Source organism: Paraburkholderia sp. EG304 (genome assembly GCF_046543485.1).
In the GTDB taxonomy this organism is placed as follows: domain Bacteria; phylum Pseudomonadota; class Gammaproteobacteria; order Burkholderiales; family Burkholderiaceae; genus Paraburkholderia; species Paraburkholderia youngii.
Genome location: NZ_JBKGUA010000046.1, coordinates 1 through 55,142, shown reverse-complemented (window position 1 = coordinate 55,142; position 55,142 = coordinate 1). Strand labels below are relative to the sequence as shown.

The 55,142-nt window shown below is 60.6% G+C and carries 52 protein-coding genes and 3 pseudogenes; 7 read left to right on the top strand and 48 right to left on the bottom strand.

Going from position 1 to position 55,142, the window contains the following annotated elements; all coding sequences use genetic code 11:
- Both ACLFKU_RS34090 and tnpA read right to left on the bottom strand, forming a co-directional pair.
- Window positions 1-463: pseudogene (locus ACLFKU_RS34090) on the bottom strand (phosphopantetheine-binding protein); the annotation flags it as partial.
- A gap of 574 nt (window positions 464-1,037) precedes the next feature.
- A pseudogene (tnpA, locus tag ACLFKU_RS34085) lies at window positions 1,038-1,445 on the bottom strand (IS200/IS605 family transposase); the annotation flags it as partial.
- Window positions 1,446-1,907: 462 nt separating this feature from the next.
- Here tnpA and ACLFKU_RS34080 point away from each other — a divergent pair.
- Window positions 1,908-2,156: a hypothetical protein gene (locus ACLFKU_RS34080; RefSeq protein WP_410852055.1), complete on the top strand. Its 249-nt coding sequence runs from the start codon at window positions 1,908-1,910 to the stop codon at window positions 2,154-2,156.
- 144 nt (window positions 2,157-2,300) lie between these two features.
- On the opposite strand, the gene ACLFKU_RS34075 is transcribed toward ACLFKU_RS34080, so the two are convergent.
- The 3 genes from ACLFKU_RS34075 to ACLFKU_RS34065 all read right to left on the bottom strand — a co-directional run bounded on the left by ACLFKU_RS34075 (window position 2,301) and on the right by ACLFKU_RS34065 (window position 5,071).
- The gene (locus ACLFKU_RS34075; RefSeq protein WP_410852054.1) at window positions 2,301-3,425 is read right to left on the bottom strand and encodes a molecular chaperone DnaJ; all 1,125 of its coding nucleotides are present in this window, start codon (window positions 3,423-3,425) and stop codon (window positions 2,301-2,303) included.
- A gap of 546 nt (window positions 3,426-3,971) precedes the next feature.
- Window positions 3,972-4,706: a hypothetical protein gene (locus ACLFKU_RS34070; RefSeq protein WP_410852053.1), complete on the bottom strand. Its 735-nt coding sequence runs from the start codon at window positions 4,704-4,706 to the stop codon at window positions 3,972-3,974.
- 11 nt (window positions 4,707-4,717) lie between these two features.
- Window positions 4,718-5,071: a hypothetical protein gene (locus ACLFKU_RS34065; protein ID WP_410852052.1), complete on the bottom strand. Its 354-nt coding sequence runs from the start codon at window positions 5,069-5,071 to the stop codon at window positions 4,718-4,720.
- A gap of 323 nt (window positions 5,072-5,394) precedes the next feature.
- Between ACLFKU_RS34065 and ACLFKU_RS34060 the strand changes: the two genes are divergently transcribed.
- Window positions 5,395-6,075: a sel1 repeat family protein gene (locus ACLFKU_RS34060; RefSeq protein ID WP_410852051.1), complete on the top strand. Its 681-nt coding sequence runs from the start codon at window positions 5,395-5,397 to the stop codon at window positions 6,073-6,075.
- A 261-nt stretch (window positions 6,076-6,336) separates the two neighbouring features.
- Here ACLFKU_RS34060 and ACLFKU_RS34055 read toward each other — a convergent pair whose 3' ends face one another.
- The 6 genes and pseudogenes from ACLFKU_RS34055 to ACLFKU_RS34030 all read right to left on the bottom strand — a co-directional run bounded on the left by ACLFKU_RS34055 (window position 6,337) and on the right by ACLFKU_RS34030 (window position 14,754).
- Window positions 6,337-7,488 carry a PDDEXK nuclease domain-containing protein gene (locus ACLFKU_RS34055; RefSeq protein ID WP_410852058.1) on the bottom strand — a complete coding sequence of 384 codons (1,152 nt, stop codon included), beginning with the start codon at window positions 7,486-7,488 and terminating at the stop codon, window positions 6,337-6,339.
- A gap of 917 nt (window positions 7,489-8,405) precedes the next feature.
- On the bottom strand, window positions 8,406-9,728 hold the full coding sequence (gene ltrA / locus ACLFKU_RS34050) for a group II intron reverse transcriptase/maturase (RefSeq protein WP_410852050.1): 1,323 nt from the start codon (window positions 9,726-9,728) through the stop codon (window positions 8,406-8,408).
- A gap of 533 nt (window positions 9,729-10,261) precedes the next feature.
- On the bottom strand, window positions 10,262-10,837 hold the full coding sequence (locus tag ACLFKU_RS34045; protein ID WP_410852049.1) for a group II intron maturase-specific domain-containing protein: 576 nt from the start codon (window positions 10,835-10,837) through the stop codon (window positions 10,262-10,264).
- Window positions 10,779-13,807: pseudogene (locus ACLFKU_RS34040) on the bottom strand (LPD7 domain-containing protein). The gene ACLFKU_RS34045 and the pseudogene ACLFKU_RS34040 overlap by 59 nt, the downstream one beginning before the upstream one ends.
- Before the next feature lie 323 nt (window positions 13,808-14,130).
- Window positions 14,131-14,496 carry a plasmid mobilization protein gene (locus ACLFKU_RS34035; protein WP_410852048.1) on the bottom strand — a complete coding sequence of 122 codons (366 nt, stop codon included), beginning with the start codon at window positions 14,494-14,496 and terminating at the stop codon, window positions 14,131-14,133.
- 3 nt (window positions 14,497-14,499) lie between these two features.
- Window positions 14,500-14,754, bottom strand: a complete 255-nt coding sequence (locus ACLFKU_RS34030; protein ID WP_410852047.1) for a hypothetical protein — start codon at window positions 14,752-14,754, stop codon at window positions 14,500-14,502.
- Between the two features lie 342 nt (window positions 14,755-15,096).
- Between ACLFKU_RS34030 and ACLFKU_RS34025 the strand changes: the two genes are divergently transcribed.
- Window positions 15,097-15,621 carry a hypothetical protein gene (locus tag ACLFKU_RS34025; protein ID WP_410852046.1) on the top strand — a complete coding sequence of 175 codons (525 nt, stop codon included), beginning with the start codon at window positions 15,097-15,099 and terminating at the stop codon, window positions 15,619-15,621.
- A 201-nt stretch (window positions 15,622-15,822) separates the two neighbouring features.
- Here the strand turns inward: ACLFKU_RS34025 and ACLFKU_RS34020 are convergent, their stop codons facing one another.
- The 14 genes from ACLFKU_RS34020 to ACLFKU_RS33955 all read right to left on the bottom strand — a co-directional run bounded on the left by ACLFKU_RS34020 (window position 15,823) and on the right by ACLFKU_RS33955 (window position 28,802).
- Window positions 15,823-16,524, bottom strand: coding sequence for a hypothetical protein (locus ACLFKU_RS34020; RefSeq protein ID WP_410852045.1), 702 nt, complete (start codon window positions 16,522-16,524; stop codon window positions 15,823-15,825).
- 70 nt (window positions 16,525-16,594) lie between these two features.
- Window positions 16,595-17,317: an IS6 family transposase gene (locus tag ACLFKU_RS34015; RefSeq protein ID WP_410852044.1), complete on the bottom strand. Its 723-nt coding sequence runs from the start codon at window positions 17,315-17,317 to the stop codon at window positions 16,595-16,597.
- A 34-nt stretch (window positions 17,318-17,351) separates the two neighbouring features.
- Complete coding sequence (locus tag ACLFKU_RS34010) at window positions 17,352-17,873, bottom strand: hypothetical protein (protein ID WP_410852043.1); 522 nt, start codon at window positions 17,871-17,873, stop codon at window positions 17,352-17,354.
- 89 nt (window positions 17,874-17,962) lie between these two features.
- Window positions 17,963-19,126, bottom strand: coding sequence for a hypothetical protein (locus ACLFKU_RS34005; RefSeq protein ID WP_410852042.1), 1,164 nt, complete (start codon window positions 19,124-19,126; stop codon window positions 17,963-17,965).
- Window positions 19,127-19,433: 307 nt separating this feature from the next.
- The gene (locus tag ACLFKU_RS34000) at window positions 19,434-19,922 is read right to left on the bottom strand and encodes a hypothetical protein (protein ID WP_410852041.1); all 489 of its coding nucleotides are present in this window, start codon (window positions 19,920-19,922) and stop codon (window positions 19,434-19,436) included.
- A gap of 282 nt (window positions 19,923-20,204) precedes the next feature.
- Window positions 20,205-21,242 carry a hypothetical protein gene (locus ACLFKU_RS33995; RefSeq protein ID WP_410852040.1) on the bottom strand — a complete coding sequence of 346 codons (1,038 nt, stop codon included), beginning with the start codon at window positions 21,240-21,242 and terminating at the stop codon, window positions 20,205-20,207.
- Window positions 21,243-21,327: 85 nt separating this feature from the next.
- Window positions 21,328-21,486: a hypothetical protein gene (locus ACLFKU_RS33990; protein WP_410852039.1), complete on the bottom strand. Its 159-nt coding sequence runs from the start codon at window positions 21,484-21,486 to the stop codon at window positions 21,328-21,330.
- A 61-nt stretch (window positions 21,487-21,547) separates the two neighbouring features.
- Complete coding sequence (locus ACLFKU_RS33985; protein ID WP_152854852.1) at window positions 21,548-21,754, bottom strand: hypothetical protein; 207 nt, start codon at window positions 21,752-21,754, stop codon at window positions 21,548-21,550.
- Window positions 21,755-21,840: 86 nt separating this feature from the next.
- The gene (locus ACLFKU_RS33980) at window positions 21,841-24,162 is read right to left on the bottom strand and encodes an SMC family ATPase (RefSeq protein ID WP_410852038.1); all 2,322 of its coding nucleotides are present in this window, start codon (window positions 24,160-24,162) and stop codon (window positions 21,841-21,843) included.
- On the bottom strand, window positions 24,150-24,773 hold the full coding sequence (locus ACLFKU_RS33975) for a hypothetical protein (RefSeq protein WP_410852037.1): 624 nt from the start codon (window positions 24,771-24,773) through the stop codon (window positions 24,150-24,152). The genes ACLFKU_RS33980 and ACLFKU_RS33975 overlap by 13 nt, the downstream gene beginning before the upstream one ends.
- A gap of 184 nt (window positions 24,774-24,957) precedes the next feature.
- Window positions 24,958-26,376, bottom strand: coding sequence for a metallophosphoesterase family protein (locus ACLFKU_RS33970; RefSeq protein ID WP_410852036.1), 1,419 nt, complete (start codon window positions 26,374-26,376; stop codon window positions 24,958-24,960).
- A gap of 89 nt (window positions 26,377-26,465) precedes the next feature.
- Window positions 26,466-26,951 carry an NADAR family protein gene (locus ACLFKU_RS33965; RefSeq protein WP_410852035.1) on the bottom strand — a complete coding sequence of 162 codons (486 nt, stop codon included), beginning with the start codon at window positions 26,949-26,951 and terminating at the stop codon, window positions 26,466-26,468.
- Between the two features lie 181 nt (window positions 26,952-27,132).
- Window positions 27,133-28,539 carry a hypothetical protein gene (locus ACLFKU_RS33960; protein ID WP_410852034.1) on the bottom strand — a complete coding sequence of 469 codons (1,407 nt, stop codon included), beginning with the start codon at window positions 28,537-28,539 and terminating at the stop codon, window positions 27,133-27,135.
- Window positions 28,536-28,802: a hypothetical protein gene (locus tag ACLFKU_RS33955; RefSeq protein ID WP_410852033.1), complete on the bottom strand. Its 267-nt coding sequence runs from the start codon at window positions 28,800-28,802 to the stop codon at window positions 28,536-28,538. Before ACLFKU_RS33955 ends, ACLFKU_RS33960 begins: the two co-directional genes overlap by 4 nt.
- Before the next feature lie 635 nt (window positions 28,803-29,437).
- On the opposite strand from ACLFKU_RS33955, the gene ACLFKU_RS33950 reads away from it, so the two are divergent.
- The 3 genes from ACLFKU_RS33950 to ACLFKU_RS33940 all read left to right on the top strand — a co-directional run bounded on the left by ACLFKU_RS33950 (window position 29,438) and on the right by ACLFKU_RS33940 (window position 31,974).
- Window positions 29,438-30,061 carry a DUF1845 domain-containing protein gene (locus tag ACLFKU_RS33950; protein WP_152854554.1) on the top strand — a complete coding sequence of 208 codons (624 nt, stop codon included), beginning with the start codon at window positions 29,438-29,440 and terminating at the stop codon, window positions 30,059-30,061.
- A gap of 966 nt (window positions 30,062-31,027) precedes the next feature.
- On the top strand, window positions 31,028-31,420 hold the full coding sequence (locus ACLFKU_RS33945; RefSeq protein ID WP_176369563.1) for a polymer-forming cytoskeletal protein: 393 nt from the start codon (window positions 31,028-31,030) through the stop codon (window positions 31,418-31,420).
- Window positions 31,420-31,974 (top strand): hypothetical protein, encoded by a 555-nt coding sequence (locus ACLFKU_RS33940; RefSeq protein WP_368593938.1) that lies wholly within the window; start codon window positions 31,420-31,422, stop codon window positions 31,972-31,974. The genes ACLFKU_RS33945 and ACLFKU_RS33940 overlap by 1 nt, the downstream gene beginning before the upstream one ends.
- Window positions 31,975-32,053: 79 nt before the next feature.
- Here ACLFKU_RS33940 and ACLFKU_RS33935 read toward each other — a convergent pair whose 3' ends face one another.
- The 14 genes from ACLFKU_RS33935 to ACLFKU_RS33870 form a co-directional block, all read right to left on the bottom strand.
- Window positions 32,054-32,773: a hypothetical protein gene (locus tag ACLFKU_RS33935; RefSeq protein WP_410852032.1), complete on the bottom strand. Its 720-nt coding sequence runs from the start codon at window positions 32,771-32,773 to the stop codon at window positions 32,054-32,056.
- 12 nt (window positions 32,774-32,785) lie between these two features.
- Window positions 32,786-34,477 carry an ATP-dependent helicase gene (locus tag ACLFKU_RS33930; protein WP_410852031.1) on the bottom strand — a complete coding sequence of 564 codons (1,692 nt, stop codon included), beginning with the start codon at window positions 34,475-34,477 and terminating at the stop codon, window positions 32,786-32,788.
- A 13-nt stretch (window positions 34,478-34,490) separates the two neighbouring features.
- Entirely contained in the window at window positions 34,491-35,384 is an 894-nt protein-coding gene (locus ACLFKU_RS33925; RefSeq protein WP_152854574.1) for an ATPase, read from the bottom strand.
- 333 nt (window positions 35,385-35,717) lie between these two features.
- The gene (locus tag ACLFKU_RS33920; protein WP_410852030.1) at window positions 35,718-36,323 is read right to left on the bottom strand and encodes a DUF4400 domain-containing protein; all 606 of its coding nucleotides are present in this window, start codon (window positions 36,321-36,323) and stop codon (window positions 35,718-35,720) included.
- A complete protein-coding gene (locus tag ACLFKU_RS33915; RefSeq protein WP_410852029.1) occupies window positions 36,313-36,504 on the bottom strand; it encodes a hypothetical protein in 192 nt (63 codons plus the stop codon). Before ACLFKU_RS33915 ends, ACLFKU_RS33920 begins: the two co-directional genes overlap by 11 nt.
- A 49-nt stretch (window positions 36,505-36,553) precedes the next feature.
- Complete coding sequence (locus ACLFKU_RS33910) at window positions 36,554-37,072, bottom strand: hypothetical protein (RefSeq protein ID WP_152854562.1); 519 nt, start codon at window positions 37,070-37,072, stop codon at window positions 36,554-36,556.
- A gap of 10 nt (window positions 37,073-37,082) precedes the next feature.
- A complete protein-coding gene (traD, locus tag ACLFKU_RS33905; RefSeq protein ID WP_410852057.1) occupies window positions 37,083-38,954 on the bottom strand; it encodes a conjugative transfer system coupling protein TraD in 1,872 nt (623 codons plus the stop codon).
- Complete coding sequence (locus ACLFKU_RS33900; RefSeq protein ID WP_152854564.1) at window positions 38,954-40,285, bottom strand: TraI domain-containing protein; 1,332 nt, start codon at window positions 40,283-40,285, stop codon at window positions 38,954-38,956. Before ACLFKU_RS33900 ends, traD begins: the two co-directional genes overlap by 1 nt.
- Window positions 40,282-41,301 carry a type IV secretion system protein gene (locus tag ACLFKU_RS33895; RefSeq protein WP_152854565.1) on the bottom strand — a complete coding sequence of 340 codons (1,020 nt, stop codon included), beginning with the start codon at window positions 41,299-41,301 and terminating at the stop codon, window positions 40,282-40,284. Before ACLFKU_RS33895 ends, ACLFKU_RS33900 begins: the two co-directional genes overlap by 4 nt.
- 17 nt (window positions 41,302-41,318) lie before the next feature.
- The gene (locus ACLFKU_RS33890; RefSeq protein WP_152854566.1) at window positions 41,319-42,053 is read right to left on the bottom strand and encodes a type VI secretion protein; all 735 of its coding nucleotides are present in this window, start codon (window positions 42,051-42,053) and stop codon (window positions 41,319-41,321) included.
- 11 nt (window positions 42,054-42,064) lie between these two features.
- Window positions 42,065-44,524: a VirB4 family type IV secretion system protein gene (locus ACLFKU_RS33885; protein WP_410852028.1), complete on the bottom strand. Its 2,460-nt coding sequence runs from the start codon at window positions 44,522-44,524 to the stop codon at window positions 42,065-42,067.
- Entirely contained in the window at window positions 44,518-44,829 is a 312-nt protein-coding gene (locus ACLFKU_RS33880; protein WP_321576926.1) for a VirB3 family type IV secretion system protein, read from the bottom strand. The genes ACLFKU_RS33885 and ACLFKU_RS33880 overlap by 7 nt, the downstream gene beginning before the upstream one ends.
- Window positions 44,822-45,199, bottom strand: a complete 378-nt coding sequence (locus tag ACLFKU_RS33875) for a TrbC/VirB2 family protein (RefSeq protein ID WP_227749420.1) — start codon at window positions 45,197-45,199, stop codon at window positions 44,822-44,824. The genes ACLFKU_RS33880 and ACLFKU_RS33875 overlap by 8 nt, the downstream gene beginning before the upstream one ends.
- Window positions 45,200-45,219: 20 nt before the next feature.
- Complete coding sequence (locus tag ACLFKU_RS33870; protein WP_152854570.1) at window positions 45,220-46,269, bottom strand: CpaF family protein; 1,050 nt, start codon at window positions 46,267-46,269, stop codon at window positions 45,220-45,222.
- A gap of 248 nt (window positions 46,270-46,517) precedes the next feature.
- Here ACLFKU_RS33870 and ACLFKU_RS33865 point away from each other — a divergent pair, with 248 nt between their 5' ends.
- Window positions 46,518-46,982, top strand: a complete 465-nt coding sequence (locus ACLFKU_RS33865; RefSeq protein ID WP_410852027.1) for a hypothetical protein — start codon at window positions 46,518-46,520, stop codon at window positions 46,980-46,982.
- 444 nt (window positions 46,983-47,426) lie between these two features.
- On the opposite strand, the gene ACLFKU_RS33860 is transcribed toward ACLFKU_RS33865, so the two are convergent.
- The 9 genes from ACLFKU_RS33860 to ACLFKU_RS33820 form a co-directional block, all read right to left on the bottom strand.
- Complete coding sequence (locus ACLFKU_RS33860; protein WP_410852026.1) at window positions 47,427-48,698, bottom strand: DUF2201 family putative metallopeptidase; 1,272 nt, start codon at window positions 48,696-48,698, stop codon at window positions 47,427-47,429.
- 7 nt (window positions 48,699-48,705) lie between these two features.
- Window positions 48,706-49,656 (bottom strand): hypothetical protein, encoded by a 951-nt coding sequence (locus tag ACLFKU_RS33855; protein WP_410852025.1) that lies wholly within the window; start codon window positions 49,654-49,656, stop codon window positions 48,706-48,708.
- Between the two features lie 108 nt (window positions 49,657-49,764).
- Window positions 49,765-50,784 (bottom strand): ATP-binding protein, encoded by a 1,020-nt coding sequence (locus tag ACLFKU_RS33850; protein WP_410852024.1) that lies wholly within the window; start codon window positions 50,782-50,784, stop codon window positions 49,765-49,767.
- A 128-nt stretch (window positions 50,785-50,912) separates the two neighbouring features.
- A complete protein-coding gene (locus tag ACLFKU_RS33845; protein ID WP_410852023.1) occupies window positions 50,913-51,155 on the bottom strand; it encodes a DUF3717 domain-containing protein in 243 nt (80 codons plus the stop codon).
- A gap of 249 nt (window positions 51,156-51,404) precedes the next feature.
- Complete coding sequence (locus ACLFKU_RS33840) at window positions 51,405-51,812, bottom strand: hypothetical protein (protein ID WP_410852056.1); 408 nt, start codon at window positions 51,810-51,812, stop codon at window positions 51,405-51,407.
- A gap of 60 nt (window positions 51,813-51,872) precedes the next feature.
- Window positions 51,873-53,384 carry a hypothetical protein gene (locus ACLFKU_RS33835; protein ID WP_410852022.1) on the bottom strand — a complete coding sequence of 504 codons (1,512 nt, stop codon included), beginning with the start codon at window positions 53,382-53,384 and terminating at the stop codon, window positions 51,873-51,875.
- Between the two features lie 90 nt (window positions 53,385-53,474).
- Window positions 53,475-53,885 (bottom strand): hypothetical protein, encoded by a 411-nt coding sequence (locus ACLFKU_RS33830; protein ID WP_184144320.1) that lies wholly within the window; start codon window positions 53,883-53,885, stop codon window positions 53,475-53,477.
- Between the two features lie 217 nt (window positions 53,886-54,102).
- A complete protein-coding gene (locus ACLFKU_RS33825; protein WP_410852021.1) occupies window positions 54,103-54,576 on the bottom strand; it encodes a hypothetical protein in 474 nt (157 codons plus the stop codon).
- Between the two features lie 8 nt (window positions 54,577-54,584).
- On the bottom strand, window positions 54,585-54,977 hold the full coding sequence (locus tag ACLFKU_RS33820) for a hypothetical protein (RefSeq protein ID WP_410852020.1): 393 nt from the start codon (window positions 54,975-54,977) through the stop codon (window positions 54,585-54,587).
- Between the last annotated feature and the right edge of the window lie 165 nt (window positions 54,978-55,142).

The following is a 55,142-nucleotide window of genomic DNA, read 5'->3' as shown; positions in this document are numbered from 1 at the left end:
GCCCACGGTCGGCGAACGCCATCTGACTGACCAGCAGGTACGGATCGCCCTGGCCGGCCAACAGATGATGGAACAGGATGCCGTCCTGCAGCGGCGACAAGCCATAAATGTCCTGGATGTTGCCGACCCCACCCGGCACCGTGCCGACGATCCGGTCGATCTCGCCCTGCGTCAGCTCGATCAGCGGCAGCATCTCTGGCGTGATCGCCGTACCCTGCTCGCTGATCAGGTTGGCCGGGACCACCACCTCCTGATGGCTGCCAAGGCTTGCCGCCAGATCCGCCAGCACCGGCTTGGCGAACAGGGTGCGCACCTCGACCCCAAGCGACAGCGGCCGCAGCCGCTCCGTCAGTTGCACCGCCAGCAGCGAGTGGCCGCCCAGTTCGAAGAAGTGGTCGTGCCGCCCGACCCGCTCCAGCCCCAGAAGCTCCGCCCAGAGCTCTGCCAGCGCCGTCTCGATCTCGACACATGTATCGCGATGTTCGTAGTCCGCCCCCATGGACGAAACCTCCGTATGAGTTGAAAGCAGTGGTTTGCCACGCAAGTGGTTGCAGATCCTATGAGTCCTGCGCGGATTTTGCGGAGCTAGGCGGTCAATCGCAGAACACCAACACCATCTCATCACGTATGACTATCGTTGGCAATCCTAATGGATTAGATCCATATGGCCCAAAGTCCAAGGCGCGTGTAATTGCTGACAGATCTTGCGCAGCTCGATCCCATCGCGGACAGCCCGCGGCATCCGGGCGTCGAAATTTCGAAAAATAACTTCTTTCCCCCTGCGCCAGCGGACACGTGATAGTCCACCGAACTTGAGGCCAGCTAGAAGCTCTTGAAAACCCTTGATCGCGGCTTCATAACACTTGAGCTCAGCGTCAGTGCACTATCGGTAGAGACAACCGGTATTTTGCGTTGGATCACTAGATCACCAGTATCATCAGATACCACCGGCAAAGCCGGTGGCTTGAAATTGTGAGCGCCTCAAAGGCGCCCATAAAGGCGTGAGCCGCCGGTAGCGGCTTACTCCATGACCAGCTTATCTGGTCGCACCGCGCGTCTTCTTCCTCCTGATTGCGGATGTACGCTCGTACCATGTGCTCGTCCAGTGGAAACGAAGTCGCCTCGGGCCCAAAAGTGCTCGCCGGTAAAATTGCGTTGCCGGCCGCCGTACTTCCGGGCTATCTGAATTGCACTCTTGCCCTTGATGTACCCGTCACGTTCGATACCGCATATTTAGGCGGAATGCTCAGGCACATGTGAACGTGATCCCCCATCAGGTGTCCCTCGACGATTTTCGACTCCTTGTGGGACGCCAGTTCATGATATATCTCTCCGAGCTGCCGCCGCAACGCGCCGAATATCTGTTTCTTGCGCCGCTTCGAGATGAACACCACGTGATACTTGAAGTCCCATCTCGTGTGGCTCAGGCTCTGATACTCTTTCATCGTGAATCTCCTTCTCTTGGCGGAGATAGGAAATTCACGCCGACCGTCGTAAAGGTCAAACCTTGGTGAGTCCACCGGCACAGCCGGTGGCTTACCTCACTGAGTTAAAGCTAGTAAGCATGAAGAATGCCAGTCGGAAGTCGTATAAAAGCGCTAGATCAGCCGGTCGCGCCGCGTCGTGAAGGCACAAGCGGCTATAGCGTGTGCCCCCGCGGCAACGTGGGACCACGCCGTTCGCAGTGCGAGTTGAACTGCAATCCGTTCTCGTCCGACATTTGTAGATAATGTGACAAGAGATCAATCCAACAGTAGCGCTCCTCCGAGCGTGGATTTTGTCGCGATAAGGGCAACGGTCATAGCAACGCGCGATATCATCGTAAGCGGTAGTTTCTGCCGCGCCTAGCGCGGCCGGGTCAAGAGGATCAAGTTGCGTCCGCAACTTCAACATTGCGGACGCAACTTATGACTGACACACAAACTGATTTTGACTTTCTTCCGCTGCAGGTAATCGGTAAAACGGCCAACGGCAAGAACCGGCATCCGAACAAAAACGCGGGCTGGGTTCGACGGAAGTACTTCCGATCCGTCCGTTTCCGGCACTGGGTGTTTGGCACGGAGACTGGCAAGACGCCCGGTTCGGGCGTAGTCCGTATTGAAAGTGTCACCGTTGCGACAATAAATGCGTCACTCCACGACCTCCTGACTCGTTGAGGGCCGCAAAGCCTTGCAGGGCGATGGTTCGGCCATCGCGAAATAATTCTGCCACCGAAAAGGGGCAGTACGCCCTGTGCCACCACATCTTCTGCCTGAAAATCCCACTTTCGGGCTCGCCTGCCGTTGGACACATTTTCAATGTCAAAACGGCATAAAGTCGAAGTCTGGGGCAACGCTCACGAGCTTGCAGCGCTTCAGCCAGAGCTTCAGATTCTTGAGATCTTCGAATGCGAGGAGATCTTGCTCAAGGGTTTGGATGTTCAGTTGAAGCGCCTTGAGATCGCCCGCGAGGTTGCGCAGGACCGTATCCGGAGAAACAGGTTCGAACGGATCGATTCCGTAGGCGTGACGAAAGGCCGACTCGACATGAAGTATCTCCTGGTCGAGTTCACGGATCTGTTCCTTCAGGACCACGTTGTAATGTTTCAGCCGCTCCTCGCTCATGCTGTTCAGGGCGTGCTGGTCGATATGCTCGAGCTCCAGTTGCAATTCCAGCAACTGCAGCAGGTTGTTCTTCTGGTAGGCCTCGTTGACGCGCTGCATCAGCCGGGTTTTTCGCTCCCGCTCCTGCGGATCGGTTTCGCGATCCGGATGCAGCTCGCTGGCGAGTTTGCGGTAGACCTCGCGAATGGACAGGCTGATCTTCGACTGCTGCTCCTGTACCCGCGCTTCGGCGGCCTGTTGCCGGGATGATTTCTTCCGCTTTGCGCGCCGGGCATCCCGTTCCGCATTCTGGGCATCCCACTCCGTCTGCGCTTGCTGGAAATGAGCTCCAGCACGTTCCAGCAGGTCTTCCGGCGAACTCAGGTCGAGATCGTCCCCCAGATCGACACCGAAGACCGTCTCGAACATGAATTTCATTTCACCGACCTCAGTGGCCACCTCGCTGTCGTAGCTCGTGGGGCTGTATTTGTCGTAGATGGCTTTGAGACCGTCTCCTTCGTCATCGCCTTCGCCGATCAGATCTCCTACCAGATCAACGATCACAAGTGCAACCTTTCGGCGTTCGGCTTTGGTCAGTCGATCGTAGGCACGGTCCAGGCAATGCACCATCCGGATCTGCAGCGCAGACGATTTCTGTTCAAGCGGGAGAAGTTCGTTGACGTACTGCTGCTGGAAGACGGGCGTAACCGATTCCCAGGCGCGAAGCCGCTTGCGTCGTTTCTCGATCTGCCTGATTGCCGAGTTGAACGCTTTTTGCCCTTTCGACAGGGCTGCCCTGTTGTGATCGTGAGCAACGGCGACGGACCGTGATGTCCTGGTCATGGGAAATTTCCGCGGAAGGCAAGAGAAGGCATCCATTTTACCCCGCCGACCCAACGTGGGAATCGATCTGTTGATCGGCACGGATGCGAATTTTTACGCCGCCCCCGCTAACCCCTATTAGCGATATAGCTGCGCTTTCCGCTCAAACACGCAGCCAGCAAAAGGTTCCACACACCATAACCTGTTACCTATACTGGGGAGATGCCCAATTCCTCCACACCAACGTCCGATTCGCGGCGCCGCTTCCCTCTCCGCGTTGCGTGAGCGGTTGACGTTTTCTCAAAAAATCGAAGGGTAATCGACGTATCAAGATAAGTTTTCTTATATTAAGGTCTACTCAGGCAACGGCCCGATGAAACCACGATGAATCCCATTCCACAACTGCATAGGAATGCGACCTATATGTTGAATCTTTGGTCCTGACCGATTTTCGTCAGGTATTGGAACTGGCCCTTTTGGTGTTCACTCGCCCGGTTACAGCTGATTCCAGCCCCCGTCGAATCCAGGCACACGACCGCAGCCGCGGACTCTTCCCGGCATTTCGAGTTACCGGCGAGCTGCGCTGCGGCCCTGGCGCGACGCTGCGATCGCTTCGCGCAGATCCTCCAGCATCGCACTGACGTGCACACCCGCGAGATCACGCGCGGCCTGCGCGGCACCAAGTTCGCGGCGCAGTTCACCCATTTCGAACTCGAGCTGACGGATCCTCGCACGTGCATCCTTGAGCGCGGCCGTCGTCAGCTGCAGCTCGCGTGCGCTCTCGTCGCCCGCATTGGATGACACCCGTTGGACGGCCCGTGCATGCAGCGGCGCGACGCTCTCGCGCAGCAGTTCGCGCAACAATGGCGTGAGCGAGGCGCGCAGCGCGTCAGCATCGACGGTGACGGGATGTCGGGCGTCTTCACGTTTCCTGCGCTGCGCCACCGCGGACAGTTGTTTTACCGCGGCAGCCGTTGCTACGCGCGAGTCAGCAGGAAGCAGCGCGGACGCTTCGGCAGCCGCCTGTACGGCGCCACGCTCGAGCGCCTGCGCGCGCAACACCGCCGACTGGATTGTCGGCGTACTGGGGCGCCGACGTACTCCGACCTGCGGCGCGACATCCCGCAACAACCGACCGTAGGTCGTGGCGCCATAGACACGGCCCGTCGTAGCGCGTACCGCCGCAACGAGCCCGTCCAGAAAACCCGTGTTGTCCTGTGGGAAGTGACGGTCGAGCACCGCAACCGCACTCGAGATTGCGCGCACCTGCGAGTCGCTCCATTCGATCCGGGGTCGTCCCATTTGCCGAGCCCTCAGAACAGCAACGCCTGGCGTGGATCGCGCGCGGGCGGCCGGGAGGCGGTGGCCGCCTTACGACTGCGCGCGGAGGCGCGGCGCTGTGCAACCCGGCGCAGATGCGCGATCAGGGACACGATCTCGACCCCCGCCGTAAGTGTCAGCGCAAAGCGGCCAATCTCACCCGGCGCAGTCGCCGAACCTGCGCGCAGCGACGGCTGCAGCGCCAGGCGCCGCGCGCGGGCGAGCAACTGGCCGCGGCTCATTCCGGGCCAGCAGTCGGCGACGAACTGGCGGACGGTGGCGGGCAGTGACTCGGGGGCGACATCGCCAGGCAGCGCCAGGGCTATGAGTTCGAATGCATTAGCCATCGTGGAACCATCTCCTTCTATCACCTCACGCGAATCGGACTGAGCGCTGACCACGCGGTCGCCGCCAGCGACGCGTGCAATCCAGCGTCGCTCCAATTGTGTCACCTAAGGTATAAATAGTGCGCATTATTATACCTCTTCTCATCACTGCCTGGCACCGCCACCTGGATACGGCAAACAGGCAGGCCTGTATAAAGGACCCACCCGCGCTGGATCACTTCGGTACGCTCGCGGCTTCGCGCATAGCGACGGCGGGAAATCAGGGCAGCGGTGCGCTCCGCCACATGCCGAACGTACGCAGCTAAGGACACGGGATTCCAACATTGCAATTGGCAAAAGGTGAGCTAGAATCAGGTGCATTCTTCACCGGGAGATTGCTCACCATGCAAATGGAAAGCTGGGTCGGGACAATCGAGCGCGAATGGCATCAGTTGCGCCACGCTGACCCTACACTGGATGTCGAAAAGTTCTCGCGCCACGTCATTGCGGCAAACAAGACTGGATTCCTGTCACCGGAGTCACTCGCGGCGATCGCAAATGCACTGCTCACCAGCACGTTAAACCGCGCACCCCATCTGGGCCGCTGGTTGCTGGAGCGTATTGGCGCGAACCGCCATCCCGCCTGGCGAATGGCCATGGCTATTTCTCTCGTCACACCAACAGGAGGAGAGGCGGACTTTGGCAGAGGTAACGCGATTCTTGAAGACGTGATGAAGGACGAGACCGCGGACGGTCGTCTGCGCGGCCTGGCCGCCGCGGCGCTTGCCGACAGTGCACGGCTCGGGCGCGGCATGCGGGTGGACGCAATCCGTGCGCGCTCGCTGTACGAGCAGGCCATTGACCTGGGGCACAAGGCCTCGGCACACAATCTCGGACTTTTCTGGGAAGGTGTCTGGGGTGCGGAAGACAATGGCGTTGTCCGGGACCGCACAAAGGCCATGCAAAGTTATCGACGCGGTGGCGAAGATAAACGTTGCCAACGCCGTCTGGAAGCGCTAGGTTGAAACCCTGCCGGCGTGACACCCCGCGCGAAACGGTGTCTCGCTTCGAATCATGGATGACATTTCAATGACTGTTTCCTCCTTTGCGCCACCCTTTTGCGGTCAGCCGCTCCACCGCTGCGCTTTTATTCGCGATCTCTGATCCTGCGAACGACCGCAAAGCATGTTCGGCCACCAGGCCTAAGCCGTTACGTGAGCGACGGCAATAGCCGGCAGTGTGATCAGACCGGCTCCGATGGTCCCCATGATTGATTGCAAAGTGCGTTAGTCTTGCGAGCGACCACTGTCCGACAGAATGGGATGCTGCGCCTCCCATTCGCGACGGGTCTTTGCCAGTTCATCAGCAAGTAATTGTTCGTCGGGAAGCACGGTGTGATACTCCGCGGCAAGCACCTTGTTTGGCAGGCCGTCAAGCGCATAGCGCGCGATTGCCGCGTTAGTTCTCGCGCAAAGGATCAGGCCGACCGGCGGATTCTCATCAGGTAAAGTCCAATGTTCCTTGGCGTAATTGCAGTACATATGCATCTGGCCGACGTCAGCATGATTCAGCTCGGTCAGCTTGAGATCGATGATCACCAGACACCGCAGTCTCCGGTGAAAGAAGAGCAGATCCACGCGAAACCAGCTGTCGCCGATACGTAACCTCCGCTGCCGCCCGACGAATGTGAAGTCGCCGCCCAGCTCAAGCAGGAAGTCCTCAAGCCGATGAATGAGCGCTTCTTCAAGGTCGCTTTCGGAGTACTCGTCCTTCAGGTCCAGGAACTCTAGTACATAGGGATCCTTAATTGCTTCTTCGGGCGTCACGGTGTCGTTCGGTTTAGCAACGGCACCCTTTTCGAGCATCGCACGCTTGTCTTTGGACAGCAATGTCCGCGTGTAGAACTGAGTGCCCATCTGGCGTTCGAGCTGTCGCACGCTCCAGCCGCCTCGTAATGCTTCCGTTTCGTAGAACGCCCGCTCTTCGGGTGAACGTGTCCGTCGCATCAGCCGCACATAATGCGTCCAGGACAACGGAAAGCGCTCAGCCAATTGTTGAAGCGAGAAAATCCGAACCGGTGATTCGGATTTTGCCTTAGCCGCCCGCGTCCTGGATTTCCGAATCGCTGATTCGGAAATCTCACCCGGCGGATAGCTCTGGTAGAACAGGCGCATCAATTCCAGATTGTCTGCACCGAATCCGCGCCCGAACTGCCTCGTCAGATCTGCGGACAGTCGGTTCAGGAGCGCCTGCCCGTAAGCCGCACGCCCCTGCCCGCCCTGCTCAGATTCAACGATCCAACGCCCGACCAGCCAATATGTCGCCGTCATCAGCGCATTGATACTCCGCGCCGCGGTCCGGCGCCCCTCCTCCAACAGATCGACCACGTCAGCGAGCGTGTCGCTGTAGGCGCCTTCGGGCAATATTACTTCATTCATTGTTTCGGCTTTCACTAGTCTCATCGAAAGGAGGATACCCGACTGGAACTCCTGAAACAGCCCCGCGTTCACCTTCGCAAGACCAACCCATTTTGACATGCTGTCGCCGACCCGCGGCTTGCGCAACAGAGCCATGCGCTCGAACAGCATGGACCGGGTGCGCGCTTCTCAGGGCTCTAGGCCATTCTCTCCGCGGCGCGGAGAGAATTTCCCTGCTGGCTATTTGCGGAGCGACGAAGTAGCTCTCGTGGCGCCCGCAACTTCGAGGCAGAAGGGGAAAATGACGGTTAGTTGCATTTTCTTATCTCATGCCTTCGAGATTGCGCTCGCACCGCACGTCGCGAAGCCACCGCGCTCCGGCGTCCACACGGTGTGAAATGGTCTTGCCGGATGAAGCACGATCGCGCGGGAGCTTGAACGCACGCGGGCGGAATTGGAACGGCGCGCCAACGGCGGCTGAAGTCGCGTCGCTCGTCAAGGGCGGCGGCATAGAACGAATTCAATCATTCACTTCGGGTCGGCGCCCTCATAGTCGCTGCCTGTCTGCCCGCATTACACCCGACCTCAGTCAAAAAGATCTGGGCCGGAGCGATCCTCGCTTAACTGGGGAAGCTTTCCGGCACGGACTCGCTCAAGCAGATGTGAAGGTAACCAAGTTTCCTCCAGCGCGCCGATACCCTCTTCGATGAGTCGTTGGAGGTGAGTAGACCCGGGGAGTCGCACCCCGAGTCTCTCGCAGGTAGGGTCGAGAACTGGCGCGCGCACGGTAGGCTCCGGTGGCTTCTCCCTCGCTTTCGCGATGGGCCTCAATCCGGCTGCCATGGTCACGTTTCCAGCTCCCGCCACGTCAAACGCAGCATGCGGTTTTCCCGCACTACGCTTTCCTGTCTGCTTCACGTCAAGGTTTATGGGGCCTATCATGCCGGGGACGCTTTCAGTGCGGCAGCACGACGAACCCGGTAGCCGTTGAACAGCTTCAGTTCGTCATATAGCCAGCACCTACTCCACGTCTTCCAGCCGAAGCCTCGACGATTCCGGGATCGACCCATGTGGCGTCGAATCTTCTTCTCCACCCAGTCCTTGATGAAGCTAAAGCACTCGCTGGAATGTCCAACAGCGAAGTAATTCACCCAGCCTCGCAGCACCGGGTTGATCAGTTGCACTACCCGATTCACCGGTTGCGACTGGTATCGCCGGAACACCTCCTTGAGCTTGCGCAATAGCGCCGTGCGTTTCTTCAACTTCGGCGTAAAGTGCGCTCGCCACACCTGTCGCCCGATACTGCGCAGGCGTCGGAAGTCAAACCCCAGGAAGCCGAAGCTCTCTGCGCGGTCCAGATCCACGGTGCGACTCTTCTCTTCATTAACCTCGACCTGTAGTTTGGCAAATTCTTCCCGAAGACGCCGGCTCACCATCCTCAGCAACCACGCATTGCGCGGATGAGCATCGATCAGCACGACCAGATCGTCAGCGAAACGGGCATACTCGACGTAGGTGTACTTCCCGCTACGGGTTGACCCTTTCACCCGCTCCAGCATCCGGTCTACCTCCGTGAGGTAGATGTTGCTGAGCAGGGGCGAGATCACCCCGCCTTGCGGAACGCCTTGTTTGCCCGACGCCGTTAGCATCAGTTTCAGCAGATGCATGACGTCGTCGTCCCTGATCCGACGCGCCACTTTTTCGAGCAGTAGATGATGCCGAACTGTGTCAAAGTAGGCGCGTAAATCGAGGTCTATGACGCGGGTCTTGCACTGAACAATCGCCGTCGCCACCCGATGCACCGCTTCGTGCGCGGTACGCTTGGGACGATATCCGTACGCCCCCGGTTGGAAGTCTGCCTCGAAGATCGGCTCCAATATGAGCTTGAGCGCGCCCTGGACCACCCGGTCACGGATAGCCGGAATCGAAAGGACACGGACCTTGCCCCCGTCCTTCGGTATTTCCTGCCGCCGCGATCGTAGCGGTACGTAGGTACGCCCGATCAGTTCGTCCCGTATCCGTTCGAGGAACGCCTCCACGCCTTGCGCCTCGATGACCTCAAACGTCACCCCGTCGATACCCGGTGCGCCGTTGTTCTTTCTGGCCAGCGCATACGCTTCGCGCAGCGTTTCCATCTTGCAGACATGGACGTACAAACCCCAGAAACGCCAGGACGGTTCAGCCTTCGCCTTGACGTATATTCCCCGCCTCAGGTCCTGCAAACTGCTGGACGCCTTTGTCATCTCGTCCTTGCCTCCCATGTTGTCGAGGAAGTTACAAACAGCAGGGCCCCTTCGCTCCACCAGCGTTACCCGGCTTCACAGCTAGTACGGACCCATCCGCCACCCTCTCGCCTTCGGTCCACTTCCCGGGTTCGCCGGTTATAGGACCTACCTTGCTCCGGCGATTTCGCGCCGGGGCGAGGAGGGCTTCTCCAGTTGCTCAGCATGTCCTTGTCATCGTGCCGTCGCTTCCACCCCGCCGAAGTGGAATAGCCGTATCGGTCAGATTTCGGCTGCCCATGCTGCCTTCGCCTTTTCGGGTGCAGGCTCGGCCTTCGGGTCTCTTCACTTTCGAGGCCACATCCACGTTCATCTTCATTACGGCCCGATGACTCGCACGCCCCCCAAGGAGACGGTCGTCGATAGGCTTCAGAGTCTTGGTTTCCCGCCACCCTGCTATCCAAGCTACGGAGCTTCTGACTTCTACTCCGGCAGGTTTATCTCCTGCTGAACACGCCAGCCTTAGCTGGACACACAACCGAACGTGAGTCTCTCGACTCATTCGGCTCCCGTTATCCAACCGCTACCCCGACGACACGCCAGTGGACAAACAACCGGGGGTGGACGCGCTGCATCTTACGTAGCCATTCCGCACTACGTCGCTTGTGCTGCCGCAACCCCTTGTACTTTCTCCGAGCCCACCGCATAAGCCGTAGGTCGAGGTAGCTGAAGAGGCTGCTCATCGCCGTCCGATAAAACGCCCCATAGTAGTTCCACCACCCTTGTATCGTCGCGTTGCATTGCTGCGCGAGTTCGGTCAGCGTCTCCGATGTTCGACGGTGTATTCGCCAAACTCGAACTGTCTGTCTCAGCCGCTTTAGCGCCTCATTACTCACCGCAGGCAGGAAACTGGTGAATCGCCGTTGGTGTTTGCTCAAGGCGACTCTCGGTCTGAACGTAAAACCGAGGAACGTGAACTGCACGTTCGGATAACTGCCATTCGATTGCTGTCCTTGCAATACACGATCTTTGACTTCTCCGGGTGCATCATCAGACCACACTCTTCCAACCGTGTTGCAATCGCTCGCATCACCGTTCAACGTCGGGCTCGCTGTCCGGTGCGTCCGGATCAGCGTGCGAGGCGCCATCCTGATCTGGACGGGATAGATCGCCCTCAGCAGATGGCTGCGGATTACGCACGACGTCGCGCAGTTCGTCGCGCTCCCATCCCTCGCGCTCGCGCTGCGCCGTTCGGCGCTCCTGTGCCTCGGCATCGAGTTCGGCACGCCGCAACTGCCGGATGTGCTCGAGCTCCGGCTGTTCGAACACGACATGTACCCGCAGCTCGGCTGCCGCACGCGCCGCGGCCGCCTGGAAATCCTGGGGCCCGGTGAGCGACAGCGTCGAGCCGAATTTCTGCTGGGCGAAGCGCAGTGCAAGCTCAATTGCCTCCCGCTCGCTGTCCCACAGGCGCAACGTGCGGCCCTCGTCGACGAGAAACGCCGTACCGTCCCGGCGGTATTCGACCTCCCCCGTAGCCAGTACCTCGTAAGTAATCGACGGACCACGGTAGATGATCTCGTTGCGACCGATCGTTGCCGGCCCAGCGCCAGCCGACGGGGATTCAACATGACCGCCCGTCCGTCGCCGGCACCACCCGCATGATCCGTCCGCAGCCGCACCTGCTGCATCCGGCGCAGCTCACGCAACGCACGTTCATCGCCTCCCTGTGCCCGCTCCTGCAAGAAATCCCGGTACAGATCGGTTATCGGCCGGCCACCGGCTCGCGTGAGCGCATCACGTTCACGCGCGATGCGATCGCGCAGCACGGCCTCGGCCTCCAGTCGGGTTACCCGGGCGGCAGACAGCTGCTCCCGCCGCTCCTTCGGTCGCATATCCAGGCGGTCCGCAAGCGCATTGCGTGTGCTATAGAAGGTCGCCTTGATCTCGCCACGCCGTGTATTCTCAAGCTGCGTCTGTTCATCCCAAGCGCGACGCATCCCGGCACGATACGTCGCGCGCCATTGCTGGAACTCGCCCCAGAGATCCCGCTCGGGAGTATGACGTGGCGCGTGTTCGGGACTGCGCCCTGTCTGTGCGCGGTAGGCCTCGCGCAGCAGTTGCGCGGCCTCTGCCCACGAAAGATTCATCTCCTTCGTGAGGAAATCCGACACATTCAGATTGCGTGAGCCGGCCTGGATCCGATCACCTCCGTCCGCGCCCTTGCCGATACGGTACTTCTCGACAATCAGCCCATGGGAATGCGCGAGTGTGGCGAGCAGCCGGCCTGCATCGAGGGTCACGCGGATCTCTGCGAACTCGGAGCGCTCGCGTGCGCGGCGAACGTTGCGCGACTCCACGAGGTCACGCGCGAACTGGTCGCGAACCGTATCGGCCTCCCGGCCGGTCGCGGCCCGCGCACGCGCATTGAAGCGCCCGGCCGCGTTGGCGTCGGCGGTCGCGGCGGTCTCGAATGGCAGCGATCTGATCGCATCGAGCGACTGGACGTCGGCGAGGCTCCGGACCTCGTCCCGTGGCCCCAGATCCGCCGGCAGCCGGCCGCCGCCGAGTGTAGGGTTCAGACCATACGGCACACACTGGCCGAAAGGTCCGCTAGCGCGCACGAACTTGTCTGCGGCCGTCGCGGCGAGCCGCGCGCGGCCAGCATCGTCGGCCGAATCCCACCTCTCATACATGCGCGACGTGATCGCGTCCAGCAACGCATGCCTTGAGTCTAGCTGTTCTCTTCCCGTTCGCTCGCGATCGCCAGTCCATCGCAATGCGTCAATTCGGTCGGCTTGCTGGTTTCCCAGCTCCAGTAGTGCATCAGCCGGCAGAAGCATTTGAGGTCGCGTGGCGTCGCCATCCACACCGCGGCCGGGCACACCTCGCACACGGTGTGGGGTTCGGGACGGCGCGCGGGGTCGATCGAAGCGAGCGTCAAGGTCGTGATCCGCCCCACGTCGCCACCGGCCCCTGACGTCGGGCTTCCCGGGCTCCGGCTCGTGCCATGGCGGCCGCCCCCAATCTCGCCAGTCCCCGGGTCCACCATCGTTTCGTCGTAGTCGCTCATTCAGCCCTCCTGCTTCCTCATAGAACCGCTGCTCACGGTGTTGGAGAATGCGCCGCTGCTCGGCCGGCGACGCCGCCTGATAGGTTTTGTAGAAGCTGCTGCCGCTATTGAGATACTTGATCTCCCGGGCACGTGTATCGTTCCATTCGAAAAGCGCATCGAGATAGCGCCGGGGGGTCGCGCGCGGCACGCACGTTTCGATGTACTCCGCGTGAACATTGCGATCGAGCGCTTCGCGCTTGCCGTCGGCGTCGAGTTCGATGAACGCGCGCGAGAACACGAACTCCTTCAGGTTCACGCCTTTCGCCGCGCCCGCCGGCTTCACGTTCTCGTATTCGCCTTCGCGCCCCGCGTTGCGCGTGCGTGTCACGCCGAACTCGATCAGCATCGCCCGGAAATCCTCGTAACGTGTCACGTCGCGCGACAGTACCGCGTCGAGGATCGCGGCCTTCAGTTCGCGGTTCATCGGCTCGAACACGTCGCCCTTGTAACGGCTGATCATCTCCGACGGATCCGTAAATTTCACCCGCCGGTTATCCTTCGGACTGGCGAACCCGTACTTCGCGTTGATGTGCTCTTGGAATGCCTCGAGAAACCGCTCGTTATGATCGACCTTCCCGAACGGGTAAAGTCGACGCCCGGTCAGCAGATTTATTTCCGGAATCACGACATGCACATGGACCTTGCGCTCGACGAGCTCGCCGCTGCGCCGGTCCGCGTAGCTCTTGAGCCGGGGCACGTGTGCCTCGGCGTAAAAGTTGTATTCATCCGGCCGGTAGGCGGCAAAGGCGAATGCCTCGAACTCCCGGACAATCTCACCTAGAAGCTCGCGCGAAACCTCGTCTTCCTTGAACGACAGCGTGACATTGATATAGCGCTCCGCCTCCGTATCAATCGACTGAATGATGCCGTAGGTCAGATCGACATCCCCTGCGAGAATCACGCGCTCGTCCATCTCGTCGCGCTCGAACTCGCGGTCCTGCTTCTGGCCCTGCTCCAGATAGGCCTTGATGCCATCGTGATAGCCGCGCACCCGGATCAGCATGGGGCACGTCTCATCAGCACCTCGTGCCGGGCCAGCCGCACCAGCGACACTCGACACCCGGGTACGAAATAGCCTCCCGCAGACAGTATTGGGCGGCGCGCCTCGCGCATGGTACGCACGGTGCTGCAATCGGCGCGCATCAGCACTTCGTCCTCGCCTGTGGTCATCGACAGGCAAAGCCGCGTCTCGAGCAACATGACAGGCGTCGCTGCCGCTATGCTCGCGCAGACGCGCTGATGCTCCGATCGCACTGGCACCACTGCCCTCTTTTCGGTTGCGTCGGTGAGGAGCGCCCGCGGTTCCTGCATTCATCTCTCCTTGTCCTATTCGACCTTCGCGAGCGTGGCCTTCAGATATCGGGAGACCATCTGGATCTGGTTGAGCAGCTGCTCGTAGGTCGCTTCTGACAGATTGCCACTCGCGTGATCCGAGTTCGCCCGGTGAGCGATTTGGTTCAGGTTGTTGCTGGCCTGGTTAAAGATGTACAGAAGCCGCCTGCGCTCCGGACTGGCTGACGGTCGCGCGATCACCTGCGTGCGGTTTGTCAGCACCGCTTGCCTAAAGAACTCCGATTGCGTCAGCCCGCTTCGTGTCACCTTTTCGAGATAGGCTGCACGGTCCGCCTCCGACAACCGGAACGCGATCGGCTTTCCGAGACCTGCCCCATCGCTGCTCTTCTTGCGCGGCATCGTCTACAACCCTCCGGGGTGGGTCCAGTCTGCCGACTGCCCAGGAAGAATGAACCGAGTCTCGTCGCCGTGGATGGTATGCGCGCGGAATTCGTAGTCGGGCCAATGGGCCTGGCATTCGTGCAGTGCGCACATTGCCTGGTCGCCCGTCATGGGCTGTGTATAACCCGCCCACGGCAGGTAGCACGGCCGACTGCCGCGCTCCTCCGCCCGCGGCCAGATCACAAGCTGGATCACCCATTCGCTGGTCGGAATCATGGAACATGCCTCCTTTATGCGTTTCGCATACCAGGCAGTGCTTATCGTCGATGGCAAAGCCGTCGAAACGATCGCCGCGGGGCGGTGGCCCGCGTCGGGGTTTCAAAGGGGCTTGGCCCCTTTGGCACGCAATATTTTACGAAGCGCGTAGCGTTGCGTAAACATATTCGACGTGCCTCACCCTACAAAATCTATAGCAAACACTCTAGCACCCATATAGCAGGTTTCAAGCATTACTTTGCATAACTAAAGCTTTACTGAAGCTTTATTCATCACGCATTTTTGACTATTTAGCACTTTTATAGCACTATCAAACGGCGTTGACTCTCCGCAGACCTCGCCATGCCGCTCACTGACCTCACCAGCGTCGCCGAAGACCTGCTCGATGCGCCCGCAACCAGCACCACCCGCTCTGAAACCGCGCAGCTTGCAGATCTCATTGAACAGATCGATGCGGCCATGGCGCGAGGAGTGTCCAGGCGCGAACTCCACGCCCGTTTGCAAAAGCGGGGCCTCACAATGAGTCTCGCGGTTTTCGACAACGCCCTGCATCGCATCCGCAAACGCATGGGCCGACGCGCACCCAACCGCGCACGCACGCCCATCAGCCATCCTTCATCGCCCGCACCCACCCCTGCACCCGCCGCCCCTGTCAGGCAGATAGCACCCGCGCCGCACGCGTACATGCCTTCAGCTTCCCCACCTCGCGCGTGCATCAGGACGCTCGACGAACTCGCTGCCGAAAACCCGCATCTCTCGCGCATGCAGTTGATCAAACTAGAAGCGCAGCAATACGACCCGCCGCTGCTTTCCAGCAATGGACTCGACGAAATAGCACGCAAATACGGCAGCCCGCCCAAGCGCTGAGCCGTGCCGCACCGTCGATTGCGCCCGGTCGGGAGCGCGGCGCGCGCAACACGCATATTTCTGCACGCGGGCCACCTAGCATTGCAGAGGAGCCTGAGTAATCTGGTGTGCGGTCGCGGCTGATCTTTTCTCCCCTTCCATAGCAAAAAGCCGCCGGGGTGAAGGACCCCAACGGCTTCTGCTGGCTCATCTCTCCGTCGTTCACGCGTCTACCGCGTCCTCCTCTGCCTCATCGGTGCCGCTATCGGCGTCGACCTGGTTACCGGGATCTTCGTCTTCACCGTCGTCATAACCGTAGATTCGATATTCCGGCACCTCGCGGTTACGCAGCACTTTGGGCAGCCAACCCGACTCCGACAGCCGAAGCTGCGCAGCCGCTGCAGCGCCGCCCTTCTTCATGCCGCGTAGCTCCGCTGCAGCTTCCGGTGAGAGGGCATCGCTGATCACCTCTTCGATGCGCGCCTTCGGTACGTGATCGAAGTAGCTAGCACGCGTAGGCTTCCAGTAATACGCCATGTCCGTTTCCAGCACACTTGTAACCTCGTTGATGGCGTGGGCACTGTCCGTCCCGCTGATACCGTCGAGCGTCGCCGCTACGCAGAATGCAAACAGCCGGGAGATGACGTCCGCCTCCTGCTGCAGCAGCCACGCCAGTAACCCATCGCGACGCTTCGGGAGCACCCCCGCCCATTTCGCACGTTCGCCCTCGAGCATCTTCCAGGCGACGCTCTCTGCCATGTTGTCGGCGTTCGACACCAGAGCATCTCGTGACGTGTGCGCGTCGATCCGGATCGCGTGCTCCGCAAATTGTCGCGAATAGACTTCCCCGAACACGACTGGAACCAGGCGGGTCATCAGCGCAGCCATCGCCACGCTGGGCCGCGGCATCAGTTCCGCCTGCACCGCAGCCGTCCGGTGGGTTCTGTCGCAGTAAGGAAAGGGAGTCAAGCAAATGCAATATACGAAGGATGACTTATGATGCCAGAGAATAAAATTGCTGGGCGGCGGACCGCGCAGTTTTGCTCGAACATTTCATCTGTCCTTTCTTGATCATGTGCATCAATTCGATGCCACTCAGAATGACGCGCGCGCAGTTGAAATCCTTGAACCCGAGCATCGGTCGGATCCGGCGTTTGATGGCCCGATGGTCCTGCTCGACGATGTTGTTCAAATACTTGATCTGACGAACCTTGATGGGCGTCTCGCGCTCGGCATTCACCGCGTTAAGCGCAGCCAGATTGGAGCCGCTTTTGTCGATGGTTATCGTCTCGGGCGAGCCGTTCTGACCGATTGCCTTTTCGAAGAAGCGCCGAGCAGCAGCCTTGTCCCGCTTGGCCCTGAACAGAAAATCGATGGTGTTGCCCGCCTTATCCACTGCCCGGTAAAGATACTTCCACGAGCCCTTAACCTTGATATAGGTTTCATCAACCCGCCAGCTCTTGCCGACCGGCCGCTTGTGCTTGCGAAACGTCTTTTCGAACAGCGGTACCACCTTGACAACCCAGCGATGCACCGTCGAATGATCGACGCCAATGTCGCGCTCAGCCATCATTTCCTCGAGATTGCGAAGACTCAGCGAGTAAGCAACGTACCATCGCACGCACAGCAGGATCACTTCAAGCGGATAGTGCAGCCGCTTCAGAACCTTGGCGATGCCCGGAGCAAGCGTCGTTCGTGGCGTCAGTATCTTCTTCATCGTTTGGCCAAAGCGTTCTCGTCAGCCTCGAATTTTACCTCCCTCGCGTTAATGCGACAGAGCCACTTGTCTGCGGCCGTCGCGGCGAGCCGCTATGACTGATTACCTTTTGAAGCACCAAGTCGGATACGTATGTTTTGAACCGGTAAGTGGGACGCTCGTCCTTGAAGAAACCAGAGAAATCCATCCAGTCGATGCTGTCTTCCTCAAGGAACCTGAGGTAAGCCACTAGGTCGTCCACCGTCGATGCAAGGTCGCGGGTCGACGCAAGAGAGTCGAAGGCCTTCTCGTGCAGCTTGTGCCGAATCCACAAGTTCGCTTCGTACCACGGTGCGCCGTCGTTGCGAACAATTATGGGGTATTGGCCGTAAGCGGATCGTTTCCATATCGGAGCACCGTCTGCGCGGTTCGCTTCCTCTTGGACGTGCATTGGGCGTGCGAAGTAATGCTTGCCATTTGGAAGATCTACCCGCATCGCACCGGGGTCGCCTTCATCGCACGTGACCGTTTCGATGTAGCGAGGAAGGATGATTCGTCGGGCATACGCGTTGGCCATGGCTCGGCATTTGAATTGTTGTGATTCGTAGCTCCCAGTTTATACGAATGCCGACAATGTCAATTTCTTCCTTGGTGGGGCATGTAGTCCTAGTAGAGATTAGTGGGGCATACCCGAAGACCCTCGGCTGGTGCATCCGCGTCGAACTGTCCGACGCGAAACCATCCGTGATTCACGATGGGTACCTTCGGAAACGTGTCGACTTTGGGGATGCGGTATCGGCGCCGCAGTCTGTGGACTTCGAACCAGGCTGATACCGCTGGAAACGCATGCGGCGCGTAGTGGTGCATGGACAGCATGAAGTCGATCGCGACCAGTTGTGACGGCGTGATCATCTCGAACTGCACGTCGCAGAGGTCGCGGTTCTCGGGCGTATCAGGAATGAGACCAGCCGCGAGATCCGCGTCGTGCTGTTCGGCGCGCTCAATTTCGAGCGCGTCGAGCGTGAGCAGGTAGCGCAACAGGTTCATGCGCTCCGAAAACGACAGCACATCGGGCTGCACACGCACATATCCGGCAGAGCTCAGCGACCGACCCACCAGCTCGCGGCGCTTCAGATCCCATTGCGTTGCGAGCAGGTAATTGCGGAAATCGTTGAGGCCCGCCATGTACGCATGCTCCGGCTCACGGATCATTGATTCGAGCGACTTGTCCCGATCGCCAACGACACAGCAGAACACGCATCCGAATCGCGAGCCGCACGCCGTTCGCTGCCCGCTTTCTCCGAGGACGACCCCGCACATGCCATCGTTGCCGGCGCGGTACAGGTCTGACAGACGTTCGATTGACCGCACCGAAAAGGCGCAGGGAAACGGACGCTTCGCCTCGTCGGCAAACAATGTCAGCATCAGCCAGACATCATCCACCGACCAGTCCCGCAGGGGTGAGATAGCGAGCGCGTTATTCGCGTCACGCGTTGGCGCAATCGCGCTTTCCCCCCTCACCAGCATGGCCACGCCGCGCGAGGTGCTTTCGGCAATGCGATTGCCGAGAACGGTACATATCTCGCGGTCGCCCCGGGCCGTCGCATCGCGCTCGAGCGCCGCGCGCAACCGCCCCTGTGGGATGAGCTTCCAGTCCGTCGCGCACAGTCTCGTGCGTTTGCCGGCACGCACGCCGTTTTCCACGGTGCGCACCAGCGTGCCGCGACCGATGGTGGAAACGACAAACTGCATCGCCAGCGACGGCATCGCAATGTGTGTCGTCACGCCGAGCCCATATGCGGCCGCGTGCTCGTCGACCTCTTCCAGCATGGTCTCGATATGCCGCGCAAGACTGCTGTTTTCGATCGTGGTGTTGGCCGATGAGATGTAGTGCGCGGGTTGCGCGAGGCCTGCATCCGCGACGCGGCGCACGGCTTCTAGCATGAGAATCGTCGCGCACGTCGAGTCCTTGCCGCTGGCCGTGCCGCACAACGGATGGCCGGCACGGATCAGGCCCATGAGGACGGCGATCGCGGCCTCCATCTTTTGAAGAATCTCGTCAAACATGATGGCTCCGGGTTAATGGAGCCCGCCCCCCTACGGGAGCGGCTCCCACAGGGGTTAATGAGTTGAAAGGTCAGTGAGGCAGTGCAGACATCTCGTCGATCATCTGACGGTAGGTGATGAGGCCTTCCTGATGCTTCTGCATGAGCGCTGCGCGGCGTACGCCCCGTGCCCATCGGTCGGTCGCTCCGATGCGATCGAGTGCTCCGGGATCGGTCACGCAGTAGCCCATGCGGAGCATTTCTTCGATCGCCTCGTTGAAGGAGTCGAAGCAAAGATGACCGATGAACCCGTCCAGGTCGAACTGCTGAATGCGCCACGCCTTTGAGCCTGACGCATCCGGAAGCACGAATGCCCAGGACTCGCGATCTTCCATGCGGCACTCGATACCGGCTGGATCACCGTCATACGAAGACATGAGACGTTGGTAGGCGATCTGCAGCGGACGGGCGATGTCACGCAAGTGACGCCCGAAATCCGCGGGAACCCGGGTGGATGCTGTGCAGACCCGCTCCCAGGAAGCAGAACGGTAACGATTGGCGCTGCGTTGAGTGCTTTTCATGAAGGCTCCAGTAGGACGGGAGCCTTCCCCGGCGGGAGAAGCTCCCAAGGGGAAAAAGAAGCCCGCGAGGCGGGCAGGTCGATGCGCCTGTGGCGCAGAAGATTCACAAAGGGTAATTCCAGTGCGCGGGCGTGACCACGGGGAAAGATGCGGAAATAGTGGTCTCTTTCGACCGAAGACGAGCCGCAAATCCGGCGCCGACCGCGCGAGCACCAAAGAAAATGCCCGTCGGGCGGACCCCAGGACGGGGACGCTCGACGGGCGGTTTCATGGTAGTAGCGGTTAGCTGGTCCGGTATCCGAACCTCTCCAGATCGGGAAGACCGCCAATGGAATGGATAAACGCTTCAGCATCCACACCATTTTTCGCAGCCATGCCCCGAAATTCGTTAATCCTTTCCATTGCGTGCCTGATCGCCTCTTCCCGATCCTTCAGTTCCAGTGCCAGGAAATGGCCGTTCCCGCGCGCCAGCTCAACTCCCTGAAGCGCGGCTTCATGTTCACGCAACCGGCTCAGCGCCCATTTCACCCGGTCCCGGACATGATCAGGAACTGCGTTGTTCATGTCCGGCAAGTGAGGACCGCATGGATGGCGCAACACCCCGGCAAACTTCTGCAACATGGCTTCCTGCATCGGCACCGTGAACCTGCCATTCATCTGCACGGCGGCAACCCAGTCCTCGCCGTCCAGAAGATGATAGAAATTCGCGTCGCCGTCCGCTCTGACCCGGATGTGTGGAATCGGCTGCACACCGACCGGGGTCGCCTGGCGATTCGCGATCCATTCGATCAGCGAAAGCTGATCGCGTTTCCAGTCGATCTCATCGTGAGGGTACTCGAAGCGCTCGCAAAGCAGCCGGTGGAAGTTTTTGAACTCGTGGTCCGGCGATCCACAATCTCCGCTTTCCAGCAGAGCGGTAGCCCCGAAGCGAGTGTCGAGCTCATGCCCTTCCTTCCGGATATGCTTCATCCATTCGGCGGCCGACGGCAGTTGAGATACGAGTTCGACGATGCGACCGTCGATGCCGGCGTGCGCATCGACATAGGTATCGTTGAGAATCGCCGCCTGCAGGTCGAACAGGAAGACCAGCGCATCGACACCGTAGGTCTCGGCGATCGCTCCCAACGTTTCCACTGCGTTCAGCAGCTCGCGCATGAAGCGTGCGAGCAGGCCTGCACGATGCATCGCCACGATTGCCGCGGTCGCAACGTCTGCGGCTTTGCCGGGATCGTCGGCGGGAATATCGGCCTCTGTGATCGCCTGTGAGTGAACGAGACTGCGCATGACATCGTCTAGAAAATCACTGCATGAGAAGGTCAATTTCGGCTCCTTAAAGAATGCCGCGCAGACCTCCCCAACCGGGAGGTCTGCCCGGTCGGGGTAAAGAAAATTTCGATGGCGGCAGTCAGGCGCGACGAAGTTGCCGGTCGAATGGCGACAGACTATTGGCTGGTACGCGCGTCGGATGTTTGTGAAGCGCAGCTAACGACTGCTGTTCCCAGAGCAGGCATACAAGTGCAAGCATTGCCCCGATCACGGTTGCGGCTGCGATCTGCTTATTCATGGTCACCTCCAGGTTTGCGCACGAAGCCCCGACGCTCTTTCGAGGCCGGGGCTTCGCGCGATCAGGAACAGGTTTGCGGATGCGCGGCCGGGAAGACCAGGACGCGACCATCCTTGCAGAGAACAAAGTCGCCCGGCTCGCCTCGCGGCTTGCGGACAACGATCGTCGGTGCTGGCCTGGCCGGCTCAACGTGTGCCACAGGTTGAGCCGTGCAGGCGCACAGCGACGAACTGCCTGCTGCGATGAGCAGCAACAACAGGTTTTGCATGGGATTCCTCGTTATAAAAAAGACGAGGGAACGCCCCTGTGGGGACGTTCCCCACAGGGTCAAGAAATGAAAAGAAATAACAGCGCTCAGGCAGCGAGCGCCTCGACGTCAATGACTGCATCAGCTTCCGCAACCAGATCGGGTGTCTGCGAGATGAAAAACTCCCGCTCGTACCCGCCTTGTCGCAGCACTTCCCGCTTCATCCGTATGAACTGCAGCTTGCGCTGCGGATCGAGCGGACCATCGGACTCGTCGCTGAACAGGGTCTGATAGGGCTGGCCAGCATTGCTTGCCAGATACAGGGCGATGCCGCGCGTCAGGCACTCGTTGATCCAGACCTTCTGGCCGCCGGACATCACCGTGACTGCCTTGGTGCTGTCGTGATCGGCGTCATGCACGAGGATTTCGAACCCCTCGCGCAGTTCACCGCTCGCCAGCGCCCGCTGCGTCTGGATCTCGACCGTGAAGCGCATGCCGTAGCATGCGAGCAACAGGTCGTTCACCATCTTCGTGAGGGCGGGGCCCGCATCGTCGATCGTCAAAGCAATCACGCCTTCGTTGCCGAGGCCTCTCGCGAGCAGCTTCCACTGGGCAATCTCATCGGAGATGCGGTTCGCACGCGACTGTGTCGCGTCGAATCCCGCAAGCTCCTTTGCGATCGCCTGTCGCTCGACCTCACGCGTCGTCTGCGAGCGGATCAGTGATTCGATCCGGGCATCGGCCGCGGTGATGGCTTCGCGGCACTGCGTTAGCTGCCGGTCGATATCGGCGATGGCACCGGTCACGTCGTCGACGCCGAGGCGTGCGACTTCCGCGTCCAGTCCCTTCGCTTCCTCCGACAGACGGGCCTGCTGCGCCTCGCGGCGTGCACGCAGCGTTGCTTCCTCGGTCTCGAGCGCGGCCAGTTCTTCACTGGCTTTGCCCAGACCCCCGGTTGCGGCATCGAGCAGCGGCTTGCGTGCGGCGAGATCGACAGCTTTCTGAAGGTCGCGGCGCGCGGCCGCGATCGCATCATTGACCGCCTTCAGCTCCGCCCGCCTGCCCGCAAGATGCTGCACCTGAGGCGTCAGCAGCGCGACCTCATCGCGTTTGGCACGAAACGTCGCACGCAGATTCGTGAGCGAAATGCGGTGCTCCTGAACCTGTACGTCCGCCTGACGGGCCTGCGCAAGCAAGGGACAGGTGTTGTGCATCTCATGACCGGCACAGGGCACAGTACTGATCACACTCGCCTGCTGTTCCAGCGACTTCAGAAGCGTCATCTTCGACGTCCCTTCCGACTCCAGACCGTTCAGACGGGAAGTTGCCGCGGTCAGCGCAAGCTGCTTCTCCTCGAGGGCAGCAATCTCCCTCTGGATCGGCTCGACACGCGCCTCCTCGCTCGCGATACGTGCCTGGGCGGTATCACGTGCCGCGGCGGCACCCAGAATCGCTTCACGTTGCGCAATCACTGCGTTGTGTTCCGCGATGGACGAGCGCAACGAGGTGCGCCGCTGGTTCAGGCGCCGTTCGTCGGCGCTCGCGTCTGTCACAAGGACCTGCATGGCCGACGAAATCTGGCTTCGCCGCGTACCGAGTTCCCGCAGGCGGGCCTGCGCACCGGCATTGGCCGTCTGCCTTGCAGCGAGACCGGCGCGCTGGTCGGTCAGGGTGGCCACCTTTGCGTTCAGCGTCTGCCGGCTCTCGCGAGTTGCGGTGACGGACTGTGCATCGGAAGCGATGGCCTGATCGATCTGGGCGACGCGATCGCGCTTCGATCCAAGCGCAACGAGTTGCTGTTGCGTGGTGTCGAGCGCGCGACTGAGCACCTTGGCGACGTCGGCGGCTTTCGCCGACAGCGTGCGCAGGTCATCGATATGCAGCAGTTCCGCGAGTAATGCCTTGATCTCGGTCGCACCATACGATGCGAGCGGACGCCGGTTCTGCGCAGAAAAGACGCTGGTAAAGAACGACTCCAGCGAGCCACACACCGACTCGACGCACAGGTCATAGGTTTCCGCCTTGCCATCAGAGACGGTACCGTCCCCAGACTGCATGGGCTGCCAGTTTCCGTCCGCGTCGCGCCAGGCCAGGTAGTACTCAGCCTTGCCCGTCTTGCCGGGCTTGCGGAATGCGAATGACGAGCGGTACCGCACGGCTCCATGCTCCCATTCGAACTCCTTGAGCGCGTGCGCGCCGTAGACGTGGTCCCAGAAAGAGAACGCATCCACCGACACTTTCGCGGCGCGCGACGGCATGATCCGGTACGGATGGAGGTTATCCATGATCGTGGACTTTCCTGCACCGTTCGGCCCGGTCAACGCGATGAGGCCTGCCGGAAGCGATTCGAGATCGAGCGTGACGGTGTCGCGCTTCATGCCGTCACGAACACCAATAAAGCCCGTCAGCGTCAATTTCAGTGGGCGCATGTCTGCACCTCCTGAAGCGGCGCATCGTACAGATAGTCCGATGGCAACCACGGCGCATCATCGTCGTTGGAGAACATCCTTCCAACGATCGGATCAGGCACGTGCGCAGGCGGTTCAGCAGCCTTCGCAGCCGCCTGGGCGGCCACTCGGGCGGCCTCTTCCGCCGCCCTTTTTTCCAGTGACCCGTCGACGACTTCGCCAACGGTCCTGCAGACGGCGGCATAGGCCGCGCTGGTACGCCGGATAAGCGCGTCCCAGTTGTCGACGCCCGTGAGCGCGAGCAACTCGCGTGAGCCCCACTGGTTTGCATAGCCCGTGTTGAACGACCACAGCAGGTTTTGCAACTGCACGTCGGGTACAACGGCCAGATCCGCCGTTGCCGCGTTGACGGCAGCAGTCAGGATCAGGAAGCGGTCCGACTGGGCAATGACAGCGCCGCGATGTTCTCCAAAGGGAAGATGAAAGATGCTCGCGCGATAACCCGCGTGGTCGGTGAGGACCTTCTGGATCTCGCGCGGCGAGCGGTTTGCAGTGAAATGCCGGACCCATTGGGTGCCGGCGGGATAAAGACCAAACATGATGACACTCCACAGAAGATGGGCGGAGTGCATCCCTGAGGGGATGAATCCCCGCCAGGGTTATAGAAAAATTGGATGCAGCAGACTGCGATCGATGCGTCAGGGACGCGGGTGAACCTTGTTCCGGAAGCCCGCGGTCCTGTCGTAGCGGGCGGGCTTCCGGAACACAGCTGTGTTCCGCGCGAGAGTGCCATACGGGCCACTCTCACCATGGCGGCTAGGCCGCAAACAGATCGTCGTTGAGCCAGTCGAGCGCCGCGGGTGTAACGGTCGCCTTCGTGTCAGTCCCGACCGGTGCGGCCGTGACTTCGTCCGCCGTCTCCAGAAATGCGGCGGGGTGCGTGAGCACCGTGGCGAGCGCCGGCATTTCAGGCGGCATTTCAGGCGGCATTTCAGGCTGCGGTTCGGGCCCGGAAGCAAGACTGGCGAGCACACCGGCCGCGATCGCTTCCACGTCGCCGGAGGCGAGCAGCTGCAACCGGTCCTGAAGCGGGCTGGCGTCAACGCTTGAAAGTTCGCACCAGCGTGCGAGTTTCCCCTCGACGGTCGTCTCCAGACTGATGCCCTGGGCACGGCTGCGAACCACCGGCAATACGCGCGACTCGACCTTCAGGCCCGCGGCGCCAGAAAACAGCGCCTTGATCGCCTCACGATCGACCACCTGACGATGCTCCTCGTCGACCTGCCAGCGCACACGCACGAACTTGTCGGTCGCGTCCGCAGCGAGCTCCTGAAGCTTTGCCATGTCCGGTGGTCCGTCGAAGTCCATGCAGATCATCTGTCGCGAAGGCGTTGCGACGAGCGTTGCTGACGCACTGGCCGGTTCAACGTCCCACGACAGATAGCCCTTCTCGCCCTCTTCACCGTAGTGAAACCGGCCGATCGAGCCCGGATATGCGACCAGCCTGCCGTCGCGCTCCCACTGCTGCGCCTTGTGAATATGGCCCAGCATGAAGCCATCGCATTCGGCTTCGAACAACGCCGTGAGCGAGAACTCGTGATCGAACCCCGCCATCGTGGCGCCGTGCTCGGTCGTGCAGCCGTTGACCGTGCCGTGCGAGACACCAACCGTGCGAATCCCCGCTGCGCGAAGCTGGCTGTTTACCCCACCCGCCGCCGCCAGATATGCGGCGAGCACATCGCCCAGTCCCGTGCCGGCCTCGAGCGCGCCAACGCTCGCAGCCAGTTGGCCCTTGTTGACCGTGGGCAGGCAGGTGAACACCACTTCGGGCATCACGCCAATGAACTGACGCACCTCGTCATCCGAGAAGACAGGTCCCTTCGATGCCCAGAAACGCCCATCGACGAGCGCGACCTGAGACACGCGATCCGCAACATGGATCTGATGAACGCCGCCCATGAGGGCGAAGTTATCGAGGGTGCCCGGGGGCTCGTGCGAGAACGTCCCCTGCAACATGAGCACAGGCATCGCGTTGGCGAGCCGGTGAATCTGGGTCGCGAGCGCGTGCAACGACGGCGCATGCGCATCCAGCCGGTGATCGGTCGAGTCGCCGGAAATCACGCCAACCTGAGCGCCGCGGTCGATCGCGTTGCCAACAGCAAAACTGAAGCAACGGTCGGACTCGGCCAGATTGTCGGGCGCGTAATGCAGGTCAGAAAAATGTGCGAACTTCACTTTCGCCTCCGGAAATGAAAAAGGCCGCCATACGGCAGCCAATATTGGAATGCGCGCCCGGATGGACGCAGGGAAAAAAGAACTTTTCGTCAGTGCGCGGCGAGTGCGTCCCGAACCTTCATGAGCGCGATGCCCAGGAGGTTCTGTCCGCGCCATTGCGACTCATCGGTCAGACGTGGGTCACGTTCGCCAAGGCCGACGCCCCAGATACGGTCATAGGGACTGGCCTCAACCAGCACCGTCGGCGCCGTCGCCAGCAACACGGACCGTAGTTCATGGCTTTGCGCAAATTTCTCGCGGCAGCCAACGAAGACGATCGATTCGCGCCGCGCGACCCACGTATCCAGATCGAAGTTGGCGACCTTGCGGCCGAGCTTCTTCTGTGTCATCGGATCAGTCGCCGCGAGAATCTTCGCGGCGGACGTCTCGTCATCAAACAGCTTTGCCTTCGCGTACATCATGAACTGTTCGACACACGTGAAAGAGACACCGTGGTAGGTGAAACGGCACGGATGCCAGTTGCTCAATACATCGTCCGCGCCGAAAAACGCGGTGTAATTCCCGATCGTGCGCATCGGACGAACTCCTTTCTGATTAACAGGGAATGGCCGCTTCCAGCGGCATGGTTTCGATGCGCAAATGCGCGGTCGAAAACACTTGAGCAAACACCAGCTTGCTGAAATGTTCTCGCTACGGGTATGGAAAGAGCCAGCCCCGAAGGGCTGGCAGGAAGGTTTTGGAAAGGGATGAAACCGGTCAGTCGAAGAACGTCGTCTGCCTGGTCGCTGCGATCTCGCGATCGAGTGCAGCGCGATCGGTCAGTGCCTTCTCCAGACGCTCGTTCATGCTGTCGACATCCTGCGGCCGCTCGACCCATCCACGTCCATAGGTGGTGTGCGCAAAGACGCGGAAATCCTCCTTCCGGTTTTCCGCGCTTAACCCGAGACGCTTCAGCAGGTCCGACATACGGTCCAGCTTGTCGGCGAGCGTTTCGACTGCATCGTCCGCGCTGCCGTCAGTTTGCGACGACGGCGCGTTGGGATGTGCATGGCCTGCTTCGGCCCCGCCTGCAACCTTTCCCGGCTGCTGCTGCCCGGATGCCTGTTGATCTGGCGTTGGGTCGCTGTGGTCGACAGAGCTCTCACCGCGCGTTCCCTCATCAGCAACGGCGACTGGAAAGCCACCGGCAAGGGGAACAACGTTGCCACCGGCCTCGAGCAAGGCAACCGCCTGTGCGGCCGCTTCGATTGCCGGCACCGCATCGTCGGCGCCGTCAAGCAGCGCACCGATGTCGATGTCAGCGTCGAGCACCGTGAGCAGCTGCTTTGCCCGCACCGCTTCGCCATTTTCGTTGATGCGCGTGATGTCGAACTCGCGCTTCGTGATCCAGAATCGCGTCCCGGTCAGTTTGCCTCTGGCTAGCTGCACGGTCTGCATGGCCGAATACGCCTTCTGAAGCACGTAGATCGAATTCGTCGGCAACTCGATGAGACCCAGACCCTTGATGTCCGGCACAGCGAAGATGAAACTCGCTGACAGGTTGCAATGTCGCGCCTGATACTGCGGACACTGTTCGGGGTCACAGATGCCATCAGGAATCGCTTCATCCTGCCGCCGGATCACGGTGCGGCCGCCGAAGTGGCGAACCGCGCGTTGCGCCCGCTGATCCCGCTCCATCTTCGCGTACGTCATGCAATAGCGGATGCCATCGCGTTCGTACTGCGAGAAGAACTTGCGACCATTGGTGCCGTACACGGCCATCTGGTTGGGCAGGTTCTGCATCCAGTCGTTGAACGCGAACAGCACCGGAAAGCGATAGAGCTTGAGACCCTCGCCACGATCCTCGCCGTACAGCCTGAGGATTTCGTCGGCGACGTCGGGATTGGTGAAATCCGAGCGGCGACACGTGAAATACGGTGTGTTTTTCGGCGCGAGTGCGTTTTTCAGGTTGCACTTCGATTCGATCACCTTGCCGATCGTGTCGAACGAATCACCCGCCGCAACCATGTCGTTGTAGATGTCAACGGCGCGACTGTTGGCCCGGGCTTTCGATGTGAGCACCTTGATGCCGGGCCGGATGTGTCCGATCACCGGCGGGCGCAAGGCCCGTTCTTCAACGACACTGCGCACAGGGCCGTTGAGCATGCTGGGAACTGCATTCATGAGGGTTTTCTCGCAAGGAAAAAGATCGCTGTGGTGCGCAACTCGCTGGCCGACTGCTCCAGTTCGTAGGCCGCCGCCTCGCCGCGGCGTTCAGCAACATGTGAAAGAAAAACGCGGCGCTCGGGATCGCTGAACGTCGCAAACCGTGCTACCTCGCACCGCGTGCGCCATGCTGGCGATGCGGTATCTGCAGATGCGCGTTCCTGGGCGATCGTGTCGCTGATCGCCTGGGCAATGCGCTGGTCAAGACGGTCGGGAAGCATGGAAGACCTCCGTACGGGACAGGAACTGAAGGACGAAAAAAAAGCGCGTTCCTCGGTCAGAGGAGCGCGCTTCGGGATTCGGATGAAATGACCCGAGCGCCACAACCCTTCTGGGGTCGTGGCGCTCAGGGAGCCGTGAGGCTCACAGTCGGGAACGTTAGGTCGTTCCCGCGCAGCATGGTCACGCTGCGCAACAGCCCATTTTCGGAAAATTCATTCCGCCGCAGGATCACGGTTCAGTCCACTACGATCGTTCTACCCAGACGGGCTCTGGAGAGAGAACACCCGAATGATCCGGGTCCGAACGATGTCGCGGCGCAAATGAATGCGGCCGGCGACGAGTTTTATGACTGAATGAATGGGGAGCGCGGGCGAGGCGCTCATCAGCAGAAGATTCCACACCAGTTGCCGGCTGGTCGGAGCATGCACAAGGGCACGACTTGGGACAGAAGATGGACTCCGGGCTAGCCGGGTCAGTGTCGATGCGTCAGGGACGCGAGAAGTAGAGTCAGTATTGCGCAAAACCCAGCCTCAGCTCCCCCGAAAGATCACGAAAACGGCATAGCTTTTGACCGTATATCGTCTGACATGCGCCCGCAAAATGGCCGGTGAGAGAGACCACCCTGAATAATCCCATGGCCGCAGTTCTTGAACAGACACAGGAGCCGGACCCGCGTCCAGACATAGCACCGGATGCTCCAGCTATGGCCGTCGCCCCGCCAACTGAACAGTCAACGCCTGCCGTACCCGGTAGCGGGTTGAAGCCCATCGAACGCCTCACGAGCGATTCGCGAATTGCGCGCATTAACGCAGAGTCGGATGCGAAAACCGTGCTGCGCTATTCGTCGCTGTTCGCGCGGAACTACATTCGTTCCGACTACAACTTTTGCGCGTCGAAGATCGCGGTCGCGCGAGGGGGAAAAGTGCGCGCACTCGAGACGGCGTTGCGGGAGACTTCGGAGTGGTTGCGCAAGACGGAGCAATGGCTGCTGCGCCATGAGGCCCGCCCGATCGAGTTGCCACATGACCTGATCGAGCTGACGATCACCCGCCCTCTGGCCGGGTTGCTGGTCCGGTGCCTCACGCAGTACGACCGCGTGTATGCGCGCGCAACCGAACGCGTCGTCAGCAGCAAGATCACAGGTGAGGAACGCGCCCGCATCCTCAACAACGCCGAGCGCAGGCTCAAACATATCGTGCAGATCTGCATGCCGGACAACGATCAGTACGACTTCGACGGCGAGCGGCGCGAGCAGTAACGCCCGCCCTTCCAGAGCAGACCCGGAAAGCCCCATCGCGACTTGACATCGCCGCTGGTTGGCTACGCTCGAACTGTCACAGGAGAGAGATATGAATCTAAGGGAAATTCAGGCGCTGCACGCGCAGTACAGCACGCAGCCGGTAATCATCGACCTTGCTAGTCATACGGCAGCCATGCCCGCCCTGCCTGCGCCGGACCGCGTTCCGCTCGCCCGCACTCGCGCTGTTGAACTTGCGGCTGTGCTACGCAAGGCCGGCAAGCCTGCGGTCCTCGCGCTTGCTATTGCCGCTTTAGCTGCAGGCGGTGGAGTAAGCGCCGCGCGTATCTGGCGCGCAATGCATGAGACGGTCGTGGCGCCGAAAGTGCCGGTCGCACCCAACCCGGCGAAGCCGTCTCCGGTTCCTACTGGCAACTCCGACGGTACGATGCCGATCAACGTGGCGCCCGCACGTCCGCTTGTGTCGAGTGACCTCGACACGCACAGACCGGTGGCTCAGTCCGCACTCGCGGACGTCGATGCCCGCACTCTCGCTTCTCAATCGGTTCTACCGGCTGCTCCAGCATCCCAGGCTCCGCATGCTTCTGCCGTAAGCGCAGCAGCATCCCCCATTCGGATGCAGCGATCTTCGCCGGCCGCTACTTCTGTCAATGGGGTTGCGTCGCCGTCGCCTGCAACAGAGCCCTCCAAACTTGCGCCGAAGGTGACCGATGCCCCGAATAACAACCAGCCGGCGGCCACGCCCCCCGTTGTGCCCGCCACAACGCAGCCGAAAGCGGTTCCCGGCGGAAAGGCGCAGGATGCTCCGAGAGCCGAGTCGCGCGCTGTCCTGCGTCCTCTGCATCGCCTTACCCACCACGTGGCGGCCACTGCAAACAGCGATATCGCCGAGCCGGCCGCTCCAGCGCAACCCAAAGCACAGGCCTCAAAGTCGGGCGATGTGCAGCTATTCTGATGAGGCGACCGATGAAGCAACAGCCGCTTAATGTCACGCTCCTGTCCGCGGGGCTATCGATCCACGGTGACGTCATCCTCGATCACGGTATGAGTAACTTCGGCATCGTGGACGGGAATGTCGTTTCAAGTTCCGGCCTCGTCCACATTGGCCCGGGAGGCATGGTGAAGGGTCAGGTCGAAGGCGAGTATGTCAGGGTGGATGGAACCGTCGAAGGCGACGTCCAGGCCCGCGGCGCTCTGGAGATCAATGGCCGCGTGATAGGCAACGTCTACTACTACGGGACGATCCGTCTCGGCCCGCGTGCGTCACTTGAAGGGCAGGTCAAGCGCAGGAGCGATCTGACGATAGAGAACGCTGCAAGCAACGTTCAGCAGTTGTCACGCGCCGCATCGAACTCCTGATGATGCGCCTAGGTACATTTTTCAACCAGAAGAGTTCCATGATGCACTGTATCAGCAAGATTATTAGCCCTTTCCTCGTTGCCGGCGCGTTCATGGCCAGCGCACAGGCCGAAACAGCACCAGTTCAAGAGCAGCTCGACGCAGCGCTCTACAAGGACGGCGTTCAGATCGTGACTGGCACATCGATCATTGGCAACGATGGTAAAGCCGCCTTTGTCATTTCGAACGGCGACAACATCGGCTACGGTCATTGTACGAAGGTTGGCAACACGACCACTCCTAGGAGCGAGAGCGCCTTTGTCGGCCGCGCCCTGTTTATCGCACCGGCCATGGTCGACGGGAACAAGGCAATGGTTTCGGTCAGCGTTCAGGACACGGAATTCGTCGGCAAGTCCGAAGACGGGCCAGCCGACTGTCGTTCCGAAGTCGTGAATACGAAGGGTTTGATCGTCGAGAAACGCAACGTGGTGGTCGCAGACGGCCAGACAATCGACGTGCCGCTAGGCGACTCTCACTATCGACTTGTCCTGAAGCTGCACAATGTGGCTCTGTAATCGCTGACGAACATTCAGCCCGGAAAGGGCAACAACACAAGGGGCGCACAGCGCCCCTTATTCTTCCCGCGGCTCGGCATCACGGCCACATTCCGGCATCTGACCGGAAATATAGCGCCTGATAGCCAGGCAGTTCAACCGACTGTGCTTCGCGGTCGACCCTCATGCCGCGCGCTTCGAGCCACAACGTCAGCCATTCCAGTGCTCGCTCAAGCGCATGAAGGTTGGTATGTGCCGCGATCCGCAGCGCATGATGCACAGCGAGCCTGTTGTACGGGGCCGAATGACCAAGTCTGCTAAACGGCGAGGCGAGGTGATATCGCCTCCACGTGAGCGCGAACAGTTCAGCGATTTCACCTGCTTTGAGGAGCGGCGCGATGTCCCGTTCTGCACCGGACATCGACGCTGCGGCATCCGGGGACGTGCATGCATCGAGGCTGGCGCGCAAGCCATCCAGCACCGGTCTGTTTGCTGCATACCACGACGCGAGCAGATCTTGTCCGATCCCCAGGCGCGCCTGTACCGTCTCGTCGAGCCACGCCCTGCACTGACCGTTGCCAATCAACGAGAGTCCGGCGACCGCGAGCGGCGCCCAGTCCTCGCGGCCGATTGCGTAGTGATAGCCCTCGCCGTCTTCATGCCAGGCGCACAGCGCGTCGGCTCTGGCATTTGACCACTGGAATCCATCGGCGTGCAGTTGGTGCAGGGCACGCTCACCGTGTTGGGCAGCGCTGTGCGGGACGAGGCTCAGAGTTGAGGCCGGCGTGTAGCCGAGTCTGTGTAACAGTCGTTTGAGCATGCGGATCAATGCCTACTGGATCGCAGATTCGATGACAAATCGGGAGACGGGATTTTTTTTGATCGTCGCGATTGTCAATCCATCGCGAGCACGCGTCATCGCCACATAAAACAGGCGACGCTCCTCAGACTCGGTGCTTTTCTCATCAGGAACGACGCCCTCTTCGGCGCGTGAGATCCACACGTGGTCCCATTCGAGCCCTTTCGAACTGTGCATTGTGGTAAGCACTAGCGCGCCTTCAGCCGGCTTGTTGTTTTCTCGCCGCAGAAACTCGATGCGCTCGGCGAAAGTCCCCGACAGGCGCGACAGTACGTCGTAGGTGCCCTGGGTCGCCCGGATCGCATGGTCGTTCTTCGCATACGTCAACATCAGTTCGTGTACACCGTCAAGCACCAGCGAATAGAACCGCCGCGCGCACAATTCCTGCCATTCGCATAGCCGCTTCATGAATGCGCGATAGACCGTCGCCGTATCTTCTGGCAAACCGAGCGCCAGCAGATCCTTCTTCTGACGCTGGACGAGCACCATCCCCATATCGCGGTGCAGGACGCCAAGCAGGGGCGTGCTGACACCCATGTAGCCGAGGACCGCGTCGAGCCCGTTCTGCTTGTGCCCTTCGGCGACTTCCAGCAGATTGCACATCAGCGCGCCCTGCGGGCGATTCAACACGGAGCTGCCGGAGGCGCGGAAGTACGGCACACCATGCGATCGGCACACGGCTTCGATCGGGTCCAGAATGCGGTTCGTGCGTGAAAGGATTGCGCATGACTTGCCCGCCTTCAGCAGCGGTTGCAACGTCTCGACTGCCGCGACGGCGTCCGCATATTCGTCATCAGAGCGCCTGACCATGACTGCGCCGCCCGGGCCGCGCTCTGCTCGCAAAACCTTCAAAATGCGATCTGCATTGTTGCGAATGACGCGATCAGCCGCTGAGAGGATTTCGTCGTGGCAACGGTAGTTACTCCCGAGCACCACCCGTTGGGCGCTAAACGCGGTTGCGAAGCTTTCCATGCCCCTGAAGCCGAGTGCGGCACGGAAGCCATAGATGCTCTGATCGTCGTCGCCAACTACGGTGACGTTGGCCCCCGCCTTGGCGTGCAGTTCGACCCAGCGATATTGCAAAGGGTCCGTGTCCTGGAATTCGTCGACGAGCAGATCGGTGAAGTGATACGGTTCGATGTCCCCCGCCTCCATGCCGGCGACCGCCAGTCGTAGCATGTCCTGAAAGTCGATCTTGCCGTTTCGCTCCAGCGACGCCTGATAGGCTTCGTAGATCTGCGCGTCGCCGGTGCCCGCCTCGACGCGCCCGAAATTGGTTTTGATGCCCTCGATGACGGGCACGACGTCCTCTGGCTTGCAGTCCAGACCCAGCTCGGCGATCACTCGCGCTATCAGCGCCATGCGGTCGCCATCAGTCGCAATATCGCGCTTGCCCAGTTGCCTGAATGCAAGCGAGTGAAACGTCCCTGCGATCAGGCGCTTCCTGGTGCCGTCGCCAGCGAGCGCAAGAATGCGGTCGCGCAGCTCGACGGCCGCATCCTTGCTGAATGTGACAGCGCCGACGATCGCAGCGGGGTCCGATAGCAGTAGCGCGGCCTTCGCCGCTATGGTCTTGGTCTTGCCCGCGCCGGGGCAAGCGATCGCGACGCAGTGCCCCCGCTGTTCTGCGACCTCCCGCTGTTGCGGGTTGAGCCCGTCGAGCATGTTGGCCGTCCTGTTAGCGGCCGCGCACCGTGGTCATCAGACGAAGGTGTGTCATATAGCCTCGCAAGCCAACCGGGTGGAACTTGCGCAGAAAACGCGACGTTTCCTCATCGATGTCGGACTGATCGCGCACCCCGTTCCAGACGAGAAAGTCGAAATGATCCATCACGTGGTCGAACTTCGTCAGCAACGACAGCACACGCATCGAGAATCGCGAATAAGCCTCGACTTCGACTGCCAGAGATGGCTTGGTGACACTCGGCGCAAACACGATATCGCCCTGCTCGCGCAATCGAGCTTCGGTCTTTACGCGGAATCCTTCGGCGACATTCAGCTGCTCGTCAACGTAGGCCTCGAGTTCGCCGACGTGTTTTTCGAAGAAGGCGGTGAGCGTGCCCTGATCCTCCGCACCGAACGTCGAGCGGCCGAAACGCTGCATATTGATGCTCATGCGGTTCAGATACGGCCACCATTGCTCAAAGAGCGGTTTGAGCCGCGTGTGATTCAGGCGCACAGCGGCCCGGACCACGGCCGCGCCTGACAGTTGCCGGTTCATCAGCTCACGGCCGATCTCGCGGCGGCGCTGCACGATTGCGGCGCGCTCAGCCGGGGACAATTCACGGAACATCTTGCGTGTTCGTGCGACCTGCTCGCGCTTTTCGTCCACTTCGCTGTCGCTGATCACACCTTCCCTGTGAAGGGTGTTCGCGGCGTCTTCCATCTGCTGCAGTTCGAGTTCGATCTCGCCACCGTCCGCGCCGTCGCTGATTGTCGGACCGCTCTCCACCGGAGCGCCCGCCGCGGCACCATCATTACCGCCGTTCGTAGGCGTATGTGACATTGTGAGTTCGGCAGCCGCAGGATTGCTGGCAGCGTCGAGATTTGCCTCTTCCGTGATGGTGGTCATGTGGTTTCCTGTGGAAAGTGCGCGCCCACGCGCGCGGTACGACCTTATTGTTACGACGCCACGCAGCCAGATACGCCCGAAACATATTCGATTTTGTTGTGCTTTTGGGGATGAAGCGTCCGCCATTCGGCTAATGGCACTCGCGGGATGGATAGCTTGCGTTGTTGCTGACCCGCGGTGACCTGATGAAGACCAGGTGTCGGTTCAATTTGAGGGATGGAATCGCGGTGTGACGCTGGGAACGGCAGCGCATCGAAGGACCGGAGCCGTGAGCCGGCTCAGACTACTAACCCGGAAAGCTATCCGGTTTTCAGCAGCTTCCCGGGAAAAGTGTTACTGGAACGAGGCAGCCGCCTTCCACAGCAGCGCGCCGAGCACCGCGGCGACTGCGATCCAGTATTGGGCGAGGACCGGGAATGGCGCTGCTAGAACCGCAAACGCTACCCCGAAGACAAGCAGAATCCCGTGGCCAGCGAGGTGGAAAGACAGCGGACTCGCGAATCCGGCGGCCGAGGCCCGGACCTTGCGTCGTACGGAACCATCAACGAAAGCCGCGACACAGAAAACGAAAGTCCCGATCAGCCACAGCTTCATGACGCTCGCGCGATAGATCACCCGATACACCTCCAGCCAGAAGTTGTGTACCCAGGAGCGGGCGAAGTCGGACACGCCAGCCTCTCCGATTTCCCCTGATGCAGACGCATCGAGCGTCGAGCGGATGATGCCAGTGTCGACGAACCAGCGCCTGAATCGTTCATTGGTAAGCGAAAGTACGTCATCGGCACGCTCAACGCCCAGTACGTCTTCGACAGACTGCGCTTCCTGCGCAGGCACAGCAAACAGCGAGCGATCCGGAAGCGCAGGCATGACGACGAGGGCCAGCAGCGGCACAAGGAAAAACCACCACTTGACGTGCGAAACGAATCGGCTACTGGCCATAGGTGGCAATCCCCCACTCGATGAGCGCAGACCCAAGCCGGGACAGCATGTAAAGCGGAAACAGAATCAGGCCGAACATACCCATGTAGAAGTGGACGGGACGACGGGAGACGAACAGGGCCATACCGTACGCGCGCGCGCCAGCGCCGCGCGAGAACTCAGCGGGGCGGGACTCATCCATTACGTCCTGCGAATGCGCCGTGGCGAGCGCCCGCCGCGCCACGTCCACATCAACTCTCGCCAGCTTCGCGATCAGAAAACGTGTGAGCGACATCGTAGTCCTCGAAGTAGAGCCGGAAGTTTTCGCCCGTCAGTGCGCGCGCTGCAAGCTGGAAGGCGGCGGAGCGCTGCGTGATGTTCTCCGGGCATCGTTCGTCGACCATTTCCGTTCCGCGCGCCTCATGTCGTGCTTCGAACTCGGTGACGGGTTCGAGCATTGGCGGCCACACGTGGTACCGCTCGCCGTCGCGTGCCACGTAACGCCGCGCGTAGAGCCGCTCTGCGTGACTGAAAAGCCCCTGCATGAAGGCTACGTGCGGGTTGCCGGTCTTGCGCGTGCGCTTGAACGATGCGATCGCTGTGTCGAGCATCTCCTTGATAAGCGGCTCAGATTCACCCATGAACTTCTCCCCGATGAAATCGGCCACGCGTGCGCAGGCGAGCTCCAGCTCCGGCGCCAGCGTGAAGACGGGAATCAGGCGGGACGATAGCTTGTGTTCGCGAATAATTTTTTTGAATACGGCAGACATGCGTAGGTTTTCAGCCTTGAAGGATTGGAATACGGCCCTGATACACGGCGGCGCCCGAGATGCGCATGAAATATTGCAGGTTGGGCAGACTGTGAATCAGGCGGGTTGGGATCAGCGGCGCTTTCTCCAGTTGAAGAGAACGTGAAACGCCACCGGTAAATTCGCCGATATGCGCCTCGGTTCCTGTACTCGTACTGCCAGTGATCGTGATATTGCGGATCGCAGTCTCTCCGACCTTATCCGAGAACCACTGTGCTGTATCTGTATCCTCCAATCTAAGGATTATCTGGTTGTTCAGGTTGCCCAAAACCTGCAGCATTTTCGCGGCGTTTCCAAGTTTGGCCTCGAGGTCTGCGCGCGTCTGGAATGCGACAAACGCCTTGAAACCGGCGCCTCGTCCCTTGTTGAGGATCTGGATGACCTGTTCGTTGATCGCCTCGGCCACCTCGTCGATGATCAGTACCACGTCTGGCGGCGTCTCGTAGAAGTTGTAGATCGAGCCGCAGACAGCTGAAACGTCAGCCAGCAACATCGACGCGATCGCTTTTGCGACAATGCTGTTTGACAGGGAATCGAGGCCGATATGCAGTATCGCTTTCTGGCGGATTACCTTCTCAATGGTCCAGACCTCCCGCTCGTCGTCAAAATCGTCGACCTTCGGCGCGAGCATGAGACCCGTCTCACCGGTTGCGAGCATCTGCAGCAATGGAAGGGCCGATGCGATGATGCGCATGTAGTGCTCGCGATCGTGCGTGTGTGTGGCAATTAGCCCGTCGATCGCTTCATGACCACGCTCCTGCGATGCGAACCTCGCGTTGTACAACGCGATCATTCCGTCGACCAGCGTCGCCGCGTTGTTGCGCTGGCCTTGGCGCGTCGTTTCTGTCGCGACCTGCTGCTCCCAGTCTGTCAGCCTGTTTTCCGCGAAGAACCGGCGCAGCGCCTTTTCCAGAAGCGTCGCAATACCAGACTGTGCATACTTCAGGATCGAGCGCAGATTGGGCTTGTCCCCGATGTAAAGCTCCCCATTGACCGACCGGCTGATGAACAGGTACGCAAAGTCACGGAATGGCCCCTCTTCCATTAACTGCGCAATGCGGCTGGGAATTTCGGACGGCTGCGACCAGCTATCTAGCGGCTCCAGACGCACCGACTCTGAAGGCTTGGCCTGATTGAAGTAGAGAAATTTCCGGCCGGTCCTGGCCGCTTCGCGTTCGGCGCGCAGCTTCCAGTCCTTATCGTTTTTCGGGTCCACGTTAATGAGCACGTCGCCCAAATGGATGACCTGCGTCGAGATCACCTCATAGGTACGCGTCTTACCCGAGCCGGTCGTGCCGCCGACGGCGGTGTGGCCACCCATCGACTTGTAGTGGAAAGGGACGAGAGCCTTCTTTGGCTCAAGCCCGTGGATCCACGATGCACCCTGAGGCATCCGGTCGCGAACACTGTCCTTTGGTGCAAAGATGCTTTCAATCGCCTCCTCAATCTTTCGCCCGGTCTTCGTCCTGTTCAACCATTTCGGCAACCCCGGAATGTCAGTCGTCGGCATGCGCAGGATGTCGTGTGCGATCTGGCAATGCTTCTGCGTCCATTCGAACCCGATGCCCAGGTACATCGAGTTCGCCTCCTCTTTCATGCGCTGCTGGATCTGCAACAGCCTGGGGATCGGAAGGGTCGTGAGCCACTTCGTTGAAATGGCCATCCGGAACTTCAATGCGCGCCAGATATGGAATGAGCGCACGGCAAGGAAAGCGAGTGCAACAAGGCCAAATACCCACGAGTAGGGCATGCCCGAAAGAGGCAGTAGGACAATCGCCGCGAGCCAGAAAGCGGCTGCACGCAACTCATAGATCGGCCTGAAATGATTGATATAAGGAGTGATCATGCGGGTGGATCGAGAATGAGTTGGCCCGCGCGCGGGGTGAGAGTGATCTGGCTGGCTTCATCGGCAACCATCAGGCCGCGCTTGCGCATATGTTCAACGAGCGTGCTGCTGCTTACGCCATAACCCCCGACTAGACGCTTCTGGAGCACCAGTCCCTTGTCGTTCCACTGGACGGACGCCTTTCCTGTGGCAACGTCCTCGCGCAGCGCCTGAAACAGTTCGCGCACGAGATTCGGTACGCCCTTGAGCACTTCCTCGAACGCCGCGGGCGGCTCCGATTCGCGACGTACCGGGGCTGGCTGGGCCGCGGCCTTCATTGTTGACGGATCGATTGCGGCAGACGGTGGCGCGACGCCGGAGGCTTCGATCGGGCTCGCGCAGCTCAACACCTCATGCGACGTTTGCGACGACGGGCCGACGCTGTCGGCAGGAACGGTCGGCGATTGCGGATGCGCCTGCGGCGCTCTCGCCGGCGGCACCGGAGCATCAATAGGAGCGACCACGGGTTGCGGCGACGACACTCCCGCCGACGGCGCGGCAGGTGACACGGACTGCACCGGAGCGGGCGCGGGAACGACCACGGGCTCCAGCTCGGCCGCTACATGCACGGCAGACGGTACGTCGAATTGGACGGGCGCGAATACCGCGCGTTGCGCCTTGCGATCGAATTCGTCAGAAGTGGCGACCCCCTGACGAACCACCTTATGCAGCAGCGACTCGGCCCCGAGGGGTTGCATGCTCGGATTGATTGCGCCGAACAGATCGGAAAGCACCTCGCCATCGAGCCCGGCCAGTAGCTCGGAACCCACGAGAACCTGTGCCAGCATCCCTGTGCGCATACGCTCAACGGGCAACGGCTGTTCCCGACGGCAGATGCGATAGTCGGAACCGGCGAGCCATGGGCTCGCCGCACCGTTCACCGACGGATTCCACGCCTGCCGATCCCTGTCGCGCTCGATGATGAAATGCCGGTAGGGCTCGTCCAGCCGGGAACACACTGCGGCGAGAAACACCGCGTAATTGTATTGCGGCTCGATGCGGCGGCGCCTCTCCGAGGGCAGGCTGGTGCCGAATTTCTGTCCGCCAGCCAGCCGCATCGCATAGAAAGCAGTCTCAACGGTGCAACGGAAAGCCCCGCCCGGCTCCCTGTAGAGCTCGGGACTAAGCGGCAGCGAAGCAAACCACGCGGCGCACGACCGAAGGACGCTCATCCATCTGCGCTCGAAATCGGCCTTGCTGACTTCGTTGGCGCATTGCGCGATCAGGTCGACACGCCGTTGGTGCTGGGTGAGTAGCGCTTCGCTCTCCATGGATGCGTGCAGCGTCATACAAGACCCCCAGTCGCCGTTTTCGCAATCTTTCCGATGATTGCGCCGCTGGCGTTCGCGCCCCCACCAAACATGCCGGCAATTTTCGGGATCTCGAATGAAACGAGGAATACGAAAAAGGCGAGATCGAACACCTGCGCGGCGGCGCCGGCTGTCGTGAGGCCTAGCTGAGCAGCGTCCTGCACAGCGTTGACCATATTGTGTGTCACGAGCCGCATCAGGATCGCCGCCACAACGATATACATGCCCGCGCTGACCATGTAATCGAGCCAGCTTTTGAAATAGCCGCGAGTGAATGAGGAAAAGCCAAGCGCGAACGCGATCTGGCCCATCACAACGCCCGCGGCGAACTGTAGTTGCCCGATGTTGATAAAGAAGACAAAGATTATGGACGTGACAGACAGGAGTGCCCATGCGAAGAACAGCGGAATCGTTGCGATAACGACATCGGGGATCATCGTTAGTTTGAAGCCGATCCCCGACCATGCCTGAACGGCCGAATCGAAGACCTGTCCGGCCGCACTGCCCATAATGCTGAGTGCGCTCGTCATGTTTGCGCCGCCGATGTCATTCGCCATGGAGACGAACCACTTGTAGAAGTTCGGTGCCCAGCTTGCGAAACCCACATAAATGGATGCGAAGATGCCAAGGATGCCGAGTTCTTCAAAAAGCGCGACCCACGCCATTACAGGGTCTTTCGTCGCACCGAAGCGCACTGCCGCGAGAACGATCGTGATCACCGCGAGCCCGCTGGCGAACTTGTCGGATTCTTGCTGGATACTCTGGGAGGCGCTAACCGCGGTGTCCATGATCGAGGAAAACATCGCGGTGATCTTGTCGATCGCACGCGCATTTCCGGCCGCCGTCTCTCCCTGACTCACATAGGGGTTCGCGGCCGTCCCACTGGCTGACACCGGCGCCGACGCCGACGCATCCGCTAATGCCGGCGACGTGTTGAGTGTCAGCAAAGCGAGCAGCCAGGCAATGGCCATGTGTTTGAGATTGCGCAGCGTCATCTTGATCCCGCACTCCTCTAGTTGCCGTACGCCGCGCGCTCAGCCGCCTGCTGGTCAAGAAAAGCCTTGGCGTTATCCGATCGGGCTTTTGCTTCTGCGTTGTCCGCCGATTGCTGCTGCGCGTCTTTCTGCGTCTTGTTCGCCGTCATTTGCAGCATGTCGCTCAACTGGCTCGAGACGATGTCGAGATAATGAGTCGTCAACTCCGCGGTTGCCTGCGCCGTCGGCGTGAGCGACATCTGCGACTGCAAATCCTGACGCCGTTGCGCGAGCGCCTGGATGTGGCTAAGCACGTTGTTTCCGGTTTGCATCAGTTGCGTCGCCTGGCTGTCTCGCTGGGAGTAGAGCGTGCCCATGTCGGCAAACCATTGCTCATTCGACTTGCCCGATCGGGAGATCATGGTCTGGACGTGCGATAGCCACTGGTTGCCATTCTGCAGGTCACCGTAAAGACTGGTCGCGTTCTCGGCTAGTTGCTTGTACTTCGAAATGTCGCCGGTGATCTGATCGTATTGGGCCTTCATCGCTGTCGGGTCCAGATTGGTTGCCTGGAGAAGCTGATTGGCCATCATCTGATACTGGTAGACGATGTTTGTGTCCTCATAGACCTCTGTCTTCACGGCTTTAAGCGCCGTGGTCGTGTTCTGGATGAGGTTCGACGGGTCGATCACCGTCATCATTGCGTATGCTGGTTGGGAGAGGCAAAGTGTGATGCCCGTTGTCAGCGCCAGGCTCGCGAGAATCTTCTTCATGCTGGTTTTCCTCAATCGAGTGTCATCATTTCGGCTAGATACCCATCTCGCCAATTCAGATCGCCGGACCTGAAATGTCTGTCCAGCACAGCCTGAGCGCGGCCGTCCGAGCGCAATACCGCGAGCGTTTCTTTCGGGAAGCTCGCCTGTAGCATGCGGGTCTGATCTGGTGTCACCCACAGGTAGTCGCGATTGGGCGCGGCATCCACGATCATCTGGATCTGGTCGAGCGTGAGGCCGAACTTGTCGCGATACAGGTGCAGGTTGTTTTTCGCATCTGGGTTAGGCAGGTAGATGATGTTCGGGATGTTTTCCTTGAGCACCTCGAAGTCCGCAATACGGGCGACCTGGGCGAGGGATTGCGTCGCCATCATCAACGTGGCGTTCAGCTTCCGGATGGTTACGGCCCAGATTTCCAGCCGCTTATAGAAGCGTTCGTTCTGGAAAAAGAACCCCGCTTCCTCGACCTCGATCACGGTGTAGCGCTTGCCGTCCAGCCATTGTGCGATGCGGTAGAAGGCGTAGTCCATGAAGAGCGCAGCAGCGACCGGAAAGTTGTTGAACAGATCGCCCATCTCGATGGAGAGGTCATCGGACAGCGTGAATGCGTCCTCGACGTGATCGAAAAACCGGCCGTTTTTTTCGCCTTTCGTCCACACGGCCAGCCGCTCGCGCAACTCGATCGATAACATCGTGTTCAGATAGGACAAGGTCCATCGCTCAGGACCGTAACCGTCGCCCAGCGTGCTGACCGCTTCGAAAATCTCCCGCTCCTGGTTCTTGTTGCAGCGGAAGGTGTCGTCCTCGATGGCCATCTGCACCCATTCGGCGACGTAGGGGTAATGCTGTTTGTCGCACAGAAGGGACAGCGGATTGACGGAGGTCGCCGCTTCGAAGCGGCCTGTTGCGTCGAGAAAGCGCCCGCCTGCGAGGACCGTCGGGATTCGCGTTGATCTGTCCTTGTCGAAGCGCACGCGTCGGGCGCCGTGACGCCCCGTCTGCGACATGAGGAAGTTGAGCATGATCGACTTGCCCATGCCGATCGGGCCCAGAACAAGGAGGTGCGAGGCACCCCCCGGACGGTGCAGGTTCACACGCTGCAGCGTCTTATGCCGCGTGGGAAGCATGGTCAGCGGACCGGTCTTCTGGCCCGACTGCTGCGTCAGCCACGCATTGACAGTGCTGCCTTCAGCCACGCTGCGCACAGGGGCAATGTCGGAGACGGCCGGTGTCTCGACGAATTGCAGGCGCTTCTGCTTGTCCCACCGGCCCGGCAGCGTCGTGTTCCACGCGGCCGCCAGGTTATCTTTCTCCAGCACGACACCGAATCCGGCGTTGCCGATGCGGCCGACCACTTCGCGCGTGGCGTCGTCACACTCTTCGACAGTGTCGCCGTACACGATTACAGAAATGTTGGCGAAGCCGTACTGCTGCCCCTTTGCTGTAATCTTCGCTAGCGCGTCCTCGGCCTCCTCTGCGAGCATCATCCGACCTTTGTCGTTCTTCTGCTCTTCCTTGGAGAAATAGGCCTTGATGATCGCCATCGGATTGAACGCCGCGATCTTGTAGAAGCTGCGGATCTTGTCAATCCATTGCTTCGCCTTGGTGGCATCGAGAAAGCGGAACATCACGCAGATGTCGAGTTCCGCGTCGACTTCCGAAAGCACATCGAGTGCGGCCTCCTGAAAGCCCATCCATTCCTTGACAGCGACTATCTTGGCGAACCGCACGCCGTGCGCCGACTCGAACATCAGGTGCTCGGCGCCATAGGTAACCGTGCTTTCCGTGAGGTGGGTATCGAGCATCGTGACGGGGTAGCGCACACGTCGCGGCGGCACGGACGGATTGGCTGTCTGATGCAGATAGGCCAACGAGTGCTGCAGTTCGAGACGCTTTGCCTTCAGACGCGTCACACCCCCCTTGAACGCGTCGAGAATCGATTCGAAGCGCTTGATGTCCGATGTCATGCGCTCAAGGTCGAAAACGAAGGCGCTACGAGCGAGGAACGTGTCCTTCGCGGTCTCGATCAGAGCGGACAGCATCGACTTTCCGCCGACCGTCATGTGATAGGCGACCTTCTCGAATACCTTGTTGATGCCTGTTTCCGGGGTGTAGGCGAGCGAGAGTGAGTGGGTGTTGCGGAAGTACTTCCCGCTGCTCACATGGCTACGGTTGATCCGGTCGACGTATGCGTCGATGTCCGCTGCGAAATCTCCGTCGATAGTCCCTTGCACGCGACGGTGGGAGAGCCGCCACCATGCAGTAATGCGGTGATCGAAATTCTTGCACGCATTGTCGAGGTTGTTGCGCACCGACGATATGTCGTCGGCGTTAGGTGAATCGGCATCAACCCCTTCAAACGTGTAACAGGTCAGCAGCGACCCGTCCTTGTCGAGGACTAGTTCCGGCGTGACCATCGTCGCCCATGGCGCGATCTCCTGCACCGGCCGGCGCACAATTCGTTTCAGCATGGCAGGTCCTGGTCAAAACCATACGGCCGCTTGAACCGGGCCGAAAATTTCCCGGACGGAAGCGGCTCGTGGATGTCGGGATAGTGGTTGTAGACGAGCATGACGTCGCGCCACCACGGGTCGCGGCTGCTCTTCCAGCGCAGTACCCAATGGATGATGAATCCCACCGGCAGGAACGCGAAGGTCATGCTCGTATAGCAAAGCAGCAGCGTTAGTGTGCCGTTCGCGATCGCGAGGCCACGGTCGGCACCGCCCATCTGCCGGGGAAGCGACAGGCCGCGACTGACTTTCGTTGGCTCACGCACAGGTGTAGCTAACGCCCATGTGGTTCTTGACGATGTTCACCGCGCAGGCGGCGAGACCTAGCCCGACGAACACCGAAGAGATGATCTTGCCGATGGTGCTTTCCGAGTTCGCGATCGCGACGGCGCCGACGATGATCAGGACGACGCCGATCCCATACAGCCACGGGCCGCTGATATATGCCTGGATCAGACAGATCAGATCGGTTGCCGCGCCCAGATCGCTCAAGCTCACGGCCGAAGCGAATGGCGCGAAGAAAGCGAGGCTCGCCGCGACGATGGTCGAGCGGATCTCGCGTCGGCTCAGAAAGCGTTGGTATGCGGTGATCGATAGTGTTCGCAGGCGCGATGACACGGAATTGAGGGACTTCATAATGAACATACTCCTTATTGTTAGAAGACGCGGTTGAGGACATAGTCCCCGTCCTTGAACCCCTTGATCTCGACGATCTCGGAAACGTGGCGCAACTCGCCGGTGCGGCGCAGATGGATGACGAAATGAAAGCAATCGGCAATGGCCTTGCGCATGTCGACAAGGTCCCAACGACTGCCAGGAGGAATGCCCAACATCGCGAGGCTTTCCAGACGGCTCAAACCGCCCCGCGCATCATTGGAGTGAATTGAACCCAAGCCGCCATCGTGGCCGGTGCTCAGTGCCTGGATGAAGTCAAATGCTTCACCGCCGCGTACTTCGCCAACGATGATCCGGTCGGGACGAAAGCGCAGACACAGCGCGACGAGCGACTGTGTCGTGACGCCCTTGTCCGGGTTCGACAGGAACCGCACGAGATTTGGCACGCGCAGCTTCAGCTCCATCGTGTCCTCGATGGTGATGACCCGCTGGTCTTGCGGCACCTGTGCAGCCAGTGCGTTGAGGAATGTGGTTTTCCCGGTGGACGTTCCGCCCGCCACAAGCACGTTCTTGCGGCGAATGATCAGTTCGCGCACGGCTGCCATCAGGCCTTCATTCTCGATACCGGGATAAAAGAGCTCATCGTCGTTGTGCTCATGCCGCGCATTCACGCGCGAAAACGCACCCATTGCGACGTAGTCGGTGAGACTGAGATGCCTGTCGCTGTGCTTTCGGATCGACATCGCATGTCCGTCGATCGCCGTGGGCCGCATGACTGCCGCGATACGCAGACCTTTGTGGCCAGCGTTAATGATGCCCTGTGCAGTGCCGGCCTTCGCGGACTTTTCGACGGATGCGGCGAGCGAAAGGATCGCACCGTTTAAAGTCGCCTGATTCAGCGTGAGCTCAAGGCGATGCATTTCCCCGCGTCGCTCGATCCACACATTGTCGAAGTTATTCACCATGATTTCAGCGACGTCGCGTGCTTCGAAGTATTCCCGCAGCGGTTCGACGGATGCAAAGAACATCTGCACCGCACTCTCTTCGAGCGGGCGCACCTTGAGCAGGGGATTTTCGGCAGCTTCGGACATGCTGCTATTTTTCAGGGCTGGCCAACCCGGAGCAGAGCGAAAGAACGATCAAATCGATGAGCTTTTACCGATATGTCGGGCCCAGGACAGATTGAATATGGAGTGCGACGCAACGATCGCGCAATCCGTAGACTGAGCCGGCTCAGACGCCTAACCTGAAATGGCGCAGTAAAACCTCTAGCTTTTCGGGTAAGCCGCGCTTCGAAGTGTGTTGTACGATTCGCCCCTCGACACTCGTTGAAAAGACCATGGCCCGAACGATCCCGTTTGCACGAACCGCAGCAGCTGCACGTGCACGTCGAAACAGGACCCTCCTCTTGCCGATGCCCCGCGCCGAGGTCGACCGTCTTTGTCTGCAGGTTCACATCGCGCTCGACGTCATGCGGCGCGAACGCGGCAACGCAGGCGCGGCGCAGACGCTTTGCCAGGCCATGATACTCACAGGATTCCTGGCAGAGGCAGGTTACGGCGAAGCGACCTTCGAGCAGATGCAGCACGCCGAGGAGGTGATCTCTTCGGCCTTCGATCGCGGTCGCGAATCTGGCGTGTGGTCACTGGACGAGACTGGCTTCCGGCAATTCGCGGCGATCGTCTCGACCTACGACAAACAATTGCGTCGCGCGCCGCTCTCGGCTGTCGCTGACGCAAGTGACCGACTCGAGCGGTTCCGTGCCGGTGAGGCATTGGATCAGAGGGCGCGCAAGCGCGCGTAGGGGGGCTCCAGAGACTACGTTGTGGCCGGTAGTTGTTCGCCGCAGCCACCAGCATTTTGATGCGAAAGGCAAAGAAATCCTCGGATCAATGCATTGTTCTGGCATCCAGTTCGCTTCCTGATTATCAAGAATTTCCCTCGCGCATTAAATCGCTTATTGAAATAATCTAGCGGATCGGTCCACGAATGGCTGTGATTTATTTCTCATTTAGAAAAAGGTGTCTGAGCCGGCTCAGACGGCTTTCGACCGGTTTTGGCCAGCCTTCGGACGGGCAGCATGGCCCCAGAACACTGAAATCATTGGATATTTCTGGCTCCAGTCCCTCCCGCGGGCCCTAAACGGTTGTGTGCAACGCGTGCAATCGGGCTTTGGCCTTCCCGGACGAAAAAAAAAGCCCGGCAAATCGCCGGGCTTGGGTTCAGAACACGTGGCAGACATCGCCCGTCAGCAGATCACTTCCATCATCTCGCCGAAGGGTGCCTTCTTCGCGCGCCTGAGCGGCACGGTCGAAGCCCACAGAACGGGATAGGATGGCTCATCGATCGGGAACGCTCCATCCATGTCGGTGAGATAGACCAGAAACGTGGGTTGAATGCCTTCGTCGGCCAGCCGTTTGAACGGATCGACAAACGAAGTGCCCCCACCACCACGCACCGGCAGCAGCTCGACCGCGTCGCCGCGCTCGAAGATCTGCACCTGCTTTACACGCGTATCGCAATCCAGCACGATCAGCCGCCGCGGTCGCACAGTCTCATTGACAACGAGGATCTCCGCGTCGAACTGCGCCAGCGTCTCGTCAAACACTGAACCGCTGGAATCGCGCACGAACACCGCATCGCCGACCGCCGGTTCGTTGAGCGACGGCAGATACAGCCCCATGTGCAGATACCGGCGATTGGGCATCGCGAAAGTGTAGTCAGTCGGCGACGATTCCTGCGCAAAGCGTTGCAGGATCGCGCGCCAGTCAACCACAGGTTCCACCGCCACCTGGACCATACCTTCCAGAGAGCCGCCCAGCCCGCCCCGCATCTTCGCCGCTTTCGCGGCCTGCAGGACGGCGACCTTCCAGTCGGCTTCCTTCTGCGCCTTGTCGTCCCCTCTGTATTGACGGACCTCGCCACAGGAGGGAGCAGCCTCGGGAGAAGTGCCGGACCCGGGTGTTGCGCACGGAGTGGTCGCGCCGTTCGCGGACTGCGGCGGGCTGTTGCCCCCGGGTGTGCTGCCTGGCTGTTGAGCCGACTGTGGAGTCGACTGCTGGCCAGGCTGCGCATCCGGTTTGCCACCATCCCTCTTACCGTTGCCCTGCTGCTTTTCCTTCTGCCGCTTGTCCTGCGCGAGAATGCCGTAAATCTCCTCGGCCGACTTGCCGCGAAAGCGGGCGTCGAACAGCACGCCCTTCGGCAACTGCATGCCTGCGTCGTACACGATCGGATTGATCGCATAGTCACACGCGTCGTTCCAGAGTTTCGGATCGCGATCGCCCTGGCGCCAGCAGTGGCCGTTGGCCACGTGCAGAACCTCATGCGCCAGCACGCCGCGTGTCTCCAGATCGTTCAGGCCGCCGAGGTACGCCGGGTTGTAGCCCAGCGATTCCCCGTCGGTCCAGAACGTCCTGCACGACGGATCTTCGACCACCTTCAGACGCAAAGCGAGTGCGCCGAAAAACGGCTGGTCGAGGACCAGCGCCGTGCGTTGCTTCGAGATGCGCGGGTCCATGGCCACCTCAGGCGACGAGTCGCAGAAGCGGCGTCGGCTCCGGCTGGACAACCTGCTCCAGCGGCACGAACGTCGAAAGCTGATTCGCCATCGGCTCCGGTGCCCCGCCCATGAACGCTGCCATCAGCCCCTCGATTTCCGAGGCCTTGGCCGCGACCTGCGACCGCAGCACGCTCGACTCCTTAAGATCCGCACCCGTGTGAACCGCGAGATGCGTCTTCGCCTGTTCGAGGATGTGGCTGAGCTTCGGATCGTTCGTGAAGTTCAGCTTCGGCAGCAGTTCGCACAGTTCGCGCACCTGGTTGGTGACGCCCAGGCGAACATCGGTGGCACCGTACAGCTTGTCAGCCAGCTTCGAGACGGCCTCGTACAGACGCCCGACCAGATCATTGTTCGCCGTCGAGATCGAGGCAAGCACGTGCTGGTCGATTTCCGAACGAAGATCCGTCAGCACGTCGGCCGGCAGATCGACGCCAAACTGGCTTGCGTCAGGAAACGGCAGCACCGCGAGCTTGACGCCGAACTTCTCCGACATGCGGGCAAGCGTGGGATAGTCCGACTCGTTGAACAGCCCGTTGAGTTCCGCCCGTGCCTGTTCCTTCAGATTCAGGTAGTCGGTCAGAAAGACGGAAACGGCGAGATCGAACTCATCCTTCATCTTGCGCATCTGGTCGGCGAAGTCCATGTAGATCGCCGTCGGCAGCAGACGCACGCCCAGCTGTTCGTACTTCAGCGAGTGGTCGTAGTGATAGCGGCGAATGCGATTGCCGATCGAAACCACCTCCTTGTAGCTCGGCGCATGCTCGGGCAGCAGGCGCTTGTTGAAGCGCCCGATGTCCTTGGCCTGGTGGTTCTTCTCGACTTCTTCGGTCGCTTTCACGTCGAAGCAGCGCGCCTGCCAGGCGGATACCGTGACGGCCGACAGCATGACGCGGGATTTCAGTTCAGTGATGTTCATGGAAAACTCCAGAATAGAAAGGGATTGGATTGAGCAGAAAGAAAAAAGCCACGGCGCGCGAGGCGGGCCGTGGCAGAACGAACAACGGATGAAGCAACAGGCAGCGGCTTACTCGCCGCGGATGATTTTTCCGATCTCGCCACCCTGCGCGCGGATGAACGCATGGGTGCTCGCCAGTTCGGGCTTGCGACGCACGGCGTCACGCGCGAGGAGCGCACCGAATTCACGGTGGCCTACGTCGATCAGCCGCTGGTTGTAGGTCAGCACCCGCTCGAAGTTTCCTTCGGTCGAGTGCGCCGCCAGCGCCGAACTGACCGCATACAGCGCGGCCGGGGTCTCAGGGATCGGCGCCGTGTCCGGCGACATGATGATGGCGTCCGGCGACGGCAGCTCGCGGTAGATGGCAAGAAAGCTCATCAGTTCGGTCGCTGCCGCCTCGCCCACCGAACCCGCGTAGGAGACCAGCTCGAGCGACTTCGGCACGACCGGCATCGTCTTCGCGACGAATCCCCATGTTCGGGGGCTCGGTGCGTTTTCGATATCGCGCGCGGTCTTCTTCACGGACAGCAGATCCGGCCGGAATCGCAGAAACGCGATCAGTTCGGCAGGAACACCGCTGCGCGCCGCCCAGTCCGTCCAGTCGGCGATCGAAGGCTCAAGCTCGACCACCGTCGCAAAACGCGAGATGACGGGATCGAGAATGCCCGAGACACCCGCGTTGTCGTTGCGCCGGTTGGTGGCCGCAACGAACGTGACGCAGTCGGGCAGCGCGTGCTCGCCGATGCGGCGTGCCAGCAGCAGTTGCATCTTTGCCGCCTGCACTGCCGGTGATGCCTGGCCCAGATCGTCAAGGAACCAGAGCAGCGGCGTTGTCGCTCTCAATGCGCGCTCGAGATCCCCGAACGGCAGGAAGCGGGCGACGTTGCCATCAGGGAATGGCAGGCCCTTCGAGTCCGTGGGGTCTTCAACGACAGGATGGCTGATGAGCAGGTCATGCCCGGTTTCCTGAGCCGCCTGAGCGACGATGTCGCTCTTGCCAATGCCCGGAGCCCCAGTGATAAGCACCGGAAGGCGGGCCGGAATGTAGGTGATGAGCAGTTCGCGAAGTTGCGAGGCAGAGACTTTCATGGGGTACCTGAAAAGGAAAAGCCCCACGAAACAACGCCCCGGGGGGACGTGGTCCCTGAGGGGCGAGCTGGATGTGCCGCGGATGCGGCGCGTCGATGCGTCCTGGAGACGCGAAGAAAGATTGCGCCTTACGCCTGCGCGCCAGCCAGAGCGGCCAGTTGAGCTTCGGTAAGGGTATCGCGCGGCACGGCGGTCGCGCGGTTGAAGATCATGCTGCCGTAGAGATTGGCGAGACAGCGTGCTTCCGCGCACAGCACCGTCACCTCCTCGTCGGAGGTTGCCGGATTGCGGTTGCGCCACACGTTGATCGCGTTTTCGATCTGCGCGATTGAAACGTCCCGGTTTCCTGAAACAGCGTTCGGATGTTTCATGGCGTGTCCTCGAAGGAAGTGCCCCCGAACAACGCCCGAAGGGACGTGATCCCCAAGGGCAGCATTGTTGCCGGATCTCCGGCGGGTCGATGCGTCGTGGACGCGGGTAACAGAGCCCAGTATGCGCGGCCGCTGCGCGACGGTTTGCCCGAATGATGAGCAGATTGACCCCGCTTAGACTTCTCGCGTGACGCCAGGGCAAAAAAAAGCCGGCGCATAAGCGCCGGCTGTGGTTCAGGAAAATTGCCGTCAGACTAACGCTGTCTGAGCGGCCCGTGCTGCATCGATTCTGGCGATCATCGCCGCTTCCTGCTCGCGGTGCCGCCGGGACTTCTCTTCGCCCACGCCGTTGTGCTGCTCGATCACGTAGGCGAAACAGACAGGATTGGCCGGACCGCGCCACGCCTTCCAGGCCTCCATGATCCGCGCGCGCACGTCGGGCGTGCATGCGAAGTACTCGCGACGCAGGCGACGCCATTGCTGGGCGTACAGATCGCGCATGCGTTGCTCGCTCTGGTACAGCAGCCGTTCGCGCCGTTCCCGCTCTTCATCAACCGAAAGCGCCTGAGGCACCTCGATCTGATCGCTGAAGAGCGGGTAGGCACGCTCGATCTTTTGACGAGCCCGATCCTGACGGCTCAGATGCAAGGCTCGCATCCGCGAAGTCCAGCGAAGACCTTCGACCTTGGGTGTACGATCGAATCGCATGGTCGCTCCTCAGGCTGCAAGCCGCTCGAGCATCGCGCGGGCGTAATCCAGCGTGCCATCCTTTACCTGCAGACGACGCGCCTCGTTAAGCTCAGTGTTGACGAGCGCGTACTGTTTGCTCGCCCCCTTGCGCCAGTCCCGGATCTCCCGGAACCCCGATGCGATCGCGTCCTCGACATGCTGGGCGCCATCGATCACGACGCCGTCGCCGCGCTTATAGCGGGCATTCTGCGCGGCTTCCTTCGCACGCTGCGCATCCTGCTCCTTGCGCTCCGCCTGCTTGCGCGAAAGCTCGCTCGCTTCCCATGCGGCCTGCGCAGTCCCGTCGAGTCCGCACAGTTCGAAGATCGCACGACGCCGGGCCTTCGCCTTCAGGCCTCGCAACTTCACGCCATGGAACTCGAGCACGACCTGCTTGCTGCTCAGGTTGTCATCATCAGGCGTGTCGAGGATGTTCAGCAGGCTTGCCACATCGCGCGACTCCAGTGCAACGGCGACACGGTTCGGCCACTCGAACGTCTCACGCCCGTGTGCGAGCAACGCCATCGAACGTTCCAGCGCGTGCCGACGCGCACTGAGCCGCCCCTGCGTGCGCTGCAAATCCGCATGGTCCAGCTTCTTCTCCCGGCGCCAGTCGGCGATCAGTTCACGAAGCCGGGCGGCCAGCGCATTGACCGGCTGTCCGACCGTTACCGGCTTGTCGAACATCTCCGGCAACGGCTCAACCGGCAGGATGCCCGCCGCGAAAAGCGCATCGTCGACTTCGATGAAGTCCGGCGCATTGGATACGCCCGCGACCGCGGCCACCAGATCGACAGTTTCCGGGGTGACCGGCTGTTTCGCCACACGCATCACGGATAGCAGCTGCTGCAGTTTCGCGGCCGGCAGCCGCCCGCGCAGCGACGGAACGTCCAGCAACGTCGAGGCCCATTCCAGGTCATAGCGGAATGCCCTGTCCATCGCCCGGTATTCCGAGAGCACCGCTTCGGGAACGGGCTCGTTGCGCAGCAACGCGTAGGCGACGTGCACCTCATGTCGTCCGTTCGTGCTGCCTCCCGGCACACAAGGACCGCCGCAGCCAAAACCAAAGCGTTCCATGGCCACGTCATTGAAGAGTGTCGACAGGTTGAAAAACTGCCGGGCTTCGCGCGCGGCCGCCTGTTGCGCATCGATCTGGTCGGTCGATAGGAACCGGGTTGGCGTGCGCGCAAGATCGAAAAGCGCGAACAGCAGTTCCCAGTGCGACGCACGGATCTGCCAGGGCTTCGGCTCAGGGCCATACGTCGACAGCCACAGCGAACGGACTTCGTCGAACATTGCCGCGACGATTTCTGCGACCGTGCCGTCACGACGGATGCCGAGCGTGCCGTTGTAGCGCGTCACGCGAAGGCCAGCCCCATTGCCATGAAGCTCAATCGAGGCGGTTTCAGTCGCCTGGACCCGCTCGTTGGCAAACCGCGCGAAAACACCCGAGAGCGTCGGAGTGGTGAACACTTCACCGGGGATAGAGAGTTGGTACATGTGTTGGCTCCACAAAAATGGAACGGGGCCAACACCCCCGTCAGGGGACATTGGCCCCGTCAGGGATTGGATTAAATGAGGAGAAGCGAATCAGTCGAGGGCTAGCATTCGGGACACCACTGCGGCGGTCGCCCACGCCTGCGTACGCGAACGCGTCTTGACACGCAGGACAGGCTGGCTTTTCCAGTGGCCAGCCTCGCCAAGCTCGACGAACTGGATCAGATCGACCTGGATAATCCAGCCCTCGGAGTTGACGTGCGCAATCGACAGCACCAGACGCCGGCGGGCTGACAAGCCATCCGGCCAATCACGCGAACCGGCCAGCCCGTACCAATCTTCATTCGGATCGTTCGCGACATTAGCCGCAATAATCCATACAGGCTCAAGTTCAAACCGGCGAAGAATGCGGCCGATGTGTCTGGCAACCTGGTTGATAGTTTTCCCAGCAGGGTCAAACGGCGTGCTGGCATGCACCACCGGTGGTTCAAGAAGTTCGGACATGGGAATCGGATCGGAAAATAAAAAAAAGCCACACCTGTGAAGGTGCGGCCTTTGATGAAATGCAGCTCGCCTTGGCGAGCCATTGACAGTAGCGTCTAGCGGGGAATGCGGGGATACCGACGTTCGCGCTGTGCCCTATGGGCATTGCGGTCCATCAGCGCGCCGAGACCGTAAAGCGCCAACGCAGCGCCGACAATCAGATAGCTGATGTCCATGCTCATTCTCCTTTCATGGAATGCATGCCACGAACAAACGTTATCATAAAACCCAGGATGATACTGGCCTCGAGCTTGATACTCTCGAGCGTCCATTCCTGAGTCGAATGCCACACCCCGACCGCGCCGAGAAAGGCTGCGGCTGCGATCGTGTGGCAGAAGCGGCCAAACTGCTGCTGCTGATCGTTCGTCGGATCGGTGAATGGTTGCAACAGGCGGACGACGACTCCTTCCGCCCCGCTGCGCCGAAGCGTCTCACTGATGCCAAAACTGCCATCGGTTCTGGCATCCAGACGTACGGTAGCGCCGTCGATGAGGGCCGATACAGCGGGCGGCGCTTCCGTGACACAGACTTCGCGGAGTATGCCCAGCAGGCGCTCCGACGGGTAGACCTGCTCCATCTCGCGCAGGTAGCTCGCCCGATCGGAAATTGTCATTCCCGACGGATACTCGACCTGGATGTCGACGATTTCCATCGCGCCTCCTAGCGTCGTTCGCTGTCGATGCCTGCGGCGAGCCGCAAGCCACCAAGCAGCGCATCGTATCCCTCGCGGGACGACAGTTGCTCGAATGACACCGCATTGTCGCCGCCGCCCGACAGATCGGAGCGGCCGCGACGCGTGCGGAACGAAACGGCGACCCTGTGCCGGGTCGGGGAGTCTGCAACCTCCAGCATGAGGGCCGGGGTTCGCAGGGTGACGCGGCAACCGCGATTGCGGCGAGCCGGTTCGGTGACAATTTCGTGCTCGCCGGAACGCAAACGCAGATCGCGGGCGACACGACGCAGCATCTGCGTCGCGTGGTGTGTGATGGCGGCGTCCGTTGCCGCGCCGGCGCTACGCCGGTCCGCATGGAACACCTTTGGAATCTTGAGCATTTCAGCCTCAGAAAAAGAAAAAGCGAGGTGCCCTTTAGCAGGCTGTTGAAATACCCCTCGCCGGCGAGCAGCACTTCATTTCAATGAGTCGCTGCGCCGGTTTGTGATGTCGATTTGATGCTCAATGCCTTTTATTCAGGTGGAACCAATGCCATCTCCTGGCCG

What these genes read in the sequence shown, in the direction of transcription:
- ACLFKU_RS33975 (WP_410852037.1), bottom strand. Translation starts at nt 24,773, where the DNA reads ATGCACTCCGCCCATCTTCTGTGGAGTGTCATCATGTTTGGTCTTTAT.
- ACLFKU_RS33890 (WP_152854566.1), bottom strand. Translation starts at nt 42,053, where the DNA reads ATGAAGAAGATTCTCGCGAGCCTGGCGCTGACAACGGGCATCACACTT.
- ACLFKU_RS33945 (WP_176369563.1), top strand. Translation starts at nt 31,028, where the DNA reads ATGAAGCAACAGCCGCTTAATGTCACGCTCCTGTCCGCGGGGCTATCG.
- ACLFKU_RS33830 (WP_184144320.1), bottom strand. Translation starts at nt 53,885, where the DNA reads ATGTCCGAACTTCTTGAACCACCGGTGGTGCATGCCAGCACGCCGTTT.
- ACLFKU_RS34010 (WP_410852043.1), bottom strand. Translation starts at nt 17,873, where the DNA reads ATGGCCAACGCGTATGCCCGACGAATCATCCTTCCTCGCTACATCGAA.
- ACLFKU_RS34000 (WP_410852041.1), bottom strand. Translation starts at nt 19,922, where the DNA reads ATGAAAAGCACTCAACGCAGCGCCAATCGTTACCGTTCTGCTTCCTGG.
- ACLFKU_RS34055 (WP_410852058.1), bottom strand. Translation starts at nt 7,488, where the DNA reads ATGAATGAAGTAATATTGCCCGAAGGCGCCTACAGCGACACGCTCGCT.
- ACLFKU_RS33910 (WP_152854562.1), bottom strand. Translation starts at nt 37,072, where the DNA reads ATGTCTGCCGTATTCAAAAAAATTATTCGCGAACACAAGCTATCGTCC.
- ACLFKU_RS34025 (WP_410852046.1), top strand. Translation starts at nt 15,097, where the DNA reads ATGCCGCTCACTGACCTCACCAGCGTCGCCGAAGACCTGCTCGATGCG.
- ACLFKU_RS33990 (WP_410852039.1), bottom strand. Translation starts at nt 21,486, where the DNA reads ATGAATAAGCAGATCGCAGCCGCAACCGTGATCGGGGCAATGCTTGCA.
- ACLFKU_RS34045 (WP_410852049.1), bottom strand. Translation starts at nt 10,837, where the DNA reads ATGGCGCCTCGCACGCTGATCCGGACGCACCGGACAGCGAGCCCGACG.
- ACLFKU_RS33840 (WP_410852056.1), bottom strand. Translation starts at nt 51,812, where the DNA reads ATGCGAGCCTTGCATCTGAGCCGTCAGGATCGGGCTCGTCAAAAGATC.
- ACLFKU_RS34065 (WP_410852052.1), bottom strand. Translation starts at nt 5,071, where the DNA reads ATGGCTAATGCATTCGAACTCATAGCCCTGGCGCTGCCTGGCGATGTC.
- ACLFKU_RS34005 (WP_410852042.1), bottom strand. Translation starts at nt 19,126, where the DNA reads ATGCTGGAAGAGGTCGACGAGCACGCGGCCGCATATGGGCTCGGCGTG.
- ACLFKU_RS33875 (WP_227749420.1), bottom strand. Translation starts at nt 45,199, where the DNA reads ATGAAGTCCCTCAATTCCGTGTCATCGCGCCTGCGAACACTATCGATC.
- ACLFKU_RS33935 (WP_410852032.1), bottom strand. Translation starts at nt 32,773, where the DNA reads ATGCTCAAACGACTGTTACACAGACTCGGCTACACGCCGGCCTCAACT.
- ACLFKU_RS33955 (WP_410852033.1), bottom strand. Translation starts at nt 28,802, where the DNA reads ATGCTTCCCGACCGTCTTGACCAGCGCATTGCCCAGGCGATCAGCGAC.
- ACLFKU_RS33855 (WP_410852025.1), bottom strand. Translation starts at nt 49,656, where the DNA reads ATGAACATCACTGAACTGAAATCCCGCGTCATGCTGTCGGCCGTCACG.
- ACLFKU_RS33865 (WP_410852027.1), top strand. Translation starts at nt 46,518, where the DNA reads ATGGCCCGAACGATCCCGTTTGCACGAACCGCAGCAGCTGCACGTGCA.
- ACLFKU_RS33960 (WP_410852034.1), bottom strand. Translation starts at nt 28,539, where the DNA reads ATGAATGCAGTTCCCAGCATGCTCAACGGCCCTGTGCGCAGTGTCGTT.
- ACLFKU_RS33930 (WP_410852031.1), bottom strand. Translation starts at nt 34,477, where the DNA reads ATGCTCGACGGGCTCAACCCGCAACAGCGGGAGGTCGCAGAACAGCGG.
- ACLFKU_RS33825 (WP_410852021.1), bottom strand. Translation starts at nt 54,576, where the DNA reads ATGGAAATCGTCGACATCCAGGTCGAGTATCCGTCGGGAATGACAATT.
- ACLFKU_RS33870 (WP_152854570.1), bottom strand. Translation starts at nt 46,269, where the DNA reads ATGTCCGAAGCTGCCGAAAATCCCCTGCTCAAGGTGCGCCCGCTCGAA.
- ACLFKU_RS33920 (WP_410852030.1), bottom strand. Translation starts at nt 36,323, where the DNA reads ATGGCCAGTAGCCGATTCGTTTCGCACGTCAAGTGGTGGTTTTTCCTT.
- ACLFKU_RS33885 (WP_410852028.1), bottom strand. Translation starts at nt 44,524, where the DNA reads ATGCTGAAACGAATTGTGCGCCGGCCGGTGCAGGAGATCGCGCCATGG.
- ACLFKU_RS34075 (WP_410852054.1), bottom strand. Translation starts at nt 3,425, where the DNA reads ATGACCAGGACATCACGGTCCGTCGCCGTTGCTCACGATCACAACAGG.
- ACLFKU_RS33965 (WP_410852035.1), bottom strand. Translation starts at nt 26,951, where the DNA reads ATGCGCACGATCGGGAATTACACCGCGTTTTTCGGCGCGGACGATGTA.
- ltrA (WP_410852050.1), bottom strand. Translation starts at nt 9,728, where the DNA reads ATGGGAGGCAAGGACGAGATGACAAAGGCGTCCAGCAGTTTGCAGGAC.
- ACLFKU_RS33850 (WP_410852024.1), bottom strand. Translation starts at nt 50,784, where the DNA reads ATGAAAGTCTCTGCCTCGCAACTTCGCGAACTGCTCATCACCTACATT.
- ACLFKU_RS34035 (WP_410852048.1), bottom strand. Translation starts at nt 14,496, where the DNA reads ATGCCGCGCAAGAAGAGCAGCGATGGGGCAGGTCTCGGAAAGCCGATC.
- ACLFKU_RS33835 (WP_410852022.1), bottom strand. Translation starts at nt 53,384, where the DNA reads ATGTACCAACTCTCTATCCCCGGTGAAGTGTTCACCACTCCGACGCTC.
- ACLFKU_RS33950 (WP_152854554.1), top strand. Translation starts at nt 29,438, where the DNA reads ATGGCCGCAGTTCTTGAACAGACACAGGAGCCGGACCCGCGTCCAGAC.
- ACLFKU_RS33820 (WP_410852020.1), bottom strand. Translation starts at nt 54,977, where the DNA reads ATGCTCAAGATTCCAAAGGTGTTCCATGCGGACCGGCGTAGCGCCGGC.
- ACLFKU_RS33940 (WP_368593938.1), top strand. Translation starts at nt 31,420, where the DNA reads ATGATGCGCCTAGGTACATTTTTCAACCAGAAGAGTTCCATGATGCAC.
- ACLFKU_RS33900 (WP_152854564.1), bottom strand. Translation starts at nt 40,285, where the DNA reads ATGACGCTGCACGCATCCATGGAGAGCGAAGCGCTACTCACCCAGCAC.
- ACLFKU_RS33845 (WP_410852023.1), bottom strand. Translation starts at nt 51,155, where the DNA reads ATGAAACATCCGAACGCTGTTTCAGGAAACCGGGACGTTTCAATCGCG.
- ACLFKU_RS33925 (WP_152854574.1), bottom strand. Translation starts at nt 35,384, where the DNA reads ATGACCACCATCACGGAAGAGGCAAATCTCGACGCTGCCAGCAATCCT.
- ACLFKU_RS34080 (WP_410852055.1), top strand. Translation starts at nt 1,908, where the DNA reads ATGACTGACACACAAACTGATTTTGACTTTCTTCCGCTGCAGGTAATC.
- ACLFKU_RS34030 (WP_410852047.1), bottom strand. Translation starts at nt 14,754, where the DNA reads ATGATTCCGACCAGCGAATGGGTGATCCAGCTTGTGATCTGGCCGCGG.
- ACLFKU_RS33985 (WP_152854852.1), bottom strand. Translation starts at nt 21,754, where the DNA reads ATGCAAAACCTGTTGTTGCTGCTCATCGCAGCAGGCAGTTCGTCGCTG.
- ACLFKU_RS34015 (WP_410852044.1), bottom strand. Translation starts at nt 17,317, where the DNA reads ATGAAGAAGATACTGACGCCACGAACGACGCTTGCTCCGGGCATCGCC.
- ACLFKU_RS34070 (WP_410852053.1), bottom strand. Translation starts at nt 4,706, where the DNA reads ATGGGACGACCCCGGATCGAATGGAGCGACTCGCAGGTGCGCGCAATC.
- ACLFKU_RS33895 (WP_152854565.1), bottom strand. Translation starts at nt 41,301, where the DNA reads ATGACGCTGCGCAATCTCAAACACATGGCCATTGCCTGGCTGCTCGCT.
- ACLFKU_RS33860 (WP_410852026.1), bottom strand. Translation starts at nt 48,698, where the DNA reads ATGGACCCGCGCATCTCGAAGCAACGCACGGCGCTGGTCCTCGACCAG.
- ACLFKU_RS33980 (WP_410852038.1), bottom strand. Translation starts at nt 24,162, where the DNA reads ATGCGCCCACTGAAATTGACGCTGACGGGCTTTATTGGTGTTCGTGAC.
- ACLFKU_RS33915 (WP_410852029.1), bottom strand. Translation starts at nt 36,504, where the DNA reads ATGGATGAGTCCCGCCCCGCTGAGTTCTCGCGCGGCGCTGGCGCGCGC.